At 70.9% G+C, this 56,162-nt stretch carries 51 protein-coding genes and 3 pseudogenes (2 of these 54 running past the window's edge); 27 read left to right on the forward strand and 27 right to left on the reverse strand.

Annotated elements, in window-relative coordinates:
- Nucleotides 1–314, reverse strand: partial view of a MarR family winged helix-turn-helix transcriptional regulator gene (locus ACWD01_RS07170; RefSeq protein WP_451158966.1) — the 5' portion only. Its footprint begins 190 nt before the window's first position; the window shows 314 of its 504 coding nt (coding positions 1–314); the start codon lies at nucleotides 312–314; its stop codon lies beyond the left edge, outside the window.
- Between the two features lie 131 nt (nucleotides 315–445).
- Between ACWD01_RS07170 and ACWD01_RS07175 the strand changes: the two genes are divergently transcribed.
- Both ACWD01_RS07175 and ACWD01_RS07180 read left to right on the forward strand, forming a co-directional pair.
- Entirely contained in the window at nucleotides 446–1,447 is a 1,002-nt protein-coding gene (locus ACWD01_RS07175) for an MBL fold metallo-hydrolase (protein WP_451158968.1), read from the forward strand.
- Between the two features lie 248 nt (nucleotides 1,448–1,695).
- The gene (locus ACWD01_RS07180) at nucleotides 1,696–1,872 is read left to right on the forward strand and encodes a hypothetical protein (protein ID WP_451158970.1); all 177 of its coding nucleotides are present in this window, start codon (nucleotides 1,696–1,698) and stop codon (nucleotides 1,870–1,872) included.
- A gap of 13 nt (nucleotides 1,873–1,885) precedes the next feature.
- Here ACWD01_RS07180 and ACWD01_RS07185 read toward each other — a convergent pair.
- Nucleotides 1,886–3,303: pseudogene (locus tag ACWD01_RS07185) on the reverse strand (transposase); the annotation flags it as partial.
- Nucleotides 3,284–3,475, reverse strand: coding sequence for a hypothetical protein (locus tag ACWD01_RS07190; protein WP_451159409.1), 192 nt, complete (start codon nucleotides 3,473–3,475; stop codon nucleotides 3,284–3,286). The pseudogene ACWD01_RS07185 and the gene ACWD01_RS07190, both read right to left, overlap by 20 nt.
- 135 nt (nucleotides 3,476–3,610) lie before the next feature.
- Here ACWD01_RS07190 and ACWD01_RS07195 point away from each other — a divergent pair, with 135 nt between their 5' ends.
- Complete coding sequence (locus ACWD01_RS07195) at nucleotides 3,611–4,864, forward strand: IS256 family transposase (protein ID WP_451158972.1); 1,254 nt, start codon at nucleotides 3,611–3,613, stop codon at nucleotides 4,862–4,864.
- 40 nt (nucleotides 4,865–4,904) lie between these two features.
- Here the strand turns inward: ACWD01_RS07195 and ACWD01_RS07200 are convergent, their stop codons facing one another.
- Nucleotides 4,905–5,495 carry a DUF6058 family natural product biosynthesis protein gene (locus tag ACWD01_RS07200; protein WP_451158974.1) on the reverse strand — a complete coding sequence of 197 codons (591 nt, stop codon included), beginning with the start codon at nucleotides 5,493–5,495 and terminating at the stop codon, nucleotides 4,905–4,907.
- Between the two features lie 244 nt (nucleotides 5,496–5,739).
- Between ACWD01_RS07200 and ACWD01_RS07205 the strand changes: the two genes are divergently transcribed.
- Both ACWD01_RS07205 and ACWD01_RS07210 read left to right on the forward strand, forming a co-directional pair.
- Complete coding sequence (locus ACWD01_RS07205) at nucleotides 5,740–6,021, forward strand: hypothetical protein (RefSeq protein WP_451158976.1); 282 nt, start codon at nucleotides 5,740–5,742, stop codon at nucleotides 6,019–6,021.
- Nucleotides 5,972–6,850 (forward strand): hypothetical protein, encoded by an 879-nt coding sequence (locus ACWD01_RS07210; RefSeq protein ID WP_451158978.1) that lies wholly within the window; start codon nucleotides 5,972–5,974, stop codon nucleotides 6,848–6,850. The genes ACWD01_RS07205 and ACWD01_RS07210 overlap by 50 nt, the downstream gene beginning before the upstream one ends.
- Before the next feature lie 1,331 nt (nucleotides 6,851–8,181).
- Here the strand turns inward: ACWD01_RS07210 and ACWD01_RS07215 are convergent.
- Nucleotides 8,182–9,686, reverse strand: a pseudogene (locus ACWD01_RS07215) (penicillin acylase family protein); the annotation flags it as partial.
- Nucleotides 9,687–9,830: 144 nt separating this feature from the next.
- On the opposite strand from ACWD01_RS07215, the gene ACWD01_RS07220 reads away from it, so the two are divergent.
- From ACWD01_RS07220 to ACWD01_RS07230, 3 genes are all read left to right on the forward strand, one after another.
- Nucleotides 9,831–11,363 carry an acyl-CoA synthetase gene (locus ACWD01_RS07220; RefSeq protein ID WP_451158980.1) on the forward strand — a complete coding sequence of 511 codons (1,533 nt, stop codon included), beginning with the start codon at nucleotides 9,831–9,833 and terminating at the stop codon, nucleotides 11,361–11,363.
- A 1,016-nt stretch (nucleotides 11,364–12,379) separates the two neighbouring features.
- The gene (locus ACWD01_RS07225) at nucleotides 12,380–13,639 is read left to right on the forward strand and encodes a S8 family serine peptidase (protein ID WP_451158982.1); all 1,260 of its coding nucleotides are present in this window, start codon (nucleotides 12,380–12,382) and stop codon (nucleotides 13,637–13,639) included.
- Between the two features lie 321 nt (nucleotides 13,640–13,960).
- Nucleotides 13,961–14,722, forward strand: coding sequence for a GNAT family N-acetyltransferase (locus ACWD01_RS07230; protein WP_451158984.1), 762 nt, complete (start codon nucleotides 13,961–13,963; stop codon nucleotides 14,720–14,722).
- A 14-nt stretch (nucleotides 14,723–14,736) separates the two neighbouring features.
- Here the strand turns inward: ACWD01_RS07230 and paaK are convergent, their stop codons facing one another.
- Nucleotides 14,737–16,023: a phenylacetate--CoA ligase PaaK gene (gene paaK / locus ACWD01_RS07235; RefSeq protein ID WP_451158986.1), complete on the reverse strand. Its 1,287-nt coding sequence runs from the start codon at nucleotides 16,021–16,023 to the stop codon at nucleotides 14,737–14,739.
- Nucleotides 16,024–16,569: 546 nt separating this feature from the next.
- Here paaK and ACWD01_RS07240 point away from each other — a divergent pair.
- Genes ACWD01_RS07240 through ACWD01_RS07265 form a run of 6 tightly spaced genes read left to right on the forward strand, consistent with a single transcriptional unit; the run spans nucleotide 16,570 to nucleotide 22,962 of the window.
- Nucleotides 16,570–17,136 (forward strand): hypothetical protein, encoded by a 567-nt coding sequence (locus ACWD01_RS07240; RefSeq protein ID WP_451158988.1) that lies wholly within the window; start codon nucleotides 16,570–16,572, stop codon nucleotides 17,134–17,136.
- A 47-nt stretch (nucleotides 17,137–17,183) separates the two neighbouring features.
- Nucleotides 17,184–18,602 (forward strand): site-specific integrase, encoded by a 1,419-nt coding sequence (locus ACWD01_RS07245; RefSeq protein ID WP_451159387.1) that lies wholly within the window; start codon nucleotides 17,184–17,186, stop codon nucleotides 18,600–18,602.
- Nucleotides 18,602–20,302, forward strand: coding sequence for a hypothetical protein (locus ACWD01_RS07250; RefSeq protein WP_451158990.1), 1,701 nt, complete (start codon nucleotides 18,602–18,604; stop codon nucleotides 20,300–20,302). The genes ACWD01_RS07245 and ACWD01_RS07250 overlap by 1 nt, the downstream gene beginning before the upstream one ends.
- On the forward strand, nucleotides 20,299–21,078 hold the full coding sequence (locus ACWD01_RS07255; protein ID WP_451158992.1) for a hypothetical protein: 780 nt from the start codon (nucleotides 20,299–20,301) through the stop codon (nucleotides 21,076–21,078). Before ACWD01_RS07250 ends, ACWD01_RS07255 begins: the two co-directional genes overlap by 4 nt.
- A complete protein-coding gene (locus tag ACWD01_RS07260) occupies nucleotides 21,075–22,481 on the forward strand; it encodes a hypothetical protein (protein WP_451158994.1) in 1,407 nt (468 codons plus the stop codon). Before ACWD01_RS07255 ends, ACWD01_RS07260 begins: the two co-directional genes overlap by 4 nt.
- Nucleotide 22,482: 1 nt before the next feature.
- Complete coding sequence (locus ACWD01_RS07265) at nucleotides 22,483–22,962, forward strand: hypothetical protein (RefSeq protein WP_451158996.1); 480 nt, start codon at nucleotides 22,483–22,485, stop codon at nucleotides 22,960–22,962.
- 149 nt (nucleotides 22,963–23,111) lie between these two features.
- Here ACWD01_RS07265 and ACWD01_RS07270 read toward each other — a convergent pair whose 3' ends face one another.
- On the reverse strand, nucleotides 23,112–23,522 hold the full coding sequence (locus ACWD01_RS07270) for a hypothetical protein (protein WP_451158998.1): 411 nt from the start codon (nucleotides 23,520–23,522) through the stop codon (nucleotides 23,112–23,114).
- Between the two features lie 576 nt (nucleotides 23,523–24,098).
- Between ACWD01_RS07270 and ACWD01_RS07275 the strand changes: the two genes are divergently transcribed.
- On the forward strand, nucleotides 24,099–24,467 hold the full coding sequence (locus tag ACWD01_RS07275; RefSeq protein ID WP_451159000.1) for a hypothetical protein: 369 nt from the start codon (nucleotides 24,099–24,101) through the stop codon (nucleotides 24,465–24,467).
- Here ACWD01_RS07275 and ACWD01_RS07280 read toward each other — a convergent pair.
- Together ACWD01_RS07280 and ACWD01_RS07285 are read right to left on the reverse strand one after the other, a co-directional pair.
- Nucleotides 24,454–24,891, reverse strand: coding sequence for a DUF3307 domain-containing protein (locus ACWD01_RS07280; protein WP_451159002.1), 438 nt, complete (start codon nucleotides 24,889–24,891; stop codon nucleotides 24,454–24,456). The genes ACWD01_RS07275 and ACWD01_RS07280 overlap by 14 nt on opposite strands.
- A 504-nt stretch (nucleotides 24,892–25,395) precedes the next feature.
- Nucleotides 25,396–27,096, reverse strand: a complete 1,701-nt coding sequence (locus ACWD01_RS07285) for an acyl-CoA synthetase (protein ID WP_451159004.1) — start codon at nucleotides 27,094–27,096, stop codon at nucleotides 25,396–25,398.
- Between the two features lie 156 nt (nucleotides 27,097–27,252).
- Here ACWD01_RS07285 and ACWD01_RS07290 point away from each other — a divergent pair, with 156 nt between their 5' ends.
- From ACWD01_RS07290 to ACWD01_RS07310, 5 genes are all read left to right on the forward strand, one after another.
- Nucleotides 27,253–28,074: a crotonase/enoyl-CoA hydratase family protein gene (locus ACWD01_RS07290; RefSeq protein ID WP_451159006.1), complete on the forward strand. Its 822-nt coding sequence runs from the start codon at nucleotides 27,253–27,255 to the stop codon at nucleotides 28,072–28,074.
- Nucleotides 28,075–28,084: 10 nt separating this feature from the next.
- Nucleotides 28,085–29,041, forward strand: coding sequence for a Zn-ribbon domain-containing OB-fold protein (locus ACWD01_RS07295; RefSeq protein WP_451159008.1), 957 nt, complete (start codon nucleotides 28,085–28,087; stop codon nucleotides 29,039–29,041).
- A complete protein-coding gene (locus ACWD01_RS07300) occupies nucleotides 29,038–30,138 on the forward strand; it encodes a thiolase domain-containing protein (protein ID WP_451159010.1) in 1,101 nt (366 codons plus the stop codon). The genes ACWD01_RS07295 and ACWD01_RS07300 overlap by 4 nt, the downstream gene beginning before the upstream one ends.
- Nucleotides 30,128–31,294: a thiolase domain-containing protein gene (locus tag ACWD01_RS07305; RefSeq protein ID WP_451159012.1), complete on the forward strand. Its 1,167-nt coding sequence runs from the start codon at nucleotides 30,128–30,130 to the stop codon at nucleotides 31,292–31,294. The genes ACWD01_RS07300 and ACWD01_RS07305 overlap by 11 nt, the downstream gene beginning before the upstream one ends.
- 169 nt (nucleotides 31,295–31,463) lie before the next feature.
- A complete protein-coding gene (locus ACWD01_RS07310) occupies nucleotides 31,464–31,703 on the forward strand; it encodes a DUF397 domain-containing protein (protein WP_451159389.1) in 240 nt (79 codons plus the stop codon).
- A gap of 55 nt (nucleotides 31,704–31,758) precedes the next feature.
- On the opposite strand, the gene ACWD01_RS07315 is transcribed toward ACWD01_RS07310, so the two are convergent.
- Entirely contained in the window at nucleotides 31,759–32,151 is a 393-nt protein-coding gene (locus ACWD01_RS07315) for a hypothetical protein (protein WP_451159014.1), read from the reverse strand.
- Nucleotides 32,152–32,387: 236 nt separating this feature from the next.
- Between ACWD01_RS07315 and ACWD01_RS07320 the strand changes: the two genes are divergently transcribed.
- A complete protein-coding gene (locus ACWD01_RS07320) occupies nucleotides 32,388–32,888 on the forward strand; it encodes a hypothetical protein (protein WP_356899276.1) in 501 nt (166 codons plus the stop codon).
- A 135-nt stretch (nucleotides 32,889–33,023) separates the two neighbouring features.
- Here the strand turns inward: ACWD01_RS07320 and ACWD01_RS07325 are convergent, their stop codons facing one another.
- From ACWD01_RS07325 to ACWD01_RS07335, 3 genes are all read right to left on the reverse strand, one after another.
- A complete protein-coding gene (locus tag ACWD01_RS07325; RefSeq protein WP_451159391.1) occupies nucleotides 33,024–35,222 on the reverse strand; it encodes a terpene synthase family protein in 2,199 nt (732 codons plus the stop codon).
- A 162-nt stretch (nucleotides 35,223–35,384) separates the two neighbouring features.
- Nucleotides 35,385–37,358, reverse strand: coding sequence for an N-acetylmuramoyl-L-alanine amidase (locus ACWD01_RS07330; RefSeq protein WP_451159016.1), 1,974 nt, complete (start codon nucleotides 37,356–37,358; stop codon nucleotides 35,385–35,387).
- Between the two features lie 324 nt (nucleotides 37,359–37,682).
- A complete protein-coding gene (locus ACWD01_RS07335; protein ID WP_451159018.1) occupies nucleotides 37,683–38,798 on the reverse strand; it encodes an aminoglycoside phosphotransferase family protein in 1,116 nt (371 codons plus the stop codon).
- Between the two features lie 236 nt (nucleotides 38,799–39,034).
- Here ACWD01_RS07335 and ACWD01_RS07340 point away from each other — a divergent pair, with 236 nt between their 5' ends.
- Entirely contained in the window at nucleotides 39,035–40,528 is a 1,494-nt protein-coding gene (locus ACWD01_RS07340) for a DNA-binding protein NsdB (protein ID WP_451159020.1), read from the forward strand.
- 51 nt (nucleotides 40,529–40,579) lie between these two features.
- Here ACWD01_RS07340 and ACWD01_RS07345 read toward each other — a convergent pair whose 3' ends face one another.
- Nucleotides 40,580–42,004, reverse strand: a complete 1,425-nt coding sequence (locus tag ACWD01_RS07345) for a PP2C family protein-serine/threonine phosphatase (RefSeq protein WP_451159393.1) — start codon at nucleotides 42,002–42,004, stop codon at nucleotides 40,580–40,582.
- A gap of 181 nt (nucleotides 42,005–42,185) precedes the next feature.
- Between ACWD01_RS07345 and ligA the strand changes: the two genes are divergently transcribed.
- Both ligA and ACWD01_RS07355 read left to right on the forward strand, forming a co-directional pair.
- Nucleotides 42,186–44,339: an NAD-dependent DNA ligase LigA gene (gene ligA, locus ACWD01_RS07350; protein ID WP_451159022.1), complete on the forward strand. Its 2,154-nt coding sequence runs from the start codon at nucleotides 42,186–42,188 to the stop codon at nucleotides 44,337–44,339.
- A gap of 104 nt (nucleotides 44,340–44,443) precedes the next feature.
- Entirely contained in the window at nucleotides 44,444–44,947 is a 504-nt protein-coding gene (locus ACWD01_RS07355; protein WP_451159024.1) for a GNAT family N-acetyltransferase, read from the forward strand.
- Nucleotides 44,948–44,972: 25 nt separating this feature from the next.
- On the opposite strand, the pseudogene ACWD01_RS07360 reads toward ACWD01_RS07355, so the two are convergent.
- Nucleotides 44,973–45,610, reverse strand: a pseudogene (locus tag ACWD01_RS07360) (GNAT family N-acetyltransferase).
- A 142-nt stretch (nucleotides 45,611–45,752) separates the two neighbouring features.
- Complete coding sequence (locus tag ACWD01_RS07365; protein WP_451159026.1) at nucleotides 45,753–46,400, reverse strand: hypothetical protein; 648 nt, start codon at nucleotides 46,398–46,400, stop codon at nucleotides 45,753–45,755.
- A gap of 382 nt (nucleotides 46,401–46,782) precedes the next feature.
- On the opposite strand from ACWD01_RS07365, the gene ACWD01_RS07370 reads away from it, so the two are divergent.
- Nucleotides 46,783–47,271, forward strand: a complete 489-nt coding sequence (locus ACWD01_RS07370; RefSeq protein ID WP_451159028.1) for a nucleoside deaminase — start codon at nucleotides 46,783–46,785, stop codon at nucleotides 47,269–47,271.
- A gap of 66 nt (nucleotides 47,272–47,337) precedes the next feature.
- Here ACWD01_RS07370 and ACWD01_RS07375 read toward each other — a convergent pair whose 3' ends face one another.
- The 4 genes from ACWD01_RS07375 to ACWD01_RS07390 all read right to left on the reverse strand — a co-directional run bounded on the left by ACWD01_RS07375 (nucleotide 47,338) and on the right by ACWD01_RS07390 (nucleotide 51,464).
- Nucleotides 47,338–50,028, reverse strand: coding sequence for a SpoIIE family protein phosphatase (locus ACWD01_RS07375; RefSeq protein WP_451159030.1), 2,691 nt, complete (start codon nucleotides 50,026–50,028; stop codon nucleotides 47,338–47,340).
- Between the two features lie 240 nt (nucleotides 50,029–50,268).
- Nucleotides 50,269–50,757 carry a DUF5709 domain-containing protein gene (locus ACWD01_RS07380; RefSeq protein WP_451159032.1) on the reverse strand — a complete coding sequence of 163 codons (489 nt, stop codon included), beginning with the start codon at nucleotides 50,755–50,757 and terminating at the stop codon, nucleotides 50,269–50,271.
- 63 nt (nucleotides 50,758–50,820) lie between these two features.
- The gene (locus ACWD01_RS07385; RefSeq protein ID WP_451159034.1) at nucleotides 50,821–51,051 is read right to left on the reverse strand and encodes a DUF6480 family protein; all 231 of its coding nucleotides are present in this window, start codon (nucleotides 51,049–51,051) and stop codon (nucleotides 50,821–50,823) included.
- 77 nt (nucleotides 51,052–51,128) lie between these two features.
- Complete coding sequence (locus tag ACWD01_RS07390; protein WP_451159036.1) at nucleotides 51,129–51,464, reverse strand: DUF3140 domain-containing protein; 336 nt, start codon at nucleotides 51,462–51,464, stop codon at nucleotides 51,129–51,131.
- 86 nt (nucleotides 51,465–51,550) lie between these two features.
- Between ACWD01_RS07390 and ACWD01_RS07395 the strand changes: the two genes are divergently transcribed.
- Both ACWD01_RS07395 and ACWD01_RS07400 read left to right on the forward strand, forming a co-directional pair.
- Complete coding sequence (locus tag ACWD01_RS07395; protein ID WP_451159038.1) at nucleotides 51,551–52,267, forward strand: UdgX family uracil-DNA binding protein; 717 nt, start codon at nucleotides 51,551–51,553, stop codon at nucleotides 52,265–52,267.
- Nucleotides 52,268–52,358: 91 nt separating this feature from the next.
- Nucleotides 52,359–52,949 (forward strand): hypothetical protein, encoded by a 591-nt coding sequence (locus tag ACWD01_RS07400; RefSeq protein ID WP_451159040.1) that lies wholly within the window; start codon nucleotides 52,359–52,361, stop codon nucleotides 52,947–52,949.
- A 120-nt stretch (nucleotides 52,950–53,069) separates the two neighbouring features.
- On the opposite strand, the gene ACWD01_RS07405 is transcribed toward ACWD01_RS07400, so the two are convergent.
- From ACWD01_RS07405 to ACWD01_RS07435, 7 genes are all read right to left on the reverse strand, one after another.
- Entirely contained in the window at nucleotides 53,070–54,092 is a 1,023-nt protein-coding gene (locus ACWD01_RS07405; protein ID WP_451159042.1) for an NAD(P)/FAD-dependent oxidoreductase, read from the reverse strand.
- 88 nt (nucleotides 54,093–54,180) lie between these two features.
- Nucleotides 54,181–54,471 carry a gas vesicle protein K gene (locus ACWD01_RS07410; protein ID WP_451159044.1) on the reverse strand — a complete coding sequence of 97 codons (291 nt, stop codon included), beginning with the start codon at nucleotides 54,469–54,471 and terminating at the stop codon, nucleotides 54,181–54,183.
- Nucleotides 54,468–54,680, reverse strand: a complete 213-nt coding sequence (locus ACWD01_RS07415) for a gas vesicle protein (RefSeq protein WP_451159046.1) — start codon at nucleotides 54,678–54,680, stop codon at nucleotides 54,468–54,470. Before ACWD01_RS07415 ends, ACWD01_RS07410 begins: the two co-directional genes overlap by 4 nt.
- Nucleotides 54,677–55,507, reverse strand: a complete 831-nt coding sequence (locus ACWD01_RS07420; protein WP_451159048.1) for a GvpL/GvpF family gas vesicle protein — start codon at nucleotides 55,505–55,507, stop codon at nucleotides 54,677–54,679. The genes ACWD01_RS07415 and ACWD01_RS07420 overlap by 4 nt, the downstream gene beginning before the upstream one ends.
- Entirely contained in the window at nucleotides 55,504–55,869 is a 366-nt protein-coding gene (locus tag ACWD01_RS07425) for a gas vesicle protein (RefSeq protein ID WP_451159050.1), read from the reverse strand. Before ACWD01_RS07425 ends, ACWD01_RS07420 begins: the two co-directional genes overlap by 4 nt.
- Nucleotides 55,866–56,102, reverse strand: coding sequence for a gas vesicle protein GvpG (locus tag ACWD01_RS07430; RefSeq protein ID WP_451159052.1), 237 nt, complete (start codon nucleotides 56,100–56,102; stop codon nucleotides 55,866–55,868). Before ACWD01_RS07430 ends, ACWD01_RS07425 begins: the two co-directional genes overlap by 4 nt.
- A gap of 3 nt (nucleotides 56,103–56,105) precedes the next feature.
- Nucleotides 56,106–56,162: the 3' end of a GvpL/GvpF family gas vesicle protein gene (locus ACWD01_RS07435; protein WP_451159054.1), read on the reverse strand. 663 nt of this gene lie beyond the right edge of the window; the window shows 57 of its 720 coding nt (coding positions 664–720); the start codon falls outside the window, past its right edge — the gene reads right to left on this strand; the stop codon is at nucleotides 56,106–56,108.

Below are 56,162 nucleotides of genomic sequence, written 5' to 3' on the forward strand. Positions count from 1 at the left end.
CCGGTGAGGACGGCGAGGACGCCGCGTACATCCTCGGGGTCGCTCTCGCGTCGCAGCAGGCCCGCCTTTTCCAGCTGGGTGACCTGATAGGTCAGACCACTGGGCGAGCAGACCAGCAGGCCGGCCAGTTCGGTCATGCGCAGGCGCTTGTCCGGGCTGTCGTTGACGCGGGTGAGGATCTCGTACTGGGCCTGGGTGACGCCGCCGGCCTGACGTAGCTGCAGGTCAACGAGGCGTTGGAGCAGGCTGCTGGTTTCCAGGAAGCCGGTCCAGGCACGCATCTCGATCTCGTTGAGCCATCGGGGTTCGTTCATGGGCCCCAGCTTAACATTTGCTTCGAATTCGAAGAACGAGCTAGGGTCGCCACGTTGCTTCCGATTCGAAGCAAATCGAGGCCGTCCTATCCCATGCCCTGTCTTGGCCTCAGCCCTTTAGGAGGATCCTGGTGAACCGCCCACAGCTGACCGGCAAGCTCTCCGCCGTTGCCGCCACTCTGGCCGCTGCGACCACGCTCGTAGCCTGCACTTCCGGCACCGCAACCACGGCCGCCGCACGGCCTGCTTTCCAGCCGAAGCTGTACACCTTCACCTCGGACGTGAACGGCTTCGACACCCAGACCCACTTCCTGGACACCGGTAAGAGTGTCGTGGCCTTCGATGCCCAGTTCACCCCCGCCCACGCTCAGAAGGCCCTGGACTACCTGAAGTCCAAGACCAGCCACCCGGTGAAATACGTGGTGGTCACCCACCCCAACCCCGACAAGTTTCAGGGCGTCCCGGCCTTCCAATCCGCCGGAGCCGTCTCGATCGCCTCCACGGCCACTGCCAGCGCTATGAAGGACGTGTGGGAGTACAAGAAGAACTACTTCGTCAACGTCGCCAAGACCTTCACCGAAGCCAGCTACCCGGCTCTTCCGTCTATTGACAAGACGTTCAATGGTCACCGCAATCTCACGGTGGACGGTGTCCGCATCGACCTTGAGGTCCTTCGTGACCCCGGTGTCTCCACCACTCAGACGATCGCCACGATCCCCTCCTTGAAGAGCGTCATCGTCGGCGACCTGGTTCACCACGGTGCCCATGCCTGGCTGGAAGGCGGCATTGTCGACGGCCACCCCACTCCCACCATCGACGGGTGGAAGCGCGACCTGGACCAGATCAAGCAGCGGCACCCGGCCAACTGGACCGTTTACGGCGGCCGCGGCGCTGCGGCTTCCATAGCCGAGGCCATCTCCGAGCAGAAGAAGTACCTGACCACCGCCGACAGCGACGTGAAAGACCTGGTCGCATCGCTGAGCACCGCCCAGCGCAAGACCGCGCTGGCCGACCCCTCTGCGTTGGCCTCCCAGCTCAGCAGCAAGCTCAGCACGCAGTTCCCGTCCTACACACTGCCCTACATGATCGGCTACGGCTCCTACGGGCTGATCATGCAGCACCTGGCCGACTAACGAGACACTCGGAAAAGCCGCAATGACCCAGGCGGACCGAACTGCTGGACAAAGCAGCACATCAGACGTCGCTTATGCCTGCGACCACTGCGGCATGGCTTTGTCCACGTATGGCGGTTCTGGCTCAGGTTCCGTGCAGCAGTGACTGAGCGTTGCGCCTCGGGAGGTAGCTGCCTCGCTGGTCAGGGCTGAATTTGATCCGGGCCTACGAGGTTAGGGTGCTGATTCACGAACCGAGGAGAGCTGGCGTGCACGACAGACCGCGGATGGAGGAAGCCCTTGATGCCCTGGGAAGCTTCGATTCCTGGTTCTTCCACGACGCCAATGCGGACCTCGACGAGTGGCTCGCCGCCATGGAGAGGCACCTCGAACTGTTGCTTGCTCGCAGGCCCTCCGAGATCGATGTGTACGAGGAGCCGGTATAGGTCGTCACGCCAGCAGGACTCGCTTGCGTAGGAGATCGAAGCCGGCGCGGCCGAACATCTGGCGTTTGAGCATCTTGATCCGGTTGACGTGGCCTTCGACGACTCCGGAGTTCCAGGGCAGGGTGAGGCCGCCGATGACGGCGTCGCGGTCTCGGTCGATGCCGGCAGCCAGGGTGTCGAGGCTGGGCAGGTCGTCCTGCCGGACGGCGTCGAGCCAGTCGGGCAGGCGCTCGCCCTGGCGGTCGGTGAGCATGACCGCAAAGGAGCGGACGTGCCGGGTGAGCGCGTCGAGTTCGGGGCAGTGGGTGCGGATGGTCTTGAGCTGGAGTTGTTCGAGCTCGGTGAGGGTTTCCGGGCGTCTGAGGACCCATCCGGCGACCGTCCGCGGTGAGGGAGGACGGGCGGTCACCGGCTGCGGCGAGATGCGCTTCTTGTGCAGGTAGGCGCGCACGCGCTGGTAGCTGCCTTTGTAGCCGAGGGGCACGATCTCCTCCCAGAGTTTCCAGGCGTTGGTGCACCCTTCGGTCCAGCGGTCGTCGAGGTAGGGCTTGTACTCGTCGAGGACGGAAGCCCGGTTCTGCCACTGCCCGTCGAAAAGGTCTTCGGGCCTGTCGGCACGGGAGAACCGCAGGACCGTGTTCTGACTATGCCGAGTTGCCGGGCTACGGACCGCTTGCTGTGCCCGGCGGCCAGCAGTGCGTGAATGGTGGCGTGCTTGGCGCGGGTGCGCTCGGCGAACCGGTGGCCCATCGGCCAGGGTGAACTGGACGGCTTCCTCTCGGAGGCGTGCTCCGGCTGGGGTTCTGGGGTCGTAGGAACGAGGGCTCGGAGGCAGTGGCGGTGCTGGGCGACGGCGCGTTCGGCGGCTTCGCTCAGGTTGTGCCACAGATGCCACCGGTCCGCGACCTGGACCGCCTGCGGTGCCCCGGCTGCGGCGCCTTCTGCGAAGAACGGCGCCCGGTCCCGGCAGACGACCTCGACACCGGGCCGCTGGGCGAGCCAGGCGGCCAGGCTCGATGCTTCTCGATCAGGCAGGAGATCGATTGGGCGGCGGGTTTCGACATCCACCAGGACAGTGCCGTAGTGGCGGCCCTTGCGGGTGGCGTACTCGTCGACGCCGACCACCCGCGGCGTTGACACCTCCGGCTCGGGCAGCGCATCGACCAGGCGCAAGACCGTACTGCGGCTGATGGACATGCCGAGCACGGCAGCCAAGCGGGCGCCCGCTCGACCGGCCAGGGCAAGGCCGACCGAGGTCAGGGTGGAACGCAGCCGCTCGGTGCGCTGGCCATACCTGCGGGTCAGGCCGGGTATCTGCTCCACGAACGTCCGGCGCGGGCACTTGGTGTTCCGGCACCGGAACCGCCGGACCCGCAGCTGGAGTACGACGCTTCGTCCGGCGCTCGGGACATCAGCGAGAAACCGAGGGATAGGAGCTGTGAACCCGGTTCGAGCAGGCTCCGCATCCCGGGCAGACGGCGCTGGCCGTGGTGCATTGTGCGTCAAGGCGCCCTTTCTCGATATCCGCGTCCACCGACAGCACCGCGATGTCCGCGACCGCCGGGAACAGCAGCTCCTTCAGCCGGAGCACGACCTCTTCCACGGCCCGGACTGGAGCAATGCTCATGACCTGTGGATCGGGCTCGGGTTGGACGCGAAAGGGCGTACCTTCCCGAGTGATCGGTTGAAGGTCACCGAGTAGGCCGACGCTGTGAACGTCGGTCGGGAAGGCACGCCCGTGCTCAGCGTAGTCAATGCCGACGGCAATACCCCGAACGGCTCCTTGATCGACGAGATCGTCCGTGAAGGCGCGAGGCGGATGCTGGCCGCCGCGCTGGAGGCCGAAGCCCACACCTATATAGCCGAGTTGGCCGACCGGCGGGACGCGGACGGCCGACGCCTGGTGGTCCGCAACGGCTATCATCAGCCGCGCCAAGTCACCACCGCCGCCGGGACCCTCGAGGTCAAGGCCCCGCGGGTGAACGACAAGCGCGTCGACGAGGTGAGTGGGGAACGCAAGCGGTTCGCCTCGGCGATCCTGCCGCCCTGGTGCCGCAAGTCCCCGAAGATCAGCGAGGTACTGCCGCTGCTCTACCTCCACGGCCTGTCCTCGGGCGACTTCGTGCCCACGCTCGAGCAGTTCCTCGGCAGCTCGGCCGGCCTCTCACCGGCCACGGTCACCCGGCTCACCCAGCAGTGGCAGGCCGACCACAAAGCCTTCGGCGAGCGCGACCTGACCGGATCCGACTACGTCTACATCTGGGCCGACGGCATCCACCTGCGCATCCGCCTCTCCGAGGCCAAGTCCTGCGTCCTGGTCGTCATGGGCGTGTGTGCGGACGGCACCAAGGAGCTGATCGCGATGGCCGACGGCCACCGCGAGTCCGCCGAGTCCTGGGCCGACCTGCTCCGAGATGCCGCACGGCGTGGGATGCGCGCTCCCGTCCTGGCCGTCGGCGACGGCGCACTCGGCTTCTGGAAGGCCCTGGCCGAGGTGTTCCCCGAGACCCGCCACCAGCGGTGCTGGGTTCACAAAACGGCCAATGTCCTCAACGCCCTGCCGACATCGGCCCAACCCGGCGCCCGCAAGGCGCTGCAGGACATCTACAACGCCGAAGACCGCGAACGCGCCGCCAAGGCCGTCGCCGCGTTCGACAAGATGTACGGCACGAAGTGGCCCAAGGCGGCCAAGAAGATCACCGACGACGTCGATGAACTGCTGGCGTTCTACGACTTCCCGGCCGAGCACTGGATCCACTTGCGGACCACGAATCCCATCGAATCGACCTTCGCGACGGTACGACTGCGGACCAAGGTCACCAAGGGCGCAGGCAGTGCCGCCGCCGCCCTCGCCATGGTCTTCAAGCTCGTCGAGTCCGCCCAGACCCGCTGGCGGGCGGTCAACGCACCCCACCTCGTGGCCCTCGTCAGGGCCGGAGCCCGCTTCGAACGCGGCCACCTCGTCGAACGCCCCGAAGCCCGCGCGGCATGAACGACCGAATCCGATGCCAACCATCGGCCATGGCCCCAGGTCACGGGCGTGGGAAGCGGGCACGCATCTCGGTGATGCATGTGTCCCGGGACGTGGGCCCGCCGAACCGGAGGCGGTCGTAGGCGGCGAACGCCGGTTCCAGCGTGTCGAGTTCATCGATCAAGGCGTGCAGCCGCTGCGCTGAACCGGCATCCGGCTCGTTTGCTGCGGCACTGATCGCAGCCGTCAGGTAATCCTTGCGCTGAATGGTGGCCGGGGTCACGGAGTGCAGGCACACATACTGTCCGCTGAGATACGCATTCCACTCAGCCTTCCCGGTAATCGGGTCGGCCCAGTGAGCGGTGAACCACGCTTCGAGCTGGTCTAGGCCACCCGCTTCGTCGGCGAGAGCGAACAGGTCGGCTGGCACCATCTCAGCACCGTCGGAGCGCAAATATCCCGGAAGCGGCAGACGCTGCCCCAGCATTAGCCGGCGGACCGCATCGCTATCGCGGCCATGGACTGCGCACAGTTCCTCCAGGGAAACGAACTGCGTGCTGACATACGCATCGTCGGCATCGGTCATCGGATGGTGGCCGTTGACCTCACGGAACCGCTCGGCGAGTTGCTGCTTCAGGGCTGTCTCCGGCATTGGGTGGTCCTCCAGCATCACCAGCGCGGGGATCTCCCGCAGGGATTCCGCAGGCTACTGGCCGGACGGTTCGGCACTCACCGAACCATCGAATGAATCAGGGCGCCCGAGACACCCCCGCCCTCAGACCGTGTGCTCACCAGTCCACAACTCTTGACAATTACTCGTGAAACCCGCTCGGCACTGTCAGTACCTCCCCGTACCGTTACAAGTCCTACTCGTGCCGGCTGCGGGGAGCACCTCAGTGGACGACGACCTCCAGATCGACAACGACGAAGACCTTTACCGCAACCCGGTCTACTACGAACCGGCAGGCCGCAACCTCGACCTGGAACGGGACGACCTCGGCGTCCCGAACGGTCAGGACCTCCTCAACGTCCTCATCCGCATGCGCGACCGAGTCCCCGTCGGCAAGCGCGGCCTGATCTGCCCCGACTGCCGGGACCTCCGCAGCCGGCGCGTCCCCGTTGTACCTCGTGCAGCGGGACAACGTGTGGTTCGCCTCTCACTACCGGAAGCCCGGTGACAAGCCCATCAGCCACGAGTCCGACGAGCACCTCGCCCGCAAGGAACGCGTCGCGAAAGACTCCGAAGACCACGGTTTCTCCGCCGACATCGAGTCCCGGACCCCGGACGGGTACGCGTGCCTTGACGTGCGCATCACCGGCGCCAACGGCATCGTCCTGGGTTACGAGCCGCAACTGAGCGCCCAGACCGCCCGCGGAATGCGTGCCCGGGAAGGGGTCCGGCGCCGCGGCGGCATCCAGTCCGTCTGGGACTTCGCCGATCCCGACCACACGGGCATCGGGACTGTCCCGTACGTCCGCACCCCTAACCTGCCGGCCTCCGTCATCCGCGTGCAGAAGAACCCCATCGCGGTCCAGGACGGCAACTTCATCCTGGAGGAGGGCCAGTGCACCCAGAGCGGCACGCTCACCCGGTGCCCGGACAAGCCCTACGACCCCGAGAACCCCACCGACACCGGCTACTGCGGAGGCTGGCACCGTCTCCTCGTCCCCGCCCACCAATCGAGCGCTTTCACGGGGGAAGGCGGCCTGACTCTCACCCGGTTCATCGTGGCAGCCGCGGCCGGCGAACGGGTCCCGTTCCAGCGGGGCGGCTACCACGGGTGGCTCCCCGCCCAGCAGTGGCAGAAGTACCTCGAAGCGAACGGGCCCGCTTCGGACGAGAAGAAGCACCGGATGCCGTCCGCGCGGCAAGGCGATCGGCGTGACACGTGCACCGAGGACCGCCCGGTCTCGGAAGTGCGATCCGAGCCGAAGCAGAAGCGCGGCAGCCGCGCGATCGTCCTCGAGTCCCGCCCGGGAATCCGAGGCGGCCGGGGTGCCGGTTGACGCGGCAGGGAAGCCCATTCCGCTCTGCCGTTTCGGCTGCGGCCAGCCCGCGAGCCTCCCCGGCCCCGAAGGACTGCCCGAGCACTTCTCGTGCCGCAGGAAGCACGAGGCATGATCTACCACGGGGCACCGCATCAAGCGCGCCTCACAACCGATGGCCTCGGTCGTCTCCCAGCCGGGGAGAGTGCGGTCGGTGAAGGCGTAGGTGATCTGCTCGGCGGTCAGACGGGTCTTCGCCGTCAGGGTCTCGATTGCCGGGTGGCCGGCCGCGGTGTGCAGCCCGCGCAGCGCGCGGCCTGGACGTGGCGGCGCCGGTCATGTCGTAGCCACGGGGCAGCACTCCACGGGGGCAGGATTTCTTCCGGATCGGCCCCCAGGGCCAGGACCAGCTTGCTCGTGCCATCCCGTGAAGGGATTCACGCACGGCTGATGACCCGGGAGATGTAGGAGGGGCGGACCCCTACCTCGTTGCCCAGCGCCCGGAGCGCCGAGCCGTGTCGGCGGTGCAGGTGCGAGAGCCCGCTCGCGAGGGTCGCGGACGGTCCGCGGCCGGGAGCGGCTCCGTCCGCGTCACCGGTTCCGCCCATTGGCCGCCGCGACCGCGGCGGCGCTGGATGCCGGACTGAGCGGGGCTGTGCCTGCGGTGGGACGGGAGGAGGGGTGAGACGGCGCTCACGGCGGCCGGGGCGCCCTCTAGCATCCGGCTCGGCGCGCTGGGGCTCATGTGCAGCTTCTGGGCGATCTCCGGCATCTTCATCCGGTTGTCGCGGCTCTGCAGAACGACCGCGGACTTGAGGTCTTTCCAGACCTTCTCGCATTCCACGATCAGATCGTCGGGCCCGGCCCTGTAGCCCGCAGTCGCCGCGCCGCGCCGGGGCGGGCGCAGAGCGTGTCCCGCATCCGCGCACGTTCGAGCGGATGTCGGGTGACGTGCAGTGCACGGACGTCGTGCCCGAGGAGCGCAAACGTGGCCTGGGCGGCGAGCTGATCGAGGCGGTCCTGGCGTGGTCGAGGGACCTTGGTCTTGAGCGGGTGACCGGACACTCCAGCGGCCCGGCAGTTTCGGCACCACCGTCATGGGTTCGAAGCCTCTCCACGCCTGCTCCATGTCGAGGTTGGGCAGGGTCGCGCGGGGGCGAGTCTGGATCAGGATGACACAGGTTCTGGTCTTGGCTGCCTTCACGCCGAGGGTCGTCGTCCCGGACGGCATTGTGGGCAGCAGTACCCTCGCCTTGTCTGCCTACCCGGACAGCCCGGAGCGGCTCACGCGCGCGACCTGCTGCTATTTACACGTCAAAGCCGCGTGATAACTATGCCTTGATCATGGTCTTGGAGTTCTCCACGTACGCCGCGTCCTTGAGCACGGGCATCCGCGCCGGCCCGAAGATACCCGGCTGCACTGCGTCGTCGTCCCGGCCGAGTCCGCAGTCGCCGCGCGAACCGTCCAGCACGGCCACGCCGGAGGCCGGGTACGTCACCCGGCCCAGCGGGGTCGAACAGCGCTGCGCCAGGTCGTCGGTGATGCGCGGCAGCACCTGCGACTGCGTGAAGAGGCTGTGCCCGACCGAGTCCGCGGCGATCGTGTTGATCCACGGCAGCCCCTGGGTGCGCCGCAGACCCTCGAGCATGTCCTGCGTGGAGCGCGCCTTGCCGAAGGCCAGGGCCGTGTCGGAGGCGCGCATGTTCGCCGCGTTGGGATCGTTCAGCGCGTACGCGGTGGTGGACGACCACCGCAGCGGCAGCGACGCACCGAGCGAGGTGACGACCGGGCCGTACCGGGTCCAGTACTGCGTCCGGGTGACCGGGGCGCCGTCCTTCACCGGGACGGAGACGGTGCGTTCCCTCATCCGCTCGCGCCTGCCGTCCACCACGTACACGGTCGGATCGTCCGCGTCGAGGGTCAGCTGATGCAGATTCAGGGTGACACCGGTCGCGACGGTGTGGCTCCACGCCACCTTGTCGTTGAAGCCGATGCCGACCAGCGTCGTACCGAGAAGTGAGGCTCCGGAGACGTTCAGCTCGCCCGGAATCGTCTGCTGCGACTGCCAGAAGCGCCGGCCGCCGTGCCACGGGTAGTGCGGATTGCCGAGCAGCAGCCCGCGCCCGTTCGCGGTCACGTCACCGCTGAACGCGACGGCGTTGGACCCCATGTCGGCGCTGTCCGCCGCGAACAGCTCGCGCGCCGCCTTCGCCGTCGCATCCGCGTCGGGCCGGGCGACGGAGGCCGCGGCGGGCGGCTGTGCCGCCGTGATGCCGTCGATGCCACGGCCCTGGCCGCCGAGCACCGAGACGGCGAAACCGCGGCGTGCCACGTCCAGCGTCGTGACCGGCCCGACCCAGCCGGCGCCCCGGCACGCCGGGTCGGTGACGCGGTTCTGCTTCAGCCACGCGTTGTAGCCGGCCGCCCAGCCGCGCATCAGCTCCTTCACCTCCCGGCCGGGACCGGCCGGCGCGGGCGTGGCGAGCAGCTGCTCGACCGTGCGCGCGTCACGGACGCCGCGGAAGTAGAGGTCGCTGGAGAGGTTCGTCCGCGCCGAGGAGAGCGAACCGTCGGGCGCGGCGTCCGGCCCGAAGTGGCGCGAACGCTCGCCGCGTACGGTCACGAAGTCGTCGGCCAGCACGCACACCTGGTCGGCCGCCTGGGCCCAGCCGGTGCCGAAGCCGAGGTTCGCGTAGTCCTTCGCCACGATGTGCGGAATGCCGTGCTCGGTGTAGCGGATCACGGCGGACAGACCGCCGCCGGAAGGGTGCCGGCCGGGGCCGTCAGGGCCGTCGCGGCGGTCACGAGCGCGACACCGGCGAGTGCGAGCCGTCCGAAGCGGGTGCGGAGGTGCAACGTGCCTCCCAACAAGGCTGCGTACCATACTGGTTGGTAAATGCAGTCAGCCCGCGCCCCGGCTGTCAACATCCCGTTCGGTATCCGAGGTGAAGCGGTCACGGGGACTTGACCCCCGCGGCCACCGCCGCACAGGATCGCGTCATGACAGGCGCACACAGCAGCACCGTCGACTCCCTCGTACGCCGCAGTGCCCGGCGCACCCCGGCCCGCACCGCCGTCCGCTACGCCGACAGGTCCTGGACCTACGCCGAGCTCGACGCCGCCGTCACCACCGCGGCCGCCGTCCTGGCCGGCCACGGGCTGCGCCACGGCGACCGGGTCGCCGCCTACGGCCACAACTCCGACGCCTACCTGATCGCGTTCCTGGCCTGCGCCCGCGCCGGACTCGTGCATGTGCCGGTCAACCAGAACCTGACCGGCGACGACCTCGCGTACATCCTCGACCAGTCGGGCAGCGCGCTGGTCCTCACCGACCCGGATCTTGCGCCGCGGCTGCCAGGCGGGCGGCCCGTGCTGGCCCTGCGCGACACGGACGGCTCGCCAACGGCCGACTCACTCCTCGCCCAGCTGGCCGAACCGCGGCCGTTCACCCCCGAACGCGAGCCGGACGCCGAGGACCTGGTCCAGCTGCTCTACACCTCGGGCACCACCGCCCTGCCCAAGGGCGCGATGATGACCCACCGCGCGCTCGTCCACGAGTACGTCAGCGCCATCACCGCCCTCGATCTCGCGGCCGGCGACCGGCCCGTCCACTCGCTGCCGCTGTACCACTCGGCACAGATGCATGTGTTCCTGCTGCCGTACCTCGCGGTCGGCGCGGAGAACACCATCATCGACGCGCCCGACCCGGCCCGGATCTTCGACCTCGTCGAAGCCGGCCGCGCCGACAGCCTGTTCGCCCCGCCCACCGTATGGATCGGCCTCTCCCAGCACCCGGAGTTCGCCACCCGCGACCTCGGGGGCCTGCGCAAGGCGTACTACGGGGCCTCGATCATGCCCGTGCCCGTACTGGAACGGCTGCGCGAACGGCTGCCCGCGCTGGGCTTCTACAACTGCTTCGGCCAGTCGGAGATCGGCCCCCTCGCCACGGTCCTCCGACCCGACGAGCACGAGGGCCGGATGGAGTCCTGCGGCCGTCCCGTCCTCTTCGTCGAGGCGAAGGTCGTCGACGAGCAGGGCAAGGAGGTCCCGGACGGCACCCCCGGCGAGGTGGTCTACCGGTCGCCGCAGCTGTGCGAGGGCTACTGGGACAAACCGGAGGAGACCCAAGAGGCCTTCCGCGACGGCTGGTTCCACTCCGGCGACCTCGCCGTCCGCGACGACGAGGGCTGCTTCACGGTCGTCGACCGGGTGAAGGACGTCATCAACTCCGGTGGCGTACTGGTCGCTTCACGCCAGGTCGAGGACGCCCTCTACACTCACCCGTCCGTCGCCGAGGCCGCCGTGATCGGTCTCCCCGACGACCGCTGGATCGAGGCCGTCACGGCGGTGGTCGTCACCCGCGAGGACCTGACGGAACCCGAACTGCTCGCCCACGCCCGCGAGAAGCTCCCCCACTTCAAGGCCCCCAAGCGGATCCTGTTCGTGGACACCCTCCCGCGCAACGCCAGCGGCAAAATCCTCAAACGCGAACTCCGCGACCGCTTCGGCGACGTGGCCGGCGGGGCGCAGTAGGGCGCCGCCGCCGTGGTCACACCGTCCATGCCGTGACATTCACTGCGCGGGCGTACGACTGGGGAGCATTCAGCCGCCCTCCCGGCCACTGGAGAGACGGTGATGCCACCAACGGTCCGAACGCCACTGCCGGCGACCGGCGAAGGGATCCGGCGGCGTGCGCTCGTACACCGGTAGTCGACCGTGCGTGGGTTCAGGCAGAGCGGCGCCGCCGCTTCCTTATTGGTCGCACCCGCAGCGACCATGTGGACGGACGATCTGGCGTTGACGTGCCGCCAGGCCTTCCTTGCTCGCCGAGCCCGCGATCCGTGGGGGCTCCAACCCTCTGATCACCGTCCTGCCCGCCGGCTCCTGATGACCCCGTCCCGGTCCGGCTCGACCCGAACCACGGCGTGATGCTGACGAACCTTCTGGCCGGCGAAGCCGTGAGCCCCCGTGTGGTGCACCAACTGGGCGCAAGGACGCCACGACGATCATCGGGCCCTGCTCGGCCTTCCGGGCTTCCCCTACCCCCACCTGCCCCACCCGCAGAGCACCATCAGCCACCTGGGCGGCCTGGGAACGCGACCACGCCGACACCTGGCCAGGCACAGCCGCCGTTGCCTGGATCGACCCTCCTCGTCCGGCAGGACCCGTGTGCCGGCCTGCAACCGGACCACCTGGGAGTTCGGAGAATGGGCCGATCGCCTTCGGAAGACGCGAGGGGGCCGCCGATGGGGCACAGGCCGCCGCTGAAGGGCCCCGGCGTCCGACTGCCGGCCTTGGCCGGCTCGGCGCGACGGTGGGCAGAGCGCCCTCGGGGCCGAGCGTGGCGGGCCGCGACCCGGAGCGAGGGCCGCACAGGACCACATGGTTGAGAGATGGTCAGGGAATTCGGTGAATGCCGGATGTCGGCCTGCCGCCACCGCCGCGAACCTGCTAGCTGTGAGCGCGGAAGCAAAGCGTACATGCTACGAAAAATCATCTCGAATCGCCGTGCTGACTCTCCTTCTCAATGCCCTCACGAAAGGTCTGGGATGCCCAAGATCCTCCCTGTCGCCCTCCTCGCGCTCGCCTTTGCGGCCGCACCGCTGACCCCGGCAGCGGCCGATGCGCCTCCGCAGTCCGACGTGGTCCCCGGCGGGTACATCGTGACCCTCAAGGACACCGCCGCTCCCGACAGTGCCGGCATGAGCGCGACCGTGGACGCGGCCGTCGAGCAGGCCGCCACCCTGGGTGCCCACGTGCAGCACGTGTACCGCCACGCCCTCCACGGCTACTCCGCGTCCATGAGCCCGAGCGTCGCAGCCGCGCTCGCCGACGACCCGCGGGTGAGTTCGGTGGAGCCCGACCGGCGGGTACAGGCCACCGCTCAGTCCGTCCCGACCGGTGTGGACCGGGCAGAGGCCGACAAGAGCCCCACAGCGGCCATCGACGGTGTCGACACCCGCGTGAACGCCGATGTCGCCGTCATCGACACCGGGATCAACGCGAGCCACCCCGATCTCAATGTGTACCGGGCCGGCGGCAAGAACTGCTGGCTGCCCGTCCTGCCCCCCTCCGACTTGCACGGTCACGGTACGCATGTCGCCGGAACCATCGGTGCCCTGGACAACGGCACCGGGGTGGTCGGTACGGCCCCGGGCGCCCGGCTGTGGCCGGTGCAGGTGCTCGACCCCCTGGGCAGCGGCACCACCTCGGCGGTCGTCTGCGGCATCGACCACGTCACCCAGCACGCCGACCAGATCGAGGTCGCCAACATGAGCCTGGGCGGCGCGGGCACCGACGACGGCAACTGCGGCAAGAGCAACAACGACGCCATGCACCAGGCGATCTGCAATTCCGTCGCCAAGGGCGTCACCTACACCGTGGCGGCCGGCAACGACCACGCCGACGCCAAGAACATGATCCCCGCCGCGTACGACGAAGTCATCACCGTCAGCGCCCTGGCCGACTTCGACGGCAAGCCAGGCGGTCTCGGCCGGCCGACGTGTCGCAACGACCAGGACGACACCTTCGCCGACTTCTCGAACTACGGCTCCGATGTCGATTTGATCGCGCCTGGCGTGTGCATCCGCTCCACCTCCAACAGCGGCGGCTACACCACGATGTCCGGCACCTCGATGGCCGCGCCCCACGTCGCGGGCGGCGCAGCGCTGTACCGGGCCACCCACCCCGGCGCACTGCCCCAGAGCGTCAAGACGGCTCTGCAGGCGGCCGGCAGTCTCGACTGGACCTGGCCTTCCCAGGACGGCGACACCACCAAGGAGCGTCTGCTCAGACTCACGAACTTCTGACAGCGGTCACCTGCACCATGTGTGGGCGCGCACCGGCACCGGTGCGCGCCCACACCACGGATACCTCTGCAAGGCGCCGCTGGCAGCGCTCCACTGAACGGACCGCGCGGGTAGGGGCAGTAACGTGGGCCGCCGTCCCGTACGGCGGCCCACGCCGTTCGTGCCGGCGTGTCGTCGAGGACGGCGCCGGCCTCGGGATCGATCGCGGTGGTGCGCTCCCCGGGAGACGCCGGCCGAAGCGGCCGGAAGCTCTCCCAAGAGCCTGCGGCCGGGGGAGCAATTCGAAGGCGGCCACGGCCCACGGCTGTCTACGCTCCGCCCATGCCGAACTCAGAACTCCTGCGGATCAACGCCTTCCTCGCGGCCTTCGCCCGCCGCCAGGCCGCGCGCGTCGTCGACCTCCCCGGCGGGTTCGCCGTGTACGACGACGCCTTCGCGCATTCCCATGCGAACAACCAGATCGTCATTGACACGGCCGTCGACCCCGACGCGCTGCCCGCCCTCGCGGACGAGGCACTGGGGCAACTGTCGCACCGACTGGTCTCCGTCCTCGACGACGAAGCCGGAAAGGCGTGCGCGGCGCCGATGATCCGGGCCGGGTACGTGCACTCCACCTGTCAGGTCATGCTGCACACCGGCCCGGTGCCGGCCGCCGGACCCGCGGAGGAGGTGGATCTCGACGCGATACGTGTGCCCCTCGCCCGGCGATGGCGGGGCTTCCTCCCGGACGCCGACGACGAGGTCGTACGCCACCTCGTCGACCGGCGCGAGGCCCGCCGCCGCGGGGCCGACGGCGTCCATTTCATCGGCGCCCGTACGGAGGAGGGCGAGGTCGCCGCATGGGCCGACCTCTATCTGGACCCGGCGACCGGCACGGCCCAGATCGAGGACCTGATCACCTCGGAGGCCCACCTCAGGCGCGGTCACGCCGATGCCGTCCTGGCCACCGCGCTGCGCCTGGCCGCCGACCGGGGATGCGGCACCCGCTTCCTGATCGCCGACGCGACGGACTGGCCGCGGCACTGGTATGCGCGTCGCGGCTTTGAAGTCGTCGGCCACTCCCACTGCTTCGAACGCGGCTGATCGCCGGGCCGGCCCTACGGCTCCCGGAGATCCACGATCCGCTTGATCTTGCCGACCGAGCGCTCCAGCGTCTCCGGGCCCACCACCTCCACGGCGACCGACACCCCGATGCCGTCCTTCACCGCCGCCGCGATCGCCTGCTCGGCGGCCGCCCGCTGCTCGCCGGTCGCCTCCGCACGCGCCTCCGCGCGCACGGTCAGTGCGTCGAGGCGGCCCTCGCGGGTGAGCCGGAGCTGGAAGTGCGGCGCGACATGCGGCGTACGCAGGACGATCTCCTCGATCTGGGTCGGGAAGAGGTTCACCCCGCGCAGGATCACCATGTCGTCGCTGCGGCCCGTCACCTTCTCCATTCGCCGGAAGACCCGTGCCGTGCCGGGCAGCAGGCGCGTCAGGTCTCTCGTCCGGTAGCGGACGACCGGCATGGCCTCCTTGGTGAGCGAGGTGAACACCAGCTCGCCCTCCTCGCCGTCCGGCAGCACCTCGCCCGTGAACGGGTCGACGACCTCCGGGTAAAAATGATCTTCCCAGATGTGGAGCCCGTCCTTGGTCTCCACGCACTCCTGCGCCACACCCGGGCCCATCACCTCCGAGAGCCCGTATATGTCGACCGCGTCGATCGCGAACCGGTCCTCGATCTCACGGCGCATCGCCTCCGTCCACGGCTCCGCGCCGAAGACTCCCACCTTGAGTGAGGTGCTCCGCGGATCGACGCCCTGGCGCTCGAACTCGTCGAGGAGAGTGAGCATGTACGAGGGGGTGACCATGATGATCTCGGGCCGGAAGTCGCAGATCAGCTGGACCTGGCGGGCCGTCATGCCGCCGGACGCCGGAACGACCGTGCAGCCGAGCCGTTCGGCCCCGTAGTGAGCGCCGAGGCCGCCCGTGAACAGGCCGTAGCCGTACGCCACATGGACCATGTGGCCGGGGCGCGCGCCGGCGGCGCGCAGGGAGCGGGCGACGACGTCGGCCCAGGTGTCGAGGTCCCGCTCGGTGTAGCCGACGACGGTGGGCCGGCCCGTCGTACCGCTGGAGGCGTGGATCCTGCGCACCCGGGACTGCTCGACCGCGAACATCCCGAAGGGGTAGTTGTTCCGCAGATCCGTCTTGGCGGTGAACGGGAAGCGGGCGAGATCGGCGAGCGAACGGCAGTCCTCCGGGCGCAGCCCCGCCTTGTCGAAGGACTGGCGGTAGAAGGCGACATTGTCGTAGGCGTGGCGCAAGGTCGCCCGCAGCCGCTCCAGTTGGAGCGCTTCGAGTTCCTCGCGGCTGAGCCGCTCCGCCGCGTCCAGCAGGTCCGTCATCCGCGAAATCTCCCGTCCCGAACCGGACGACCGATCATTCGGTCGTGCCGTCGGGACCAGTTATTCAGCCCGTCCGGGCGCCCGTCAAGGCACCGGAGCAAGGGCTTCACCGGTGCCGGAGGACGTAAGCCCGTTGCCCGCGCCTCCTGCGGCGCCCGGTGATCGGCCCATGGGGATCCTCAGGTCGTACGACGGCGCCGAACTGTTCTGCCGGACCGCGTGCAGTTTCCCGTGTCCTCGACCGGGCGTACCGGCACGGCGTCCTGCAGGCCGACGACCTGCTGCACCACCTGCCCGCCGCCTGACTGCTGGACCTGCCGCACAGCTGGGACGACCTCGCCTTCACCGCGGCGTGGCGGCGGGCGATCGCCGCGCTTCTCGAGCGGGAGCTGGGCACCGACGCGGACGCCTGGCTGCGGCTTGCCGCGACGGCCCGCGGCGCCGCCGGGGCCCACGACGCCCCGGGCGGACCGGACGACAACGGCACCTGGCCCGAGCTGCTCGACCGGTCGCGCCGCAGCGGCCGAACCCGGCCTCGTCGAGCTGGTGTTCACCCGCTCGGGCAAGCACCTCACCCTCGCCCAGCAACTGGTGGGCTGCCTGAGCCTGCTGCGTCACGGTGGACGGGAGCGGCTGGCGGTGCTCGCGGAGAGCGGACTGCTCGGAGCCACCGCGACCCGGCTGTGCCAGAAGGCGCTCGCGGCGGCGGACCCGGCCGCGCCACTGGCCGCCCGTTCCCGGCGGGAGCTGTCGGCCGACCGGGTGGCGAAGCGGCTGCGCCGTGCGAAGAGGAGCTGGGACACCAGGCGCGTCATCAGGGACACACCGGGCGCCCTCGACTGGGAGGCGCTGGAGGCCGAGCACCGCGCGGACCCGATCCCGCGGTGGGACGAGATCGTCCGGCATCCGGACGCTCCGTACGACTTCAGACTGCGGCACGCCGCGCACCTTCCGGAGCCCGCATTGCGCACCGTGCCGTTCGGACGGGAACTGACCGTGGCCCGTGCCCGGCACGGTCTGGACGGGCGCCGGCACGAATCCCTGGACCCGGTTTGTCACTGCTTTCTTTGCGTCTCACATGCCTCAACTCCCGTTGGTTGGTTGTGGAGTTAGCAGTTGATGAAGGTCGTGTCGCGGGCCCAACGTCCCGGCCCGTGTTGATGCACTTCTTCTCTTCCGAGGGCTGGCAGTCCTGGGGGCTCGGTGGGCAGCCGCTGATCCCTGAGCGGATGCCTGTCCTGATCGACGACGACTTTCTATTCGAGGACGGGTACGGCCCGCGGGCGACGCGGGTGGTGAACACGTGGCTGCGTACGCTGCCGTCGAGCGGTGCCCCGTCGCCGAACTCGTGGCGTGCGTACGCGCTGGCGGCCCGGGACTGGCTGACTCATCTGCGGCGCCACGCGATCGGGGTGTTCGCCTCGCGCCAGGACCTGGTGGCCGCGCTGGGTACGTACGCGGACCGGCGGTTGTCGGGGCCGTTGGACGAACGATTGGCATCGTCTTCGTGGGAGCTTCAGGTCACCGCGTTGTCCCGGTTCTACGCCTGGGCGGTGGAGGAGGGCCTGGCAGGTGCGGTGCCGTTCACTCTGGCCACGGGTATGCGGATGGTCGAGGGCCGGCTGGTCGAGACCGGGCGGAATCTGGCGAGGCTGCGGCGGGTGAAGCCGCACGTGAAGGTGCAGTATCTGGAGGCGGATTTCGTCGAGCTGTTCTGCCGTGGGCTGGCCGGGTTGGGTTTGGATGGTCTGGAGGATGCGACGTTTCGGGGCCGGTTCCCTGGGCGGAACGGGGCGATGGGCCGCCTGGTGTTGGGCACCGGGATGCGGAGCCGCGAGTTCACGCATCTGCTGGTGCACGAGGTGCCGCCGCTTCCGGCGGAGCCGACCGAGGTTCCGATCTTGTGGGCGGTGCCGGAGCTGGGGGCCAAGGGCCGGAAGTTCCGGATGACGTGGATCGACTACGCGTCGCTGGCGGCGGTGCATGCCTACATCGCGCTGGACCGGGAGATGAGTCGCGGTTCGTGGATGCCCCGGAGGCCGCTGGTGGTGGAGGAGGCGGACTTCCGCGGCGGCCGGGTCAACGGCCGGCGCATGACCTGGTCGTCGCTGGCGCCGGCCGAACGGCTGCGGCTGGTCGACCCGCAGGGAGGCTCGCTGCTGCTGGCGCTGAGCTACGGCGGGCGGCCGTTCGTGGACTGGGGGACGCTGTTTCGTCGCACGGCCCGCCGCATCCGGGAGGTGTTCGAGCCGCGCTTCCCGGATGTCGCTCCGCACCGATGTCGCCACAGCTTCGCGATGGCCACGCTGGAGCGGCTGGTGGAGGGCCACTACCGGGCTGCTGCCCAGATGGCCGCGGCCACCGGGGACGCGTCGGGGCTCGCGCTCTACCTGCTGAAATCCGATCCGCTGCTGATCCTGCGGGACCTGTTGGGGCATTCCAGCGTCACGACGACGGAGGTCTACCTCAAGCGCCTGGACGTGCACCGGATCTACCGGGCCGCCTGGGAGAAGACGCATGGGCAAGTGGATCCGGCGGTGCTGGCCGAGGCCGACGCCGAGTTCGAGGAGGCAGTCTGATGCCCGCCGAAGTGATCCGCGAGCCGCTCGCGCTGAAGCTGTCCCTTCCCGGCCAGGCAACCGAGCTGATCGCGATCGGAGCCCTTCCGAACCCGCTGCTGGCCACCGATCTCACCGAGGGGCTGGCCGCCCTGGTCCACCCGCACGGACCGCTCGCCAAGCGGACCACGGTGATGAGCTTCACTTACACATTGCGCCGGATGGTCCGCGAACTGGCCGCTGACGGGTTCGCCGGGCCGGCAGGCGAGCTGACGCGGCCGCTGCTGGCTTCCTTCTGGCTGCGCTCGCAGTATCTGGTCGAATACCGCACCCGCACGATGCTGCGGGCCTTCGACGAGCGGCACCGGGCCTTGACGGAACCGGTGCGGCAGATGGTGTTCGGCACGAACTACACCCGGCCGGTCGTGGGAACCCCGCTGCCGCCCTATCAGCCGGCCGAGTGGAACCGGCTGATCGACTTGTGCAAAGCGGAGGTACGCCGTCTTGGGGACCGGCACCGGGAGATGCTCGCGCTCGCCCAGGAGGGTCAGGACCCGGCGGTCGGGGGCTGGAACAAGGCGAACGCGGCCTGGTTGCTGCTGCGTCTGGGACCGGTCAGCCGGGCAGTGGTCGCGAAGCACCTGGGCCTGACACGCGAGGAAGCGCGGCAGGGGTCCCTGGGGCTTGAGGAGATCCGCAACGCTCTGTTCCCCACGCACGCGGACGCCGTCCCCTATCTGTTGCTGCTGGGGGCCTGGACGGGGATCGTCCCCGACGGGTTGACGGGTCTGGGGACGAAGGATGTCCGATGGACAGGGCAGCAGGCGATGTTGCTCTCCTACACCAAGGGCCGCACGGGCGAGGAGAGTCTGGTGCTGTCGGCGGGGGCATCACGGCTGCTGGAGCAGTGGATCGGCCACAGTGCCCAAGCACGCAGGCATGCTCCCGAGGACCTGGCCGGCCGGGTCTGGCTGGTGACGTCGCACTGTCGGTTCATTGCGGCCACGTTCGCCGAGTATCTGCTGCGGCCCTGGGTGAAGCGTCACGACGTGCGGTCGGATGCCGGCGGGCCTATGTGGTTGGACAGGCGACGGCTGCGGACCACGTTCATCGCTCAGCGCGGGCAGCGCACGTGGTCACTGCGGGCGACGATCGACCCCAACCACTCTCCCGAGGTCGAGGGCGATCACTACCTCTCGGCGGCCACACCCGCTCAGCAGGCGGTGGTCGGCGAGATCATCGCGGACGCGCAAGGAGACCTGCTGCGGCGCGCGAGCACGCCGCTGGTCGTCGACGACGTGGCGGCCGCAGACCGGCTGCCGCAGGAAGTCGAGCGTCTGGGCCTGGGCCAAGATGTTCTGGAGGAGCTGTTGGGCGGCGAACGGGACGTGTTCACCGCGTCCTGCGCGGATCAGCTGGCCGGGCTCCACGGTCCGAAGGGAAAGCCGTGTCCAGCCAGGCCCTGGGTCTGCCTGCTCTGTCCGCTCGCCTTGTTCGCTCCGCGGCACCTGCCGAATCTGCTGCGGCTGAAGGCGTATTTCGCCCGTCAGTTCCGGGCAATGCCGCGCGAGCAGTTCGCCGTGGTGTTCGCCCCCTATGCCCGTCGGCTGTCTGCCGAGATCCTGCCGCGGTTTCCGCAGGCCGCGATCGAGGCGGCCCAGGCCGAAGTCGCCGACGTGGATGCCGAACTGCCGGTGCGCGCTGAGGAGATGACCTCATGAACCTCGCTCCCGCAACTGCTGGAGTGCCTTCGCGGTCGTTGTTCGCGGAGGCGGACATCGCGGCCACCGCCGGCCTTGTCTGGCGGGACGGCTGCGGCCGGCCCCGTTTCGAGGACGATGTGTGGTCGCTGGAGGGCTGGGCGGATGCGCCGGTCCAGATGAAGCCGACCGAGAAGAAGTGGGAGTTCAGCCGGATCAAGGAGCCGGCCTGGCGAGTGGTCGCCAAGGAACTCGCGCTGGCCTGGCTGGCGACCACCGATGAACGGGTGCTGGCGCTGCCCCGGGCCCGGCGGATCCCGCGCCACCCCCGCACGGTCGCGGCAAGGCTCTACCACGCCACCTTCTGGTTCAACTGGCTGCACGAGCGACGGATCCCCTCTCTGTCCGCGGTCACGCAGGATCACTGCGAGGCGTTCGTGAAGGAGTACGGCGTCATCCGGGATGCCGACGGGGCTGTGATCCGACCGAAGTCCCCGAACGGCCTGCGGACGGTGGTCTCCGTGATGCAGGAGACCACCGACTACGGAGAACTGCTCTCTGCCGACCGGCACCGGTCCGGTTTTCGTCCGTGGGGCGAGCGTTCCCCGGGCCGCGTCACCGGCGCCCCGACGAGACCCGACATCGTGGTGAAGACTCCGCCGCTGCCGGACGAGGTTCTCGCACCGCTGCTGACAGCATGCCTGCACCTGGTCGACGTCCTCGGTCCGCACGTCGTCGAACTGCGGAAGGAGCTCCGCACCGACCGTCTCGCCAAGGAGCAGAAACCCCGTGGTTGATCCGCAACCTGCACGATGAGGCCCCGCTTGCTGCGGTGGTCGAAGAGCATCTGCGGGCAGGCATGCCCCTTCCCCGGCTCCAGGACTGGCAAGTGGCCACGCGCCTGACCAGAGGCTGGGATCCGCACGATCCACTGCTGGAGGTCAGTTTCCTCCAGCTGCTGCGGCCAACCGGGCACCGGGACATCGGCCGCCGGTTGTTCAAGAGCGTCCGTCCTCTGCTGGAAGCGGCTGTCGCGCAGGTTGGGACGGAACACCGGTGGTGTCGTGATGCGACGGATGTTCCCCGCGCCGACAACGGTGACCTGGTGCCATGGTCGCTCCCTCTGCCGTCGTTGCAGGCGCAGGCCCTGGTCAGGGTCGTCGGACATGCCTGCGTGATCACCACGTCGGCATTGACCGGCATGCGGTCCAGCGAGTTGATGGAGCTGGCGGTCGGCTGCCACGCTCCTGCCGAGGAAGACGCCCCGGGCCTGGCCCGGCATCGCCTGGTCGGCAAGGTCGTCAAGGGCCGCCGCTGGGGCGGCGAGCGTGATGAATGGGTCGTCGTCGAGGAGGTCGTCCGCGCCGTCACGCTGGCCGAGCAACTGACCGATGCCGAGCCCGGCCAGCTGCTGTTCGGTGCTTTCCACGGCTTCAACAGCAACGGCGCGACGGACTGGCTGCGGCGGTGGGTGGCCTCGCCCGCCGGCCAGCGTCTGGGCCTGGTGCCCATCCCCGACAGGCCGGTCCATCCCCGCAGCCTGCGCCGGACTCTCGCGGTTGAAATGGCGGCCCGGCCTGGCGGGCTGCTGGCCACGAAACTGCACTTCAAGCACCTGTCCGTGGTCACCAGCGAGGGGTACGCGCACCGGCCTGGGGGCGCCCAGGCCGTCTTCCACCAGGAGTGGAAGAAAGCCGAGGCGGACGAGAAACTGCACCGGACCGTTGAGGCGTTCCGCCAGTTCCAAGACGGCCAGCTGCCAGCCGGTCCCGGAGCGGACGCTCTGATGGCCGCCTTCCGCGCGTTCGAGGACGAACTCCAAGGACACGAGCCCGGCCCGGCCAAGGTGGTCACCGACCGACAGGTCGAACTGCTGCTCAAGAAGAAGGCCGCGGTCCTGCACCTGTCCGCCGCGAACTACTGCTGGTTCGAGGACCCGGCCAAAGCCTTGTGTCTCAAGCTGGCCGGCGCCAAGTCAGCGGCGGCTCCGCTGACGGGAATGTGTGACAGTTGCCGCTGTCCGCAGGCAACCCACCATCTCCTCCACCGGCCCGTCTGGCAGACCGCGGCGGACAACGGCACCGTCCTGCTGGCCAGTCCGCGCATCCCGGCCGGCGAGAAGAACCGGCTGCGGGCCGAACACGAGCGTTCCATGCGAGCCGTCGAAGAGATCGACAAGGCCGCCGGAAAGGCGGGATGACATGGCACTCAGTCCCGAACAGCGCGATCAGATCGAACGGCGGATCCGCGCAGCCATCGACCGGCTCCTCGCCGGGCAGATCCCGGCGGGCGGGGCCTGCGACGTCAAGACTCTCGCCCGCGAGGCCGGGATCTCCCGCGCCGCCCTCTACCGCACCTGGGGCCACCTCAAGGACGAGTTCGAGAAACGGCGGACCGCTGCCTGGGCCGCAGGTCAGCAACCTGATCCCCGCGAGGCGCGAATCGCCCGGCTGCGGGAGCGCAACCAGCGGCTCACCACTAAACTCGCCCGCACCCACACCGAGCTCAACCAGCTCAAAGAAGGTCACCAGCTCGCCCTGTCAGCCCTGGCCGCCAAAGACGACGAGCTCCAGAGACTGCGCCGCCAACTGAGTACGTTCGGCGGTATGGCTCCGGCGCCAGTGCCCGGACAGCAGCAGGGGGACGACGCCACGGGCGTCGTCCCCCTGCACCGGGCCTGAGCTTGGTGTTCAGCCCCGTCAGGACGCGATGTTCGTCCTCACGAGACGTGCCTGAGCCTGCAGTGACGGCGTGCGCCAGCCCTTCGGTTTACGTCGGGAGGCAGTCCATCGCGCGGCTCATTCGATGGCGTAGGTGATGAGGACCGCGCTCAGCGGACGGCCTGGGCCTGGACCGTCCACGTGGTGTGAAACGTCATCCCTTGACAGCGGATGTCGGAGTCTTCCTTCAACTTCACAGCGGCAGGCAGCACGAATGGCAGGTTGGCCTGGCTGAGGTCAAGCGTGGGCAGGGGGCCCACGCCGACTGTGGACAGTTCTATCTGACCGTGGCAGTACGTCATGTCGTCGGCGTTCGCAATGGTGTCGATAACGACATCGCCGGCGGCAATGGAGGTCAGTTGGGCCCTTACATTGCTGTTCGGGTTGGTGAAGGTGAGGGTGACGTCTGCAGTTTCACCGGGCAGCAGTGTTGCGGTTTGCGCGCCGGTGACCGTGATGGGGGCGAAGTACTCGGTGGAGCCTGCCACTGGGCCCGATGTGCTCTGCTGGATGAAAGGCATGATGTGCCTCCTGCTCAGACGGACTGGATGTGCGTAGGATCGGTCTGTCCTCGGCGGCCCGTGCTTCACCGACGCTCGTCAGCGATCAGTGGGCGCTGCCGTGGAGTTTTCTTGCCGGGGCCTGGAGTCGGCGGCTCACAGCCGCCCGGGAGCCCGATCAGCCGACGTGGCCACATCGGCCTATGGGCCTGGGAAGGGGCCAGCGCTCTGTCGCCGAGAACGCGGACGGCCCTCCCGCTCAGGCCGATCGAAACAGTGGTGAGGGAACACGCCGGCCCGGCTGCCTCTGCGGGCACGCAGGAAAACGGTCAGGACGGCAGCCGAACCCCGGCCCGGCACACCGTCCTGGAACGCCGTCCCTGGGGCCGACGGTGGGCCAGCTGCCACTCTCCCGTGGAGGGATGAGCGGCCCACCTGTTCGGATACGTGCAGTAACCCATTTGCACCACATCGTTGACAACCACATTGACGTCACGTCACCCGAACAGTGGAGCGCCCGGAGTCGGCAACCCGCGGGAAGTGCGCCCTTCGCCCGCCGCCGTGCGCCGGCGGCGGGGGCTGGTGGGCGTTGCCCGGATGGCGCTGCGCGGCCGGGAACGGCTGGTCGCCCTCCGTGTCCGTGGTGACGTGATCGTGGCCCAGGTGCTGCTGTGGCCTGACGAGATCCGAGCCGCCAACGGCCTGGCCGAGCCAGCCCCGGAGCCGCACCGCCAGGAGCTGCAGGCTATCCACGTCAGTGCCGGTCTTCCTGGCTCTGGCCATCTCCGCCTTGGATCATTCCCTCAACAGATCAGCAGCGTAATCGGTGGCCTTCTTGTGCAGCAGGGCTACACCCTCGGCGATTCGCCGGGCGTGTGCCCCTACCAGCGCCTTGCAGTACCGCCGAGCTCCGTGCGCATCAACAGGAGAGGTTTCTTCGCGGCTTCTGATGTCACACGAGCGTGATCAGCAGCGCGGAGACCCACAGGCAGAACACGTGCTGGGCCTGGTCGACGGAGTATCGGCCCTGCGGATTCTTCGCGAACTCGCCGCTGCCAGTCAGCACCATCCACGCCTTCACAGGCCACCGGCGGTCCCAGAAGCCGTGCGTCACTGCGGAGAAGGCAATCCCCGCCGCGGCCCCGGACCATCCGATCGGCAGGGCGAGTAAGGCTACCGTCACGGCGAGCATCACAGCCATGACGAGGTGATATACGGCAACGTGGGCGATCAGCGCCTTCCACGACTCAGCCGACGTCGGTCCCTTCGAACCAGGCTCTGGACGACCTTTCGCGGCCGCCCACGCGTCCGTCTGCCAACAGTGATCCGCCCAAACATGCGAGGCGAATAGCACGACGAACACCGCGGCAAAAGTGGCTGCCGACGTCATACGCCCGTCACCCCCAGGGATGCACTTCTAAGCGCGACATCGATGCCGGATAACCGAGACAGCCAGGACCATCCACGAGGAGCCGCCAGCACCCTACGGCGGCTCCTGACCGAGACACTCAGGAAGGTGGACACGGGCTTCGCCGCGTTAACCCAGAGATCACCGACCTGCTGTCCACGGGGCAGCTGACCGGGGCGGATCTGGTACACGAAGTCGCCCCGGCCGCCGTGGTGCTGAGTTTTCTCGACCGCGCCCGGCGCCGCTCCGACGCCCCCGCCGAGGTGCCCTTTGCCGTGTCGGAGACCGCGGCGCTGGTGCGCGACCGCCTCGGGGAGGACACCGCCGCCTGGCACCGCGTCTTCGCACGTCTCGCAGGGCAGGCGCCGGGCCACGACCCCGTCGTCCCCGTCTCCGCCTGCTGTCCGCCACCTGACGGCCCGCCAGGGGGAGCGCCGACGTGTCGAGGACCAGGTGGCAGGAAGGTGGGCACCCGACCCGCCCGGTTCAGTCCGCGCCCCCGCCGGCCTCCGCGCTGCCGCCCCCGCCGGTCCCCGCGCCCCTGCCCCCGGCCGACGCCTCGGTCGCGACCGCCCGGGCCCAGCGGTAGTCCGCCTTGCCACTCGGTGAGCGCCGGATCTCCCCGGTGATCACCAGCTGCCGGGGGATCTTGTAGCCCGCCAGCCGGCCGCGGCAGTGGGACCGGATCGCGTCCAGGCTCGGTACGGCGACCCCTTCGCGCAACTGCACGACGGCCGCCACCCGGTGGCCCCACCGGGGGTCCGGTACGCCCGCGACCAGCGCGTCGTACACATCGGGGTGGGCCTTGAGCGCCTGCTCGACCTCCTCCGGGAACACCTTCTCCCCGCCGGTGTTGATGCACTGCGACCCGCGGCCGAGCACCGTGACGATGCCCTCGTCGTCCACGGTCGCCATGTCACCGAGCAGCACCCACCGCTCGCCGTCGCGTTCGAAGAACGTCTCCGCCGACTTCGCCGGGTCCTTGTAGTAGCCGAGCGGCACGTGCCCGCGCTGCGCGACCCGGCCCGTCCCGCCCGGCTTCACCGGCTCGTACGTAGCCGGATCCACCACCGACGTACGGGAGTTGACCCGCAGCCGGAAGCCGGCCGCCGGGCCGCCGCCGTCCGTGGCGGTGCCGTTGAAGCCGGACTCGGAGGAGCCGAAGTTGTTCAGCAGCAGGACGTTCGGCGCCAGCGTGGCGAACTCGTCGCGCACCGAGTCCGACATGATCGCCCCGGAGCTGGAGACGCTGAACAGGCTGGACAGGTCGCATCCCGCCATCGGTCCGTTCAGCGCGTCGATCAGCGGCCGCAGCATCGCGTCGCCGACCAGCGAGACACTGGTGACCTTCTCCCGCTCGATGGTGCGCAGCACGTCGAGCGGCGCGAACCTGCGGTGCAGGACGACCCGCTGGCCGAAGTTGAAACCGATGAACGCCGTGAGCGTCGAGGTCCCGTGCATCAGCGGGGGAGTGGGGAAGAAGGTGATCCCGTCACCGCCCGCGGCGACCCGCTCGGCCAGTTCCTCCGGCCGCGAGACCGGCTCGCCCGTCGGCGCGCCGCCGCCGAGCCCGGCGAAGAACAGGTCCTCCTGGCGCCACACCACACCCTTGGGCATGCCCGTGGTGCCGCCCGTGTAGATGATGAACCGGTCGTCCGCCGACCGCGGCGCGAAGCCGCGCTCCGGTGAACCGGCCGCCTCGGCGTCGGCGAAGTCGACCATGTCGGGCTGAGGCCCCCCATCGAGGCGCGGCTGCTCACCGTCGGGAGGTGCGCCGACGCGCAGCAGGTGCCGCAGCCTCTCCGTCCGGGGCAGTACCGCCGCCACCCGCGCCGTGAACTCCGCGTCGAAGACGAGCGCGGCGAGGTCGGCGTCCCGGTACAGATAGGCCAGCTCGTCCTCCACGTACCGGTAGTTGACGTTCACCGGCACGATCCGCGCCTTGAGGCAGGCGAGCGCGGTCTGCAGATACTCGATCCCGTTGTAGAGGTGCAGCCCCAGGTGCTCGCCGGGTCCGATACCCGCGTCGAGCAGATGGTGGGCGATCCGGTTGGCCGCCGCGTCGAGTTCCGCGTAGTCCAGCCGGCGTTCCGCGCCCGTGCCGGGGCGGTCGATGTACACGAGAGCCTCGCGGTCGGGCACCACATCGACCACGGATTCGAACAGGTCGGCAAGGTTGTACTCCACCGCTCCTCCTGACCCCGGCGAACCTGGCGGTCATTAGAGCGCCGGTCGGCACAACTGGGAAGGGCCCCGGGCAAGGAATCTGACTGGCTGTCAGAAAACTATTGAACTGGCCGCCCGGCTGCTGCAACCTGTTCCAGTCTGGGACGGAGGTTCCCCATGGAACATCGCAGCGACCACCGCACGGGCACCGAACACCTCACCGTGACACGCCAGGGCGCCACCCTGATCCTCACCCTGAACCGGCCGGAGGCCAGGAACGCCCTCTCCATCGCCATGCTCGTCGGCCTCTACGACGCCTGGCTCGCGGCCGACGCCGACGACACCGTCCGCTCCGTCGTCCTCACCGGGGCGGGCGGCTCCTTCTGCGCCGGCATGGACCTCAAGGCGCTCGCCGGCGCCGGCATGGCGGGCGAGGCGTACCGGGAGAGGATGCAGGCCGACCCCGATCTGCACTGGAAGGCCATGCTCCGCCACCACCGCCCCAGGAAGCCGGTGATCGCCGCCGTCGAGGGGTACTGCGTCGCCGGCGGTACGGAGATCCTTCAGGGCACCGACATCCGGGTCGCGGCCGAGAGCGCCACCTTCGGGCTGTTCGAGGTCCGCCGCGGCCTCTTCCCGATCGGCGGCTCGACCGTACGCCTGCCGCGCCAGATCCCCCGCACCCACGCCCTGGAGATGCTGCTCACCGGCCGCCCCTACACCGCCGCGGAGGCCGAACGCATCGGTCTCGTCGGACGGGTCGTCCCCGACGGCACCGCCCTCGCAGCGGCCCTCGACATCGCGGAGCGGATCAACGCCTGCGGGCCGCTCGCCGTCGAGGCGGTCAAGGCGTCGGTGTACGAGACGGCGGACATGACGGAGACCGACGGGCTCGCCGCCGAGCTGGAGCGGGGCTGGCCCGTCTTCGACACCGCCGACGCGAAGGAAGGCGCCCGTGCCTTCGCCGAGAAGCGCGACCCCGTCTACCGGCGCGCCTGAGGAGAAGCCCATGACCGAAGTGCTGCGTGCCCCGCTGGTCGTCGAGTTCCCCTTCACCCGTTCCCTCGGTCCCGTGCAGAGCGCCTTCCTGACCGGCCTGCGCGAGCGGACCGTACTCGGCGTGCGCACCACCGACGGCCGCGTCCTGGTGCCGCCCGTCGAGTACGACCCCGTCACCGCGGAGGAGATCCGCGACCTCGTCGAGGTGCACGCCACCGGCACCGTCACCACCTGGGCCTGGAACCCGGACCCGCGCCCGCAGCAGCCGCTGGCCACCCCGTTCGCCTGGGTGCTCGTACGGCTCGACGGCGCCGACACCGCCCTCCTCCACGTCCTCGACGCGCCCGGCCCCGACGCCGTGCGCACCGGGATGCGGGTACGGGTGCGCTGGGCGGCCGAGCGCACCGGCGCGATCACCGACATCGCGTGCTTCGAGCCGGACGGGGGGAGCGAGTCCGCCGCCCAGCCGCGCGCCCACAGCGGCAGCTTTCCCGAAGCCGCCGCCCCCGTGACCGGCATCGTCGCCCCGGCGAGGCTCGACTACACCTACACACCCGGCCGCGCCCAGAGCGCCCATCTTGCCGCCCTCGCCGAGCACCGGACCGTCGGCGAGCGCTGCCCGTCCTGCCGCAAGGTCTACGTCCCGCCCCGCGGCGCCTGCCCCACCTGCGGCGTCGCCACCGGCGAACAGGTCGAGGTCGGTCCCCGCGGCACGGTCACCACCTTCTGCATCGTCAACATCAAGGCGAAGAATCTCGACATCGAGGTGCCCTACGTCTACGCCCACATCGCCCTGGACGGCGCGGGCCTCGCACTCCACGGACGCATCGGCGGCATCCCGTACGACCGGGTGCGCCTGGGCCTGCGGGTCGAGCCCGTGTGGCGGGAGGGGGCCCTGCACCCCGACCACTACCGGCCCACCGGCGAACCGGACGCCGACTACGAGACCTACAAGGAGCTGCTGTGACGCGGCACGACGCTTGGTACGGGGCCGCCGGCGGCACCCCGTACGGCAGGGACATCGCCGTCGTAGCCTTCGCCCAGACCCGCCACCGGCGCCGCACGGACGACCTGTCCGAGGTCGAGATGCTGATGCCGGTGCTCCACGAGGTGCTCGGCGCGACCGGTCTGAAGACCGGCGACATCGGCTTCACCTGCTCCGGATCCAGCGACTACCTCGCCGGCCGGGCGTTCTCCTTCACCATGGCGCTCGACGGGGTCGGCGCCTGGCCCCCGATCAGCGAGTCCCACGTCGAGACGGACGGCGCCTGGGCGCTGTACGAGGCGTGGGTGAAGCTGCTGACCGGACAGGCCGACACCGCGCTCGTCTACGCGTACGGCAAGTCGTCGCCCGGTGAGCTCCGCGACGTGCTCACCCGGCAGCTCGACCCGTACTACACGGCCCCGCTGTGGCCCGACTCGGTCGCCCTCGCCGCCCTGCAGGCGCAGGCGCTGATCGACGCGGGCGAGGCCGGGGAGCCGGAGCTCGCCGCCGTCGCGGCACGCAGCCGCCGCGACGCCTCGGCCAACCCGCACGCTCAGCTCCAGGGAGAGATTCCGCTCGGCGACCACCTCGTCCGGCCCTTGAGGGTCTCCGACTGCCCGCCCGTCGGCGACGGCGCGGCCGCCGTGATCCTGGCCGCCGGCGACCGGGCGCGCGAGCTGTCCGACCGGCCCGCCTGGATCCGCGGCATGGACCACCGCATCGAGGCGCACGCGCTCGGCGTCCGCGACCTCACCCGATCGCCCTCCACCCGGCTCGCGGCAGAGCGCGCCGGAGCCTTCGAGCGCCCCGTCGACACGGCGGAGCTGCACGCGCCCTTCACCGCGCAGGAGCTCGTCCTGCGCCGCAGTCTCGACCTCGACGACAGGGTGAGGGTCAACCCGTCCGGTGGAGCGCTCGCCGCCAACCCGATGATGGCCGCCGGGCTGATCAGGATCGGAGAGGCCGCGGCCGGGATCCACCGCGGCGACTCGGACCGGGCCCTCGCCCACGCCACCTCCGGCCCCTGCCTCCAGCAGAACCTGGTCGCCGTCCTCGAAGGAGAGGCCCATGCCCGCTGAGCCCGTGGCCGTCGTCGGCGTCGGCCAGACCAAGCACGTCGCCGCCCGCCGGGACGTCTCCCTCGCCGGACTGGTCCGCGAGGCCGCCCGGCGAGCACTCGACGACGCCCAGCTGACCTGGGCCGACATCGACGCCGTCGTCATCGGCAAGGCCCCGGACTTCTTCGAGGGCGTGATGATGCCGGAGCTGTATCTGGCCGACGCCCTCGGCGCGGTCGGCAAACCGATGCTCCGCGTCCACACCGCGGGCTCCGTCGGCGGCTCCACCGCCCTCGTCGCCGCGAACCTGGTGGCGGCGCGCGTGCACGCGACCGTGCTCACCCTGGCGTTCGAGAAACAGTCCGAGTCCAACGCCATGTGGGGCCTGTCCCTGCCGGTCCCCTTCCAGCAGCCGCTGCTCGCCGGCGCGGGCGGCTTCTTCGCCCCGCACGTACGCGCCTACATGCGCCGCACCGGCGCGCCGGACATGGTCGGCTCCCTCGTCGCGTACAAGGACCGGCGCAACGCGCTGAAGAACCCGTACGCCCACCTCCACGAGCACGGCATCACCCTCGAGCAGGTGCAGGCGTCGCCGATGCTCTGGGACCCGATCCGCTACTCGGAGACCTGCCCCTCCTCCGACGGGGCGTGCGCGATGGTGCTCACCGGCCGGGCCGGCGCCGCCCGTTCGCCCCACCGGCCCGCCTGGGTGCACGGCGGGGCGATGCGCAGCGAGCCGACCATGTTCGCGGGCAAGGACTTCGTCTCGCCGCAGGCGGGCAAGGACTGCGCCGCCGACGTCTACCGGCAGGCCGGGATCACCGACCCGCGCCGCGAGATCGACGCGGTGGAGATGTATGTGCCGTTCTCCTGGTACGAGCCGATGTGGCTGGAGAACCTGGGCTTCGCCGCCGAGGGCGAGGGCTGGAAGCTCACCGAGTCCGGCGTGACCGGGCTCGACGGCGAGCTGCCCGTCAACCCCTCCGGCGGGGTGCTGTCGGCCAACCCCATCGGGGCCTCCGGCATGATCCGCTTCGCGGAGGCCGCGCTCCAGGTGCGCGGGCAGGCGGGCGAGCACCAGGTGGACGGAGCGCGCAGGGCGCTCGGCCACGCCTACGGCGGCGGGGCGCAGTTCTTCTCCATGTGGCTCGTCGGCGCCGAGCCGCCCGCCACCTGACCACCGTGCCACCTGATCGCCCGCCACGTGACCGCCGCGCCACCGTCACGTGTGCCACCGTCACCTGCGGCACCCTGTCCGTGACCGCCCGTCGTCGCTACGCTGACCCGGGAGACGACGCGGGAGGAGCAGGGACGTGGCCGAAAGCACCACCACCACAACCACGCACATGTTTTCCGGGTGGGAGAAGCCGGACCAGAAACCGGACCCGCGGCCGGACCTCGACCTGAGCAACGCGGACTGGCGTTCGGGCACTCAGGGCGCCGGGGACGTGCAGATCGCGTTCGTCGAAGGATTCATCGCGATGCGCAACGGCGGCCACCCCGAGAACCCGTCGCTGATCTTCACTCCGGCGGAGTGGCGCGCCTTCGTGCTGAACGCGCGGGACGGCGAGTTCGACCTCACCTGACGCACCCGGCGCGCCGGGCCCCCTCCCGTCTGTGGGAGGGGGAGCACCGGCCTGCTCAGGCGGACGTGTGCGTCATGTCCCGGCCGGGCGCCGCCGTGCCGTTGATCTTCTCGATGGCCTGCCGGGCGGAGTCGGCGGGGCTGCGCGCGGTCAGCGAGGAGACCGACGTCGCGGGCGGCAGATGCTGACTGCCGGCGGGCGCGGCCGACGCCGCCGTTGTGGTGGTCGTCGTGGTTGCCGTCGCCGGTTTGGCGTGGCCGCCGGAGCGGCTGCGCAGCCGGTGGCTCGCGGCCTCGTCGAGGCCCACCGGCCGCTGCATCTGGGCGGCCAGCCGGCCGGCCTCCTGCCCGAGCGCGGCGACGTCCTCCCAGTGGAGGCGGACCACCAGTCGCAGTTCCGCCTCCCCGTCGGGCAGGGCTTGCAGGGGAGGAGTGGTGCGGTCGTTCATGGGCTGATCCTCACGTCGGTACGGAAACGCGGCGGGGTTCGGCGGGACTCGCGGGACTCGGCGGGACTCGGCGGGAAACGCTCCTCCTCACGGGTCGTCGTTCGCACGCGTTGCCCGTGTGGTGTGGTACGCGCGGGCATCCGTGCGTACAGGGATACGGCAGCGGCGGCCGCTGCGTTCAACAGGCCCCCGGCCCCGGCTCGGCCGAGTCCGCCCGTACCCGTACCATTGCGGTTATGTCCTTCCTCCGCCGCCGCAGCGCCGCCACACCCGCGGGTCCGGACTTCGACGTCCTGGCCATGGACCCGGGGGACTGGCCCGGAAATCTCGGCGCCGGACTGCTGCCCGCCCCGGACGGAACCTGCCAGGGCGTCTTTCTGCGCTACGACCTGTTCGGCGGCCGGGGCCCCGCGATGATCATCGGCAACCTTCCGGAGGGCTCGCCGGCCCGCGAGGTGGCGGAGGACGAGATCCCCTTCGAGGTGGGCCAGCTGCTCGTCGCGCTGGAGAACGAGGAGCCGGTCCATGTCACCGGCGTCGAGGACACACCGGTCATGCAGGGTGACAATCTGCTGATCGTGCGCCGGCTGAAGCTCTCGGAAAGCCGTATCTCCTGCGTCCAGTTCGACCGCAGCGACAATGTGCTGGTCACGATCGCCAGCTGGGACCGGCCCATCACCGACGATCTCTACGCGCTCCTCAAGCCGCTGCCCGCGGAGCTCTTCCAGCAGGGCTGAGCCACACCCCTTCCGCTGAGCGAAACCACCGACCGAAACCACTGCCCGGGGCGCGCCCCGGGGCAGTTTTGTTGTGCGCCCTGCCAAAACGGTCGCCGGATCACCCGGGCGCGCCGGCCGGTCAGGGCTGGCGGCCTACACCCGGACCGCCGACCGCTGCGCCGGCAGCGACAGCCGCGCCGCCGACGTGCCGAGCCCCGTCGGCACGGCCGGCCGCCACGGCGACGCGCGGCCCCGCAGGTCCTCGTCCTTGTAACGCCGCACCTTCCGGTGCCAGTTGAGGATGCCCGCGATCCAGTCCTCGAGCTCCCGCACGTAGGTGCCGAGAGCGGCCCTGCCCTTCTCGTCCAGACCGAACTCCTCGCACGCCACCGGCAGTCCGTGCTCCTTGGTGTGCAGGAACTGCTCCAGCCGGGACCGCATCAGGGCGTCCGTCATCGCGGCGGCCGTGCCTCGGTCGCAGCCGAAGAACGTCTGCACCACCAGCAGCGCGTTGTGAACCTCGCCCTCGTACTCGATCTCCTTCTGGTAGGAGAAGAAGTCGTTGAGGAGACAGGCGTAGTCCATGGCCGCGTTCTCCAGGCCCTTCACGGGCCCGCTCGCGTACAGCTCCGGCGGCAGTTCGCCCTCGTGACGCAGCCGGCACAGACTCATGGTCATGTCCGAGCCGAAGGTGAACCGGCGCATCTCGATGTAGTCGACCGGATCGGGTACCCGGTGCTGGGCCTGGTTGTGGAGCTCCCACAGCCAGCTGTCCAGCATCACGTCGACCGCGCTCCGCAGCGACCGCCGGGCCTGCGGGGACATCGGCCCCGCGGTACGCGCCCAGAGATCGGCGAGGCCGCGCTCCATGGGAGAGAGTGCCAGGGCGGCGCCGGCCGCCGGTTCCTCCACCGGCATACAGGCTTTGAGCCGCTCGTTGCAGAGCCGGGCGGCCTCGAGCTCGCGGGACCGTCCGAAGACCACCGGGTAGTAGTCGTCGCCGTACGTGCCCCAGGTCAGCCACTCGGCGCTGAGCTCCAGCTCCTCCGGCGTGGCGTCCGGGTCGAGTCCCGCGGAGCACAGCGCGAGGTCGAAGCCGGCCAGCTTCGTCTCGTCCCAGATGTCGCCGAGCAGGCCCATCCGGCCCGCCCAGGCGATGGACGCGGCACGTGCGTGCTCCAGGTGAGGGCTGAGCGTCAGCGGGAACGGCGGATCGAACTCGGGCAGCCACGAAGGCCCCACCTGCTGCGGGCGGTGGGTCAGTGTCCGCAGCCGCGCCGCGGCGGGGCGGCCGAACAGCGTCCGGATGTCCAGCGCCGACGTGCCCAGCACCCCCTCGTACGGTGAACGCCCGCTCTCCACGCCCTGGTTCATATAGCGGCTGGAGCGCATGTGCCACTCGTGGCCGCCGGACTGCCAGTCCTGCAGTCCCTTGGTGTAGGCGGCGATCGCCGTGCAGTCCGCCGGGGACAGGACCTCGTGGACGCACAGCGCGGGGACCTCGGTGAGCGCGGTGTTCTCGAACTGCTGGACCCGTGAGGTCAGCAGGTCGTTCACCACCTCCGCCGCCTCCTGCGTGGAGCAGCCGAGGAACCGCTCCAGCACCAGCACGCCGTTGCTGTTCTCGCCCTCGTCCTCCACCTCCCGCTGGTACGAGAAGAGGTCGTTGCGCAGATGCACCGCGTCGGAGAACGAGTCGCGCAGCACCCGCAGCGGACGGGAGCCGGCGACCGACTCCGGCACCTCGGCGCGCGCCGCGTACTCCACCAGACCGGCGGACCAGGGCGCGCCGCCGACCCTGCGGCGCATCTCGATGTACTCCACCGGATTGGCGATCCGGCCGGCGTCGATGTTGACGAGCTCCCACATCGACTCGTTGAGCAGATGCTCCGTGGCCTCGGCGAACCGGGCCCGCCATGCCCGGGACATGCTCGGCACCGTGCGCCGCCACAGATCGGCGAGCCCGGCCTCGACCGGATTCGTCGGCTCCGGGGTGCCCTGCGCCAGGTCCATCGGCATGAAGGCCGGCAGCCGGTCCAGATACTCCTTGCCGCCCCCCAGGTCCTGGCTGCGCTTGAAGACCTCCAGGAAGTGGTCGTCGAAGAAGAAGACCCATACATACCAGTCGGTGACGAGGCCGAGGGCCTCCGCGTCGCAGTCGGGGTGGGTGTACGCGCACAGCAGGGCGTAGTCGTGCGCGTCGAGGTCGCTCTCCTCCCAGATGCCGGAGCCCTCCAGCATCCCCCTCGCGCGCGCCCACTTCTTGGCGTGCCGCCGTGCCTCCTCGACATGCGGGTTGAGGCGGGCCGGATACGGAACATAGAAGTCCGGCAGTACGAATGGCTGTGCCATCTGCGCCAGGGCCTTTCGGGAGCAGCCGCGCACCAGGCGCGGACCGGTCATGACGGCTCAGCCCTACCCTTGGCCCGAACGGCCCACGCATTCCGGCGATTAGTCGGACAATCGGGCTGGCTGGGGCGCCACCAACCCCCCGGACCGGTGGCGCCCCGCGGTCTACCGGAGCACCCGCACATCGGCCTCCTTCACGAAGGCCACCCGGTGCCCGAACTGGATCTCGTAGTACATCTCCTGGCCCCGCACCACCCGGTGGCCCGCGGTGTCGTACGTGGTCGCGTACAGATACTCGCCCGGCACCCGGTCGCCGACCACGTACTTCTGCCCGGCGAGCAGCTTGTACGGCAGCGGCGACTGGGCCTGTACCGGAACGCCCGCCGGATACGCCGACGCCTCCGGGTACGCCCTCCCGTACACCGGCGCCTCCGCGAGACCGTCCCGCGGTGTCAGCACCGCCTCGCGCGCGCCGACCGCCGTCGGCTGCGTGCGCGGATTGTGGAACCACGCCTTCTGGCCCAGGTACCAGATCGCCGTCCACTCGCCCCGGTGCTCCGCCACCGCGTACTGCTGGCCCGTCGACGCGCGCGCCCCCGTGTCGTTCACCCCGGCCGTCGAGTCCTGGCCGCCGGGGCGCAGGCCGACGTCCTTGACGAGCGGAGCGCTCTCGCTCGGCCCGGTGTGCAGCCGTACCGCGCCCGAACCGTGCGGCGAGCACGCCTCCCCGGCCTTCAGGCAGCCCGTGTAGAGCGGCTGGTGCTCCGTGTACTCGGGACGGATGGTGACCACGGCGCTGTCCGGCCCCGCCTGCGGTGTGAACGGCCTGCCCAGCAGCTGGAAGTAGTGCGCCCAGTCCCAGTACGGCCCGGGGTCGGTGTGCATCCCGCGGATCGTCGCCGCCGTCGTGCCCGGCACGTTGTCGTGGCCCAGGATGTGCTGCCGGTCGAGCGGGATGTCGTACCGCTTGGCCAGGTACCTCACCAGCCGCGCCGAAGCCCGGTACATCGCCTCGGTGTACCAGGCGTCCGGAGACACCAGGAAACCCTCGTGCTCGAGACCCACCGACTTGGCGTTCACGAACCAGTTGCCGGCGTGCCAGGCGACGTCCTCGAGCGGGACGTGCTGGGCGACGTGCCCGTCCGACGAGCGCAGTGAGTACTGCCATGACACGTACTTCGGGTTCTGCACCAGCTTCAGAGTGGTGTCCCAGGTGGCCTCCGTGTCATGGACGACGATGTAGTCAACCGACTGCGACGCGGGCCGGTTCCCCTGGTCGTGGTTGCCGTAGTCGCCGTCGCCGAACTCCTCGTACGGAGCCGGGATCCACTCGCACGCCACCGTCCTCGGGCACTCGGTCCTGCCCGCGTCGGCGGTGCGCAGGCCCAGTCGCCGCACCTGCGTCCGCTCGGGTTCCACCGCCGGCTGCGGCGCGAGCGCCACCCGCTGACCGCTGTCCGTGGTCCGGGACTGCCCGGTGCGGATCACGTCGAAGACGTCGTCCGCGTACGCCGTCGCGGTCGCCACGTCGTCCGCGCCCGAGTACCTGGCCACGGCGCCGTACCAGTCCGCCGGGTCCTGGCCCGCCGGCCCGCCCAGCTCGCGCTGCGCCTCCGCGAGCAGCGCGGCACCGCCCCGTACGTTGGCCGCCGCGCTGTCCCGCAGCTGCTCCGGGCCGATGCCCGACACCTCGGCCGCACGCTCCAGCGTCCGCAGCCGCGGCGGCAGTTCACCCGGCTCCGGCAGCGCCGCCTCTGCGACGGAACGGGCCGGCCGCGCGTCGTCCCCGCGGGCGTCCTCCGCGCCGTGCGAATGGTGCGGCGCCTCGGCCAGCGCCGTCCTCGCGTCCGTCAGATGCATCGGGCCGTAGCCGCCGGTGACACTCGCCGCGCCGCCGTGCCCGTCCCACCGGGACTGCAGATACGAGACGCCGAGCAGCACACTCTCCGGCACCCCGTACTCGTCGGCCGCGGCGGCGAAGGCCCCCTGCAGCGAACCGGCCGGGGCCCGCTCCGCGGTCGCCGAGGGTCCTGCCGACACCAGCGGCAGCAGCAGGGCGGCGCACGCCACCACGCCTGCCGTCGTCAACGCGCGCCGGCGGCGGGCGCGGCCCGGCCGTGGGGGAGTCGATCCTTGCAAGGCAGCCTCCAGTGACGAGCTCCGACGAGCTTCGGTGACGTGCTCCAGTGACGAGTGATGCGCAATGGGACCTGCGGGCCGGGACAACGCCCCATGGGTATCGGCTCGCGAACGATCCGTCAATCATGCTCGTTGGCAAGGAATTTGCACGTTAGCCCGCGTGTCGGCGTACTTTCGCGGCGACGGCGCGCGGGCCTGCGGCGCGTCAGTGGCATGGACCAATGACCGGCATCCCGCACTGCGGGCAGCGGCCCGGAATGCAGCGCTGCGCGCCCGGTGCGTCGGCACCGGGCGCGCAGCGCGCATCCCCTCTGCGGTGGGCGGTCAGCGCGTGCCGACCGCCGCCCGCACGGCCCTGCGGGCCATCGCGCAGTCGTCGTGCAGCCGCCGCAGCAGCAGCCGCTGCTCCTCCCCGGCCGACGGGCCGGGCTGCGCCTGGCCGGCCGGGACCGGCTGCGCCTCGCGCATGGTGCGCTGCACCGCGGTCTCGTAGGTACGGATCTCCCGGGTCAGCACCAGCATCAGGTTCACCAGGAAGGCGTCCCGTGCCGCGGTGCCCGGCTGCTGGGCGAGCTGGCTGATCTGCCGGCGCGCCGCCGGGGCGTCACCCAGCACCGCCCACAGCGTCGCCAGGTCGTAGCCGGGCAGATACCAGCCGGCGTGCTCCCAGTCGACCAGCACCGGACCGGTCGGCGACAGGAGGATGTTGGAGAGCAGGGCGTCCCCGTGGCAGAACTGCCCCATCCCCTGCCTGCCGCCGGCCTGGGCCAGACCGTGCAGCAGCTTCTGCAGGTCGCCCAGATCCCGGTCGGTGAAGAGCCCCAGCTCGTGGTAGCGCGAGATGCGCGACCCGTAGTCCAGCGGCGCGTCGAACATCCCGGCCGGCGGGCGCCAGCTGTTCAGCCGCGCGACCGCGCCCAGCACGGCGCGCACGTCCGCGCGCGGCGGGGCCTCCATCGGGTGGCGGGTCAGCGCCGCCGGACGTCCCGGCATCCGCTCGATCACCAGGGTGCAGTTCTCCGGGTCGGCGGCGATCAGCCGCGGGACCCGCACCGGCGGCCGGTGGCGCACGAAGGCGCGGTACGAAGCTATTTCGTGCCGCAGTCGCTCGGACCAGGCCGGCGATTGGTCCAGTAAGCACTTGGCGACCGCCGTGGTTCGCCCCGTCGTTCCGACGATCAGCACGGATCGTCCGCTGCGGCGCAGCACCTGCACCGGATTGAACTCCGGACAGATCCGGTGCACCGACGTGACGGCCTTGCGCAGCTGCGCGCCCTGGGGGCCGGACAGGTCGATCCTCCCGCTGAGGGGCCGGCCGACGGGCCCGGCCTGCCTGCGGGCACGGCCGGCGGGCTCGGAAAACGGTCCGGTGCCGACCGTGAAGGCGCTGCGCTGCTGGAGCCGAGGAGGGGCGGACACGGAGGACGATGCTGTGTACATGGGAGATACAGATCCCTTCGTGTGCCGACAGTGGCATGCGCTGCCCCGCCCTCATATGCCAAGGGGAACACCCTGGGGAATGTGCCCCGGCAGAGGGGGCGAGGTGGCGCTTTCCTACCTGACACCGGGTCGCGGGTGGCACACCATCTGGCGAACCCTGGCGAACCCTGGCGAATACTCGCTCGCCCCATGACAGCGCGTTACTGTCAACTCAGCCGAGAACCTGGGGGCTTGACGTGAGCAGAGAACCCAACGCCCGCCTGTGCGACCTGTTCGGCCTGGCCGGCTGGTCCAAGGGCGAGCTCGCAAGACTCGTGAACCGGCAGGCGGCGGCCATGGGCCATCCGCAGCTGGCGACCGACACCTCGCGGGTCCGGCGCTGGATCGACATGGGGGAGACCCCGCGCGATCCCGTGCCGAAGGTACTGGCGGCTCTGTTCACCGAGCGACTCGGTCGTGTCGTGACCATCGAGGACCTCGGGTTCGCACGGAGCGGGCGAGTGGGTAAGCGGCGGGACGTCCAGGGCACCGACAACCCTGACGGTCTGCCATGGGCGCCCGACCGTACGGCGGCGGTCCTCACCGAATTCACGGGAATGGACCTCATGCTCAACCGACGCGGCCTGGTGGGCGCCGGCGCGGCACTTGCCGCGGGCTCAGCACTCAGCAGCGCCATGCACGACTGGCTCAAGACCGACCCGGCCTCCCGGGCCGCCGCACACTCCTCCGACCTCCTGCACGCCGACCCCGCCGGGTACGACCGGTACGAGGCCGCTCCCATCGGGTCGCAGGAGATCGAGGCGCTGGAGCGTTCCGTCGAGGTGTTCCGCGCCTGGGACGCCGCTCGCGGCGGCGGCCTGCAACGCAAGGCGGTGGTGGGACAGTTGAACGAGGTGGGCGGCATGCTCGCCTACCGCCACCCTGACCATCTCCAGCGGCGCCTGTGGGGCGTCGCCGCCAACCTCGCGGTGCTGGCGGGCTGGATGTCCCACGACGTCGGCCTCGAACCCACCGCCCAGAAGTACTTCGTCATCGCCGCCCACGCGGCCCGCGAGGGCGGCGACCGCCCACGCGCCGGTGAGGCCCTGTCCCGTGCCGCGCGCCAGATGGTCCACCTGGGCCGCCCCGACGACGCGCTCGACCTGATGAAACTGGCGAAGACCGGCTCCGGCGAGCAGACCCTGCCGCGCACCCGTGCGATGCTGCACACCATCGAGGCGTGGGCCCAGGCATCCATGGGCAAGGGGCAGGCGATGCGCCGCACCCTCGGAGAGGCCGAGGAGCTGTTCGTCTCCGACAAGGGCGACGTACCGCCGCCCAGTTGGATGCAGATGTTCGACGAGGCGGACCTCCACGGCATGCAGGCACTGGCGTACCGCACCCTCGCCGAGCACGACCCGTCGGCGGCGGGCATCGCACAGAAACACGCCAAGCAGGCCCTGCAGTTGCGCGAGGGCGGCCGGCAGCGCTCGAAGATCTTCGACTACATCTCGCTGGCCTCCGCGTGCTTCATCGCGGACGACCCGGAGCAGGCCGACCGCTACGCCCGGCTCGCGCTGGTGTCGATGGGGGAGACATCCTCGCACCGGACCTGGGACAGGCTGCGCGAGATGTACCGCCTGACCGGGCAGTACGCGGGCTACTCGAAGATCGAGGACCTGCGTGAGGAGATCGAGATCGCCATGCCGGGCATCAGCCCCGCGGCGAAGCCGGGGAGCACGGGGATCTAGCCGGCGGTCCCCGGTGCTCCGGTGACCGGCATCCGGCCGCCGAGACCTGCTTCAGGCGACGACCCGGGCCACGATCACACAGGCGTCGCCCTCACGCTCCTGCTCACCGAACTCCTCGGCGATCGCACGGACGCAGTCCTGCGCGTCCTCGGCCCGGGCGAACCGCGCTGCCAACGCCGTCAGCCGGTCCGCGTCGGACTGCGACGCGGCGCTCGTGCGGGTCAGGCCGTCGGTGTGCAGCACCAGCAGATCACCCGGCTGCAGGGCGACTTCGGCCTGCTCGTACACCGCCCCGCCGGTCGCGCCGAGCAGCACACCCTCCGGTGCCGGGAGCGCCTGCCCCGTACCGTTGCGGAACAGCAGGGGGGCGGGGTGTCCCGCCTGCGCCCACGACAGAGTCCTGGTGGCAGGGGCGTAACTGCAGCACACCGCGCTGCCGAGGGCCGGCTGCGCGGAGGTGTCCAGCAGCTGGTTGAGATGCGTCATCAGCGGCCCCGGCCGGATTCCGGCCATCGCCATGCCGCGCAGCGCGCCCAGCAGCATCGCCATGGAGGACGCGGCGCTCACGCCGTGACCGGTCAGCTCGCCGACGCTCAGCAGCGTCTCCCCGGTCGGCAGGGGCATGGTGTCGTACCAGTCGCCGCCGGCCAGCACTCCGGTCGAGGAGGGCAGGCAGCGCGCCGCGACATCGAGCGACGCCGTGCCGGGTACGGGGCAGCCGCTGCGGCGGGGCAGCACGGCCTCCTGCAGCTCGGCCGCGAGCCGGCGCTCCGTCTCCTCCATGTGCTGCTGCCGCTGCAGCCAGTCACGCGTCTCCCGCACCGCCCGCTGGCTGCGGCGCAGTTCGCTGACGTCCCGTAGGACGGCCCACATCGACGCGGTGCATCCGTCCGCGTCGAGCACCGGCTCGCCCATCATGTGCACGGTGCGCACCCGCCCGTCGGGCAGGACGAGACGGAACTCGCCGTCGATGGGCCGGCCGTCCACGAGGCAGTCGGTCACCATCGCGGTCAGCAGCGGCTGATCCTCGGCGAACACGACGGACGGCAACTCGTCCAGCGACATGGGGCCGTTGCCAGGATCGCGCCCCAGGATCCGGTACAGCTCGTCGGACCAGCTCACCTCGTCGGTGAGGAGATTCCACTCGGCGCTGCCGACCCGGCTGAGCAGCGAGCCGGTGCCCGGCGTGCCGGGCGCGTCGTACTCGGCGAGCTCACGGGCGAGTTCGTCGGCGGCCTGCTGGGGGAGCCCTTCCTTCAGTTGCCCCAAGTGGGCTCCCAGGTCGTCCAGGTGATGGAGCGCCAGGTCGCACAGGGCGCGCTGCCAGCGGCCCCGCGGATCGTCCTCCGCGGAGGCGCTGTCGGGGCGCACCGCGTCGACGTCTCCGCGGAGGCGTCGCGTCCGCGAGATCAGCGCGTCGACGGTTCCGCGCTCGGGCGGTTGAGCGGTTCGGTCCGCGAACACATGGGACGGCATGTCGTACTCCGATACAAACGCGGCCACGGCCAGGGTATGGGACAGGGACCGGATACGACTGTTGCACAGCAGGCAATGGGCCGTAAGCCATTTGGCGACACTCGATCCGGTGGTGCCTCCGGCATGTGCCACAGGCCCCCGGATCCAGGGCGAACGGCCATTGTCAGTGGTGGGCGGCAGTATGTTCGACATGACGACTTCACCTGCCGTTACTGCCGCTCCCGCCGCCGTGGTCGCCGACGCCGCCGCGTACGAGGCGGCGGTCGAGACCGCGACCCGTGCCGCCTCGGCGTACTACGAGACGGGCGAGAGCCCCCTGGACGACGACGCGTACGACCGCCTGGTGCGCGGCATCGCGGCGTACGAGCAGGAGCACCCCGACGAGGTGTCACCGGCCTCCCCGAGCGGGAAGGTCGCGGGCGGCGCGGTCTCCGGCGACGTGCCGCACACGGTGCCGATGCTCTCGCTCGACAACGTGTTCTCCCCGGAGCAGCTAGTCGCCTGGACGGCCTCGGTGGAGCGCCGCACGGGCCGGCCCGTCACGGCGTGGAGCGTCGAGCCCAAGCTGGACGGTCTCGCCGTCGCCGCGCGGTACGAAAAGGGGCGCCTCACCCGGCTCATCACCCGCGGCGACGGCACGGCCGGCGAGGACGTGTCGCACGCGATCGGCACCATCACCGGCCTGCCGAGCCGGCTGACCGAGCCCGCGACGCTCGAGATCCGCGGCGAAGTGCTCATGACCGAAGAGCAGTTCGAACGGGCGAACGCCGCGCGGACCGGGCACGGCGGCGCGCCCTTCGCCAATCCGCGCAACGGCGCGGCGGGCAGCCTGCGCGCCAGGGACCGCGAGTACACGGTCGAGATGACCTTCTTCGGCTACGGGGCACTGGCCCTGCCCGGTTCCGGCGACGAGCTCACGGCCGGGCTCGGTGGGTGGGCGCACAGCGAGGTGATGCGCCGGGTGGCGGGTCTCGGCGTGCACACCGCCGACAGCACCCCGGTCGCCCCGCGCACGCTGGCCACGGCCGAGGGGATCCAGGTACGCATCGAGGAGATCGCCGCCGCCCGCCCGGACCTGCCGTTCGGTATCGACGGCATCGTGATCAAGGCGGACATGGCAGAGGACCAGGCGGCGGCCGGCTTCGGGACCCGGGCGCCCCGGTGGGCCGTCGCCTACAAGCTGCCCGCCGTGGAGAAGGTCACCACGCTGCTCGCCGTCGAGTGGAACGTGGGCCGCACCGGCATCATCGCTCCGCGCGCCGTGCTCGAACCGGTCGAGATCGACGGATCGACCGTCACCTACGCGACGCTCCACAACCCGGCCGACATCACCCGCCGCGATCTGCGCACGGGCGACCGGGTGATGGTCTACAAGGCGGGCGACATCATTCCCCGCATCGAGGCGCCCGTGGCCCATCTGCGCACCGGCGCGGAGCAGCCCGTCGTCTTCCCCGAGGTGTGCCCCCAGTGCGGCTCCGCCATCGACACCTCAGAACAGCGCTGGCGCTGCGTCCGCGGCCGCGACTGCCACGCCGTCGCCTCCGTCTCCTACGCGGCCGGGCGGGACCAGCTCGACATCGAAGGACTCGGCACCACCCGGGTCGTCCAGCTCGTCGACGCCGGCCTGGTCCGCGACTTCGCCGACCTCTTCGGCCTTACCCGCGAGCAGCTCCTCGGTCTGGACCGGATGGGAGAGACCAGCACCGACAACCTGCTGGCCGCCATCGCCACCGCCAGGACCCGCCCGCTCTCCAGGGTGTTCTGCGCCCTCGGCGTACGGGGCACCGGCCGCTCCATGTCCCGCCGGATCACCCGCCACTTCGCCACGATGGAGCGGATACGCGCCGCCGACGCCGAAGCCCTCCAGCAGGTCGACGGCATCGGCGTGGAGAAGGCCCGCACGGTCGTGGCCGAACTGGCCGAGCTGGCCCCGCTGATCGACCGCCTGATGGCCGCGGGCGTCAACATGACCGAGCCCGGGGCGACGTACCGGCCCCCGGCGCCCGAGGACGCGGCCGCCCCGGAGGACGGCCAGGACAACCCCGGCACACCCACGGAGACGGCACCGGCCACCGGCCCGCTGCACGGCATGACCGTCGTCGTGACCGGCGCGATGACGGGCGCACTGGAGAAGCTGAGCCGCAACCAGATGAACGAGCTCATCGAACGGGCGGGCGGCAAGTCCTCCTCCAGCGTGTCCAGGCGCACCTCCCTCCTGGTCGCCGGGGAGAACGCCGGCTCCAAGCGGGACAAGGCCCAACAGCTCGGCACCCGGATCGCGACGCCGGACGAGTTCGCCGCGACGGTGGCGGACTTCCTCGACACGGCGGTGTGACAGGGGCGGGACCACGCGCAGGCTGCGCCTTCGGCGGGTGAGGTCCGTCCCGGGGGTCCGCGCAGGCGGGCGGAGCCCGGGACCGGGCGGGTCATACTCGTTGTATGACGTCATCCCTGACAGCGAACGGCACCGGCGGGCGGCGGGGCGACCGCGGCCCGGGCGCCCCGGGGATCCGTCGTGCGACCGGGGCGGATGCCAGGCGGCTCACCCGGATGGTGCGGCGGTCCGGCGCCTACCAGGACCAGTACGCCCCGATGGTCGCCGGATACCGCGTCGGCCCGCACTACATCGAGGCGCACGAGGTGTTCGTCACGACCGACGACAGCGGCCGAGTCCTCGGTTTCTACTCCCTCGTCCTGTCGGCGCCCGAGCTGGACCTGATGTTCGTGGCCGACGACGCGCAGGGGCTGGGCATCGGCCGTCTGATGATCGAGCACATGGCCGGCCGGGCACGGGCGGCCGGTCTCGACGCCGTCCGCATCGTGGCGCATCCGCCCGCCGAGGGCTTCTACCTGAGCGTGGGCGCCCGGCGCACCGGCACCGTCGAGGCCCGGCCGCCGGCCGTCATGTGGGACCGCCCGGAGCTGCTGCTGCCCGTCGCCTGACCAAAGGCCGCCGGCCACTCCACGGTCAGGCGCTCAGCGGCCGCGCGGTGTCGCGCCCCAGGTGGGTGACCCCGGCGGCCGCGGCCCCCGGCACCCCGATCTGGTGGAAGCCGAGCCGGTCGTAGAACGCCCGCGCCCCCGTGTTGGCGTTCACCATGCACAGATGCACCCGCGCGACGCCCCGCGCGTGGAGGGCGCCGAGCAGCGTGCCCATCAGCTCTCGCCCGTGGCCCCGCCCCTGGAAGTCCGGCAGCAGATCGATGTGCAGATGCGCCGGATACCCGGCGGTCTCCGGCGTGAGCATGTGCTCGGGGCGGTGCAGCAGCGCCGTCATGTCGTCACTCGAGGTACGTGTGCCCTCGTCGCCGGGGCCGGGCTCGGGGAACCGGTCGCGCACCCGCGGCAGCCACTGCTCGGGGAACGCCTTCACGAACCGCGGCGTGTCGGCGGCGCCCAGCACATAGCCGACGGCCCGTCCCCCGCCGTCGTCGAGGACGAACGCGAGTCCGGCTCCAGATGCAGATACGGGGCCGCGAAGATGCTCGGCATCAGCTCCGGGTCCGGATACGTCTCCCGCGAGTCGCCGCCCGCGTCGGCGGTGCGTACGCAGATGTCGAAGACCGCGGCACGGTCGGCGGACCGGTAGGGGCGCACATGAGGCATGCCGTGATCATTCCTGCCCTGGGAGCGCTCCCGCAACCCTCTTGACGCCCGGCTGAGGCTCGACGATGTGCGGTGGACGGTCGGCGGCTCGAGGGCTGAGCCGGGCCCGGGCGGGAGCACCCGGGCCCGGGCGGGAGCGTGATCAGGAGGCGGGCGGCGGGGCCGGCTGCGCCAGCGTCAGGCTCACCTTGTTGCCGTCTCCCGGAATGATCAGATTGATCAGCGGAGTGGCCAGCAGGCAGTGCTCGAACTTCGGGATGGTGTACGTCCCGGAGAGCGTTCCGCCCCTGAGCGCGTTGAATCCCGGATCGGACGTCAGATTGAGCACCGCCGGCGTCTCCGTCCGGCAGGAACTGCCGACCGGCGTGGGAATTCCGGCGACCTTCAGGTTTTTGAGCTGAAGGGTGAGTTTCGTGGTGGTCTTGAGGGCGCCGGTCTTCAGATCGATCGTGCCGGCCGTCGGCTCCGTCTCGACGAACTCCGTGGTGACGCTCACGGGAATCGCGCCGAGCATCTTGAACGAGCCGGGAGCGGGCGGCAGTTGGGTGTTGGCCGAGAGCGTTCCCGCCCTCAGGTCCGCGGTCACCTCCAGCACACCGGGCCCCAGTGCCAGATCGGACCCGGTGCCCGCGAGATGGGTGGTGCCGGTCAACGGGTAGTCGAGGCGGATCGGCACCGCATGGGCGGATCCCGAGGTGGCGGCGACCAGCCCCAGCCCCGCGGCGAGGGCGACGGCCGCTCGGACTAAGACTCTTCGGCCTCGGAACGGCGCGGACTTCGGACGATTCATCAGGGCTCCTGAATTCGGCGCCACGAGCAGGGCACGCGGCGCAGGGAAAGCGGGAACGGGAAACGTGAACGTGAAGAGGAACGGGAGAGTGCTGTCCGGCGCCGGGGGAGTGGCGCTCGGAATCGCGAAGAAAGGGCGTGGCAGAAAAGCCCCGGGGTTACTGCCGAGAATGGAACAGGTCACTCGCGCCGCCCCGGGCCCGCTGCGCGAGAGAGACGTTACGGACGGGTAACCCCACGGGCAAGAGCGGAAATTGAACTTCCCCGGCCTGAGCCGGCGGGTCCCCTCTTCTTGTCGTCCCGTCAGTAGGCGGCCCCGGTTTCTTGTCCCCGGGTGAGCGCCCGCAGGCCGTACCATGGGCCGGGATCATCAAGGGGAGCACATGATCAACGACGTCGAACTGGCCCATCTCCAACGCTGCGTGGACCTCGCGGCCGAAGCGGTCGAAGCCGGAGACGAGCCGTTCGGCTCGGTTCTGGTCGCGGCCGACGGGACCGTGCTCGCCGAGGACCGGAACCGGGAGACGTCGCTCGCCGACCCGACGCGCCACCCCGAGTTCGCCCTCGCCCGCTGGGCCGCGTCGAACATGACCGCACCGGAACGCGCCGCGGCCACGGTCTTCACCTCCGGCGAGCACTGCCCGATGTGCGCCGCCGCCCACGGCTGGGTCGGCCTCGGGCGCATCGTGTACGCGGTCTCGTCCGTACAGCTGGGGCAGTGGCTCACCGGCCTGGGGGCCGGGCCCTCCCCGGTGCGGGCCCTGCCGATCCAGGATCTGGTCCCCGGCCTGGAGGTGACGGGCCCCGTACCGGAGCTCGCCGACCAGGTGCACGAACTCCACCGCCGCTTCCGCGCGGCCCGCGCCGGCTGACCGCTCCGCTTCCCCGCGCCGCGGGACGGACGCGTCGCGTGCCCGCCACCCCTCACGACGCAGCCGTCACGCGCCCGTTCCCCCCGGCGGCAGGGGCTGTTCCGTCCAGATGACCTTGCCGTCCGCCGTGTAGCGCGTCCCCCAGCGGTCCGCGAACTGCGCGACCAGGAACAGCCCGCGGCCCCCCTCGTCGGTGGTGGCCGCCTGCCGCAGATGCGGCGAGGTGCTGCTGTGGTCGGAGACCTCGCAGATCAGGGCGCGCTCCCGGATGATTCGCACCCGGATCGGCCCCGCGGCGTACCGGATCGCGTTGGTGACCAGCTCGCTGAGGATGAGCTCGGTGGTGAACGCCTCGTCCTCCAGGCCCCACTCGGTCAGCCTCTCGGCCACCGCCGCCCGCACCCGGGACACCGCCGACGGATCCGACGGCACGTCCCACTCGGCGACCTGCCCCGAGTCCAGCACCCGGGTGCGTCCCACGAGCAGTGCGATGTCGTCGCGCGGCCGCTCCGGCACCAGGGCGGCCAGCACCGTCTCGCAGGCATCCTCCGGGTCCTGCCGGGCGTGCTCGGCCAGGGTGCTGCGCAGCAGCTCCAGCCCCTCGTCGATCTCCCGTTCCCGGTCCTCCACCAGCCCGTCCGTGTAGAGCACCAGCCGGCTGTTCTCCGGCAGTCGCAGTTCGAGGGTCTCGAACGGCAGACCGCCCAGCCCCAGCGGCGGTCCGCCCGGCACGTCCGCGAACTCGGCGGTCCCGTCCGGATGGACGATCACCGGCTGGAGATGCCCGGCCCGCGCCATGCTGCACGTCCCCGACACCGCGTCGTAGATCGCGTAGATGCAGGTCGCGCCGGTGACCCCGGCGTCGGCGCCGTCGTCGGTCTCGTCCTGGTCGATACGGGCCACCAGCTCGTCCAGATGGAACATCAGTTCGTCGGGCGGCAGGTCCAGGCTGGAGAAGTTGTGGACGGCCGTACGCAGCCGGCCCATCGTCGCGGCGGCATGGAGCCCGTGCCCGACGACGTCCCCGACGACGAGGGCCACCCGTGCCCCGGGCAGCGGAATGATGTCGAACCAGTCGCCGCCCACACCGCCCAGTCCGCCGAGGCCGGCCTGCGCGGGACGGTAGCGGTACGCGACGTCGAGGGCGCTCTGCTCCGGCAGCACCCGGGGCAGCAGGCTGCGCTGGAGTGTGACCGCCATCGTGTGCTCGCGCGAGTAGCGCCGGGCGTTGTCGACACTGACCGCCGCGCGGGCGACCAACTCCTCCGCCAGCGACAGGTCCTCGTCCTCGAACGGCTCCGGATGGCCCGCCCCGCGCCAGAACATGGCCACGCCCAGGATCACGCCCCGCGCCCGCAGCGGAACCGCGATCATCGAGTGGATCCCCTGCTCGATCAGCATCCGGGCCCGCTCGGGGTCCTGCTCCTGCCAGCCGGACAGGCCGGCCAGGTCCGCCTGCAGCACCGCCTCGCCCCGCCCGAGCCCCCTGCCCATCGGCGTGACCGGCGCGAACCGGATCGTGTGCCCCAGCGGGTAGAGCGCCGTGTCGCCGGAGCCGCTGACGGCGGAGCGCCGCATGTCGGTGTCCGCTCCCGTGGCGGTGGGCTCCTCGCCGCGCAGCACCGCCTCCACCAGGTCGACGGTGGCGAAGTCGGCGAACCGGGACGCGGCGAACTCGGTGAGCTCCTCGCACGTACGGACCACGTCCAGCGTCGTGCCGATCTCCGCCCCCGCGTCGTAGAGCAGCCTGAGCCGCCCTCTGGCCACGTCGACACGGCCGGTGAGGGCCTGGAGCTCGGTGGTGTCCCGCAGGGTCGCGACGCTGCCGGGCGGCCCGCCGCGCTGGTCGGTCGAGCGCTGGTTGACGGCGATGAGCCGCCGGCCGACGGGGAAGACCTCGTCGGTCACGACGCGGCCGGAGGACAGCAGACGCGTGGCGACCGGATCGAGGCCCAGCTCGGTGACCGGCACCCCCTCCACGTCCGGCGGCAGGCCGAGGAGCCGCCGCGCCTCGTCGTTGGCGAGCACCAGGCGGCCGTCGCCGCTCACGATGATGACCCCCTCGCGGACGGCGTGCAGGACCGCGTCGTGATGTTCGTACATCCGGGTCATCTCGGCGGGGCCGAGGCCGTGGGTCTGACGCCGCAGCCGTCTGCTGACCAGGGCCGTGCCGCCCGTGGTCAGCAGCAGTACGCCGCCCGCGGCGCCGAAGAGGAGGGGGAACTGCTCCTCGACGACACCGCTGACATGTTCGATGGTGATGCCGGCGGAGACCAGGCCGACCACGGTCCCGTCGCGTCCGGTGACCGGGACGATCGCCTGGACGAGCGGTCCGATCGTGCCGGTGATGCGCTCGGTGAACACCTTGCCCGCACGGGCGTTGCCGAGATCGCCGACGAACTTCTTGCCGATCCGGTCCGGCAGCGGATGGGTGTAGCGGATGCCCTCGGTGTTCATCACCACGATGAAGTCGACGCCGGAACGCTCGCGGGCCGCCTCCGCCCTGGGCTGGAGCACCGCGGTGGGATCGGGGCTCTCCAGTGCCTGTTCGATCCCGGGGGAGTTGGCGAAGGTCTCGGCGACGGCGACCGACCGGTTGCGTGCCTCGCGTTCGCTGCCCGCACGGGACTGGAACACGAGCGCCGCCATGGCCGCGGCCACGAGCAACACCACGATCGCCACCTGCAGGAGAAAGACCTGACCGGCGACAGTTCGCATCCTCAGAACCGAGCGCGGGCGGCCGTAGCGTCCGGCCATGAATTCTTTCTACACCTCCGCCTTGAGCTGGGCGAACCGCGCACGGCGGGGCGTGGACGGCTCCATGCCCGCCCTGCTCGGGGCTCAAGCATGCCAACGGAGGTGACGGTGACCAAGGTCTTTGCGGAATCTCGGGGGAAGCGGAAATGCCGATGCCCGCTCGGGCACGGCTGCGCACCCCCCTGGGGTCGGGGACGCGCGCCTGTATGAGCGGTCGTCAGCACCCCAGGCGGCGCGGCGCTACTGGTAGGGCAGTTCGTCGTCGTCCGTCACATGGACCGCTGCCTCCTCGGCTCCGGCGGCGCCGCCGTCGATGCCGACGTCGCGGGCGACCACGTCGCTCGGCCGCCGCGGGGCCGGGTCGTCGGCGGGCGTGAGGCGTCCGGAGCGTGGACCGCCGGCCTCCTGGTCGACCGGCTCGCCGGCGCCGCCCGCCAGGTCGCCGATGCCGTCGCCCCGTGGCTCCTCCACGTCGGGGCGCTCCTGCGCGAGGCGCTGGTCGAGGCTCTCGCCCTCCTGCTGCTCCTCACCGGTCGTGCCGTGCTTGCCAACGCCGAGCGGGCGCTCCGGCGGGGAGTAACCCTCCACCATCATGTCGTCGAGTCCGCGCTCGCCGATCACGTTCTCCATGTCGAGGTCGTCGCTCGGAGGGTTCTGCACGTCGGAGTGGACCGGCTGGTAGACCTCGTCGCCCTGCGCCTGATCGCGCTCGGCTGCTTCGTCGGACATGGAGTCCTCCCTTCCTGGGGGTGAGTGCGGCTGCTGCGGCGGCGCGGTCGGACGCGCGACCGGTCACAGGATCATGACCAGCGCGTACGCCAGGAAGAAGGCGGCGAAGACCGCGACGACGATGCCGATGGCGATCATCGGGCCCATGGCCCAGCCGCGCGACTGGTCCCCGCGCGGGCCGGTCTCGGAACCGGTGCTCCCCTCGCCGGGCGGCGTCTCACCGGGTGGCACCGTGCCACCGGGCCGGACGCCGGGAGTGTTCCGGGGGTCTGGATCGGGGCTGTGACTGTTCATACCGGCCGGGTGCCCGAAATCTCCCGAGTCAACAGTCCGGATTTCGTCCCCGCCGCACACGGGTCCGCACCGGTCGGTCACGCGGTCTTCAGCGGGTCGTGCCCGAGCGTCATCAGCCGGTGGCGCGTGCCGGTGTCCTCGGCCGCCGCGGCGCCCTGCTCCTTCAGCTGCGCCTGCACGGTGTCCACCACCTCGTACATCACCCGCACGTCGTCGTCGGTGAGATCGGTACGGCGCTTCCGCAGGATCGCCAGGACGTGCCGCCCCGTCGGGGAGCCCGTCCGGTCCGGCAGTGGTTCGGTGTCCTCGCCCGCGTCCTGGACCTGGAGCCAGGCGCTCAGCTCCTGCGAGGTCATGTTGACGACGCCGTGGAACTCCTCCCACAGCGCGTCGAGCTCAAGGGCGTTGGTCATCGTGGGCCTCCCGCTGCGAGTACCGCCGGGCGGCCCGGGTACCCGGCGGGCACAGAGGCGAACCTGCCGGACGGGAGGCGAGGACGGTGACCGTCAGCAGTGCGAAGGAAGCGGGGGAGGGCTACGACGCGGGCCCGTTCCTCCCACGGCGCGGCGGCCTTCCGGCGCTGCGCGGCGCCGCGGAGGGCTGCCAGGGATGCCCCCTGTTCCGCAACGCCACACAGACCGTGTTCGGCGCCGGGCCGTCCTCCGCACGCGTCGTGGTGGTCGGGGAGCAGCCGGGTGACCAGGAGGACCGGCAGGGGGCGCCCTTCGTCGGCCCGGCCGGCCGGCTGCTGCACGACGCGCTGGAGGAGGTGGGCATCGACGCGGACTCGGCCTACTTCACCAATGCCGTCAAACATTTCAAGTTCGCCCCCGCCGCCCGCGGGAAGCGCCGGATCCACAAGCCGCCCAGCCTGCGGGAGATGTCCGCGTGCCGGCCTTGGCTGGCCGCCGAACTGCGCACCATCGGACCCGATCTTGTGATGGCCCTGGGGGCCACCGCCGGCAAGGCCGTGCTCGGCGGTTCCTACCGGGTCTCCGAGCAGCGCGGGCTGCTGCTTCCCCTGCCGCCGTGGGACCAGCTCGGCCGCGCCGACGTCTCCGGCGCCGCCGGGCTGCCGCCCGAGGAGGCCGCCGCCCACGGCTGCGTCATCGGCACGCTCCACCCGTCGGCGGTGCTGCGGGCGGACGACCGCGAGGCGGCGTACCGGGGGCTGGTCTCCGACCTGCGGATCGCGGCGGACGTGCTGGCCGCCTGAGCACCCGCCGGGCGCGCCGGGACAGGCGGATACGATCACGGCGGCCGCCCGTGAGGGCCGGCCCGCCCGCCACGACCCGACAAGGACCGGCATGTCCCGCAGCACCGCGCAGCGGACCACCGAAGTGGCCCGCGCGGTCACCGACGTCCTCCAGCCCCGCAACGTGCTGCTGGTCGGCATGCTCGGCATCGGCCTGGCCGCCGCCGGCAGCTGGACCGGTCTGCCGTGGGGCCTGCTGGGCGCGCTGTGCGCCGGGATCGTGCCCGCCGCGTACATCGAGAGAGAACGCCGCCGCGGCACCTGGGGCGACCGGCACGTGGTGGACCGCCGGCAGCGCGCCCCCATCTTCCTCGTCATCCTCGGATCCATCGGCGTGGGCTTCCTGGTGATGGTCCTCGGTGACGCCCCGACCGGCATCCTGCTCGCGATGACGGCCCTGTGGGCGATGACCGTGGTCCTCCTGGCCGTGAACACCGTCTGGAAGATCAGCGTGGACTCGGCGGTCGCCTCCGCCGTCACGGCACTGCTGGCCTGTGTCCACTCGCCGTGGTGGACCGCCGCGTACGGTCTCGTCCTCGCGGTGTGCTGGTCCCGCGTCGCGCTCGGCTATCACTCGGCCGCCCAGACCGCCGCGGGCGCCGGACTCGGCGCCGGCACCGCCGCGGCGTTCCTGTTCGCGTAGAGGACTTCACGCGGACGCCGGCGCCGACAGGCCGGTCACGCGGCCGGCTTCATGCCGTCGGCTTCACGCGGCGTCCTTTACCCGGCGGCCTTCACCCGGCGGGCCCTTACGCGGCCGGCTTTACGCGGCCGCAGCGGCCGCACGCCGGCTCCTGAGGTCCTCGACCGCACGGCGGGTCTCCTCCGCGGTCAGGTCCGCGTTGATCGCCGCCCCGGCGCGGACTCCCGCGGCGGCGGCGCCGATCACCTGCAGGCTCATGTCCGCCACGTTCCCGGCCACCCACACGCCCGGCGCCTCGGTCGCCCCGGTCGGGTCGGCGGCGATCCGTGTGCCGATCACCACGCCGCCCATCTCCTGTTCGCTCATCTCGAGCCCCAGCCCGGTGAGGAAGCCGGCGCGGGCGGCGAATCGGGGGGCGACCACAAGGGCCTGGCACGCGATCACCTTTCCGCTGTCGAGGACCACCCCGCTGAGCCGGCCGTCGGTCACCTCCACGGACGCCACCCGGCCGTCGACGACCGCGACGCCGCGGGCGGCCAGCTGCTCGTACTCGTCCTCGTCCGGCTCCGGACCGGTGTGCAGGAACAGGGTCACGTCCTCGCTCCACTGCCGCCACATCAGGGCCTGGTGGACCGCCAGCGGGCCGGTGGACAGCACCCCGATGAACCGGTCACGTACTTCGAACCCGTGGCAGTACGGGCAGTGCAGCACCTCGTGCCCCCACCGCTCGGCCAGGCCCGGTACCGGAGGCAGCTCGTCGACCAGGCCGGTCGTCACCAGCAGGCGGTCCGCCTCGACCGTCGCCCCGCCGCCGAGCACCAGGCGGAACCGCCCGTCCGCCAGGCGTTCGGCACTCTCCACGGCGCCCCGGACGAACTCGCCGCCGTAGGCGCTCACCTGGGCACGGCCGGTCGCCAGAAGCTCCGACGGCGCCACGCCCTCCTGCCCCAGATACGCGTGCACGTGCCCGGCCGGCGCGTTGCGCGGCCGGCCCGAGTCGAGGACCAGGACCGAGCGGCGGGCGCGGGACAGCGACAGGGCTCCGCTCAGCCCCGCGGCCCCTCCGCCGACGACCACGACGTCGTAACGACCGCGCTCAGGCACGTCCGGACCGGTCGTGTTCTGTTCTGCTGCTGTGGACATGTGATGTACCTCCGTTTCACCCGAGATACTCCGCCGACGGCAGCTGGTGCGGCAAGTTTCGTTGCGGAAACGGCAATCTCTCGCGCGGTCACTCCCCGCGCGGCAGCAGCGGGCCCAGCGGGCCGAGATCGATGTTCAGGTCGCCGGGCTCCAGGCCGAACTTGTCCCGCAGTACGTCCATCCGGTCCTCGAGGAGCATCAGTGTCATGCCGATGCGTTCCTCCTGGTCCTCCGTGAGCTCCCCGGTGTCCACCCGGCGCAGCGCCTGCCGCTCCATCAGCTGCCGCAGCAGCTCGACCACGGTCAGTACCAGCGCGGCCAGGTCGCGTTCCACGGTGTCCGGGTCGAGCTCCACCCGGCGGTGCTGGGTGCCGCTCATCGGTCCTCCTCCGGCCACGGCGACGGCACCCGCGGGCCCACCGAGCTGATCAGGGCCTTCAGGTCGATCCGTACGAGGTCCACGTCGGCGATCCGCAGAGTCACGTCGCCCGCGATGACGACGCCGCCGGCGAGCAGCCGGTCCAGCAGGTCGACCAGGGCCAGTTCGCGCCGGGCGAGCGGTGCGGTGTCGTCGGGGACCGCCGTCATGCGCCGACCCGCCCCTCGTCGTGCGCGCCGTCCTGTGCGTCGTTCTCCGCGTCCGAGAGGTCGGCGAACGAGTACGGCACCCACGGGCCGGTGATCTCCACGCTGACGCCGGCGTCCCGCGGCGTCAGCCGCTCCACGTGCCCCACGAACGCCTCACTGTCCTCCTGGCGCACCAGGAACGCGGCGTTGAGCACGTTGACGCCCTCGGTCCTGGCCAGCTGCCCGCTCTGCGGCCGGTGCAGCCGCTGCGCCTCGGCACGGCCCGCCAGCTCCGTGTGCAGCCGCCGGGCGACATCGTCCGCACGTGCCCAGGTCCGCTCCCGGGACTGCCGGCTCCGCAGCCGCCGGCGCAGGTAGTCCCGGCCCGACGACGGCGTCACCTCCGCCGGGCGACGAGGCTCGGCGGCCGATTCCGATTCCGGCTCCGGCTCGGCCGTCGCGTACAGCTTCACGCCCCACTCGACGCACCCCCCGAGCCGGTCGAGGTTCTCCGCGAAGAGGCGGGCCCCGTCGCCGAGCAGGCGGCGCACCCCGCTCTCGCCGCGGCACACGGTGGCCAGCCGCAGCGGCACCACATCCGTGACGTCGCCGACGGCCCGCACCACCGACTCGTGCGCACGGGCGGTGGCGGCCAGCCAGTCCAGGTCCTCCAGGCGGTCGCGCAGCGGCGCCTCCTCGAAGTCCTCCGCCCGCACTTCGCTCACCACCGCGAGCAGGCCGTCGTGCTCGACCGTCCGGACCCGGGCGCCGCCGACGCCGGTCGCGGAGGGTGGTACGGCGTCCAGGGGAGGCCGGGCCACCGCGTACACGTACAGCAGTCCGCTCATGACCGCTCCCCTTCCTCACGGGCGCCTTTCTGTCGCTCGGGCCCGGCGGGCCCCGCGAGCGCCTCGAGTTCGGCGACCCGGCGCTCCAACTCGGTGTTCCGCTGCTCCAGTTCCCGCTTGCGCGCGCCGGAGGAGAGGGCGGGGTCGTGTTCCCACCAGTCGATCCCCATCTCCTTCGCCTTGTCGACGGAGGCGACGATCAGGCGCAGTTTGATGGTGAGCAGCTCGATGTCGAGCAGATTGATCCGGATGTCACCGGCGATGACGATGCCCTTGTCGAGGACCCGTTCGAGGATGTCCGCGAGATCGGTTCCGCCGCCGGAGTCGTACGGGCCGGGAAACCGGCCGGTCGCCGTCGTCATGGTGGGCCGCCCTCCGGTGTCAGCCGCGCGAGGAGCTCGTCCTCGCGCCGGTCGAACTCGGTCTCGTCCATCTCGCCCGCCTCGAACCGCTCGACCAGCTCGGCGAGTTCGCGGTGGACGACAGCGGGGTCGTAGTACTGCCGCTCCGCCTCCGCGACCACCTGCCGCAGCACCCACGAGGTGCCACGCACCGGAGCGAGGGGCAGCAGGAACACTTCTCCCAGGAGGCCCATCGCTCACTCCACGAAGCTGTACGGGGGCAGCGGGCCGTTGATCTTCAGCCGCAACTGCGG

The organism is Streptomyces sp. NPDC002835 (assembly GCF_053591995.1).

Coding starts and splice junctions, on each gene's coding strand:
- ACWD01_RS07200 (WP_451158974.1), bottom strand. CDS start 5,495: ATGCCGGAGACAGCCCTGAAGCAGCAACTCGCCGAGCGGTTCCGTGAG.
- ACWD01_RS07220 (WP_451158980.1), top strand. CDS start 9,831: ATGACAGGCGCACACAGCAGCACCGTCGACTCCCTCGTACGCCGCAGT.
- ACWD01_RS07225 (WP_451158982.1), top strand. CDS start 12,380: ATGCCCAAGATCCTCCCTGTCGCCCTCCTCGCGCTCGCCTTTGCGGCC.
- ACWD01_RS07230 (WP_451158984.1), top strand. CDS start 13,961: ATGCCGAACTCAGAACTCCTGCGGATCAACGCCTTCCTCGCGGCCTTC.
- paaK (WP_451158986.1), bottom strand. CDS start 16,023: ATGACGGACCTGCTGGACGCGGCGGAGCGGCTCAGCCGCGAGGAACTC.
- ACWD01_RS07245 (WP_451159387.1), top strand. CDS start 17,184: ATGCACTTCTTCTCTTCCGAGGGCTGGCAGTCCTGGGGGCTCGGTGGG.
- ACWD01_RS07250 (WP_451158990.1), top strand. CDS start 18,602: ATGCCCGCCGAAGTGATCCGCGAGCCGCTCGCGCTGAAGCTGTCCCTT.
- ACWD01_RS07255 (WP_451158992.1), top strand. CDS start 20,299: ATGAACCTCGCTCCCGCAACTGCTGGAGTGCCTTCGCGGTCGTTGTTC.
- ACWD01_RS07265 (WP_451158996.1), top strand. CDS start 22,483: ATGGCACTCAGTCCCGAACAGCGCGATCAGATCGAACGGCGGATCCGC.
- ACWD01_RS07270 (WP_451158998.1), bottom strand. CDS start 23,522: ATGCCTTTCATCCAGCAGAGCACATCGGGCCCAGTGGCAGGCTCCACC.
- ACWD01_RS07275 (WP_451159000.1), top strand. CDS start 24,099: ATGGCGCTGCGCGGCCGGGAACGGCTGGTCGCCCTCCGTGTCCGTGGT.
- ACWD01_RS07280 (WP_451159002.1), bottom strand. CDS start 24,891: ATGACGTCGGCAGCCACTTTTGCCGCGGTGTTCGTCGTGCTATTCGCC.
- ACWD01_RS07290 (WP_451159006.1), top strand. CDS start 27,253: ATGGAACATCGCAGCGACCACCGCACGGGCACCGAACACCTCACCGTG.
- ACWD01_RS07295 (WP_451159008.1), top strand. CDS start 28,085: ATGACCGAAGTGCTGCGTGCCCCGCTGGTCGTCGAGTTCCCCTTCACC.
- ACWD01_RS07305 (WP_451159012.1), top strand. CDS start 30,128: ATGCCCGCTGAGCCCGTGGCCGTCGTCGGCGTCGGCCAGACCAAGCAC.
- ACWD01_RS07310 (WP_451159389.1), top strand. CDS start 31,464: ATGTTTTCCGGGTGGGAGAAGCCGGACCAGAAACCGGACCCGCGGCCG.
- ACWD01_RS07315 (WP_451159014.1), bottom strand. CDS start 32,151: ATGAACGACCGCACCACTCCTCCCCTGCAAGCCCTGCCCGACGGGGAG.
- ACWD01_RS07320 (WP_356899276.1), top strand. CDS start 32,388: ATGTCCTTCCTCCGCCGCCGCAGCGCCGCCACACCCGCGGGTCCGGAC.
- ACWD01_RS07325 (WP_451159391.1), bottom strand. CDS start 35,222: ATGGCACAGCCATTCGTACTGCCGGACTTCTATGTTCCGTATCCGGCC.
- ACWD01_RS07335 (WP_451159018.1), bottom strand. CDS start 38,798: ATGTACACAGCATCGTCCTCCGTGTCCGCCCCTCCTCGGCTCCAGCAG.
- ACWD01_RS07345 (WP_451159393.1), bottom strand. CDS start 42,004: ATGCCGTCCCATGTGTTCGCGGACCGAACCGCTCAACCGCCCGAGCGC.
- ligA (WP_451159022.1), top strand. CDS start 42,186: ATGTTCGACATGACGACTTCACCTGCCGTTACTGCCGCTCCCGCCGCC.
- ACWD01_RS07355 (WP_451159024.1), top strand. CDS start 44,444: ATGACGTCATCCCTGACAGCGAACGGCACCGGCGGGCGGCGGGGCGAC.
- ACWD01_RS07365 (WP_451159026.1), bottom strand. CDS start 46,400: ATGAATCGTCCGAAGTCCGCGCCGTTCCGAGGCCGAAGAGTCTTAGTC.
- ACWD01_RS07370 (WP_451159028.1), top strand. CDS start 46,783: ATGATCAACGACGTCGAACTGGCCCATCTCCAACGCTGCGTGGACCTC.
- ACWD01_RS07375 (WP_451159030.1), bottom strand. CDS start 50,028: ATGGCCGGACGCTACGGCCGCCCGCGCTCGGTTCTGAGGATGCGAACT.
- ACWD01_RS07380 (WP_451159032.1), bottom strand. CDS start 50,757: ATGTCCGACGAAGCAGCCGAGCGCGATCAGGCGCAGGGCGACGAGGTC.
- ACWD01_RS07385 (WP_451159034.1), bottom strand. CDS start 51,051: ATGAACAGTCACAGCCCCGATCCAGACCCCCGGAACACTCCCGGCGTC.
- ACWD01_RS07390 (WP_451159036.1), bottom strand. CDS start 51,464: ATGACCAACGCCCTTGAGCTCGACGCGCTGTGGGAGGAGTTCCACGGC.
- ACWD01_RS07400 (WP_451159040.1), top strand. CDS start 52,359: ATGTCCCGCAGCACCGCGCAGCGGACCACCGAAGTGGCCCGCGCGGTC.
- ACWD01_RS07405 (WP_451159042.1), bottom strand. CDS start 54,092: ATGTCCACAGCAGCAGAACAGAACACGACCGGTCCGGACGTGCCTGAG.
- ACWD01_RS07410 (WP_451159044.1), bottom strand. CDS start 54,471: ATGAGCGGCACCCAGCACCGCCGGGTGGAGCTCGACCCGGACACCGTG.
- ACWD01_RS07415 (WP_451159046.1), bottom strand. CDS start 54,680: ATGACGGCGGTCCCCGACGACACCGCACCGCTCGCCCGGCGCGAACTG.
- ACWD01_RS07420 (WP_451159048.1), bottom strand. CDS start 55,507: ATGAGCGGACTGCTGTACGTGTACGCGGTGGCCCGGCCTCCCCTGGAC.
- ACWD01_RS07425 (WP_451159050.1), bottom strand. CDS start 55,869: ATGACGACGGCGACCGGCCGGTTTCCCGGCCCGTACGACTCCGGCGGC.
- ACWD01_RS07430 (WP_451159052.1), bottom strand. CDS start 56,102: ATGGGCCTCCTGGGAGAAGTGTTCCTGCTGCCCCTCGCTCCGGTGCGT.